Source organism: Pontibacter sp. HSC-36F09, from assembly GCF_024171605.1.
Classification (GTDB): Bacteria; Bacteroidota; Bacteroidia; order Cytophagales; family Hymenobacteraceae; genus Pontibacter.
Map to the genome: position 1 here is coordinate 230,687 of NZ_JALKAA010000003.1, position 57,671 is coordinate 288,357.

Annotated in this window: 51 protein-coding genes (2 of these 51 running past the window's edge); 21 read left to right on the forward strand and 30 right to left on the reverse strand. The window is 50.9% G+C overall.

The genetic code is table 11. From position 1 onward, the window contains the following. From L1278_RS10885 to L1278_RS10905, 5 genes are all read right to left on the reverse strand, one after another. Positions 1-682 carry the 5' portion of an AMP-binding protein gene (locus L1278_RS10885; RefSeq protein ID WP_253403876.1) on the reverse strand. 431 nt of this gene lie to the left of the window's left edge, so only the first 682 of its 1,113 coding nucleotides appear in the window; its start codon is at positions 680-682; its stop codon lies beyond the left edge, outside the window. 448 nt (positions 683-1,130) lie between these two features. Beyond that, complete coding sequence (locus tag L1278_RS10890; protein ID WP_253403878.1) at positions 1,131-1,586, reverse strand: DoxX family protein; 456 nt, start codon at positions 1,584-1,586, stop codon at positions 1,131-1,133. 757 nt (positions 1,587-2,343) lie between these two features. Then, positions 2,344-4,041, reverse strand: coding sequence for a 2-succinyl-5-enolpyruvyl-6-hydroxy-3-cyclohexene-1-carboxylic-acid synthase (gene menD / locus L1278_RS10895; RefSeq protein ID WP_253403892.1), 1,698 nt, complete (start codon positions 4,039-4,041; stop codon positions 2,344-2,346). Between the two features lie 228 nt (positions 4,042-4,269). Continuing rightward, positions 4,270-5,472: an isochorismate synthase gene (locus L1278_RS10900; RefSeq protein WP_253403895.1), complete on the reverse strand. Its 1,203-nt coding sequence runs from the start codon at positions 5,470-5,472 to the stop codon at positions 4,270-4,272. A gap of 3 nt (positions 5,473-5,475) precedes the next feature. Further along, positions 5,476-5,886: a PaaI family thioesterase gene (locus L1278_RS10905; RefSeq protein ID WP_253403896.1), complete on the reverse strand. Its 411-nt coding sequence runs from the start codon at positions 5,884-5,886 to the stop codon at positions 5,476-5,478. Between the two features lie 66 nt (positions 5,887-5,952). On the opposite strand from L1278_RS10905, the gene L1278_RS10910 reads away from it, so the two are divergent. Together L1278_RS10910 and L1278_RS10915 are read left to right on the forward strand one after the other, a co-directional pair. Continuing rightward, on the forward strand, positions 5,953-6,579 hold the full coding sequence (locus L1278_RS10910; protein WP_253403899.1) for a histidine phosphatase family protein: 627 nt from the start codon (positions 5,953-5,955) through the stop codon (positions 6,577-6,579). Between the two features lie 109 nt (positions 6,580-6,688). Further along, entirely contained in the window at positions 6,689-8,398 is a 1,710-nt protein-coding gene (locus L1278_RS10915) for a pyruvate dehydrogenase complex dihydrolipoamide acetyltransferase (protein ID WP_253403901.1), read from the forward strand. A 130-nt stretch (positions 8,399-8,528) separates the two neighbouring features. Here the strand turns inward: L1278_RS10915 and rclC are convergent, their stop codons facing one another. The 8 genes from rclC to L1278_RS10955 form a co-directional block, all read right to left on the reverse strand. Then, entirely contained in the window at positions 8,529-9,149 is a 621-nt protein-coding gene (gene rclC, locus L1278_RS10920) for a reactive chlorine resistance membrane protein RclC (protein WP_253403903.1), read from the reverse strand. Between the two features lie 71 nt (positions 9,150-9,220). Continuing rightward, entirely contained in the window at positions 9,221-10,051 is an 831-nt protein-coding gene (locus L1278_RS10925; RefSeq protein ID WP_253403904.1) for an AraC family transcriptional regulator, read from the reverse strand. A 41-nt stretch (positions 10,052-10,092) separates the two neighbouring features. Then, a complete protein-coding gene (locus L1278_RS10930; RefSeq protein ID WP_253403906.1) occupies positions 10,093-10,653 on the reverse strand; it encodes a sugar O-acetyltransferase in 561 nt (186 codons plus the stop codon). Between the two features lie 30 nt (positions 10,654-10,683). After that, complete coding sequence (locus L1278_RS10935) at positions 10,684-11,013, reverse strand: DUF1801 domain-containing protein (RefSeq protein WP_253403908.1); 330 nt, start codon at positions 11,011-11,013, stop codon at positions 10,684-10,686. Between the two features lie 31 nt (positions 11,014-11,044). Beyond that, entirely contained in the window at positions 11,045-11,677 is a 633-nt protein-coding gene (locus L1278_RS10940; RefSeq protein ID WP_253403910.1) for a hypothetical protein, read from the reverse strand. 113 nt (positions 11,678-11,790) lie between these two features. Continuing rightward, positions 11,791-12,114: a type II toxin-antitoxin system PemK/MazF family toxin gene (locus L1278_RS10945; protein WP_253403911.1), complete on the reverse strand. Its 324-nt coding sequence runs from the start codon at positions 12,112-12,114 to the stop codon at positions 11,791-11,793. Continuing rightward, positions 12,105-12,350, reverse strand: coding sequence for an AbrB/MazE/SpoVT family DNA-binding domain-containing protein (locus L1278_RS10950; protein WP_253403919.1), 246 nt, complete (start codon positions 12,348-12,350; stop codon positions 12,105-12,107). Before L1278_RS10950 ends, L1278_RS10945 begins: the two co-directional genes overlap by 10 nt. A 130-nt stretch (positions 12,351-12,480) precedes the next feature. Continuing rightward, entirely contained in the window at positions 12,481-13,041 is a 561-nt protein-coding gene (locus tag L1278_RS10955; protein ID WP_253403921.1) for a DUF6756 family protein, read from the reverse strand. Positions 13,042-13,091: 50 nt separating this feature from the next. Here L1278_RS10955 and L1278_RS10960 point away from each other — a divergent pair, with 50 nt between their 5' ends. Continuing rightward, a complete protein-coding gene (locus L1278_RS10960) occupies positions 13,092-14,660 on the forward strand; it encodes an IS1182 family transposase (protein WP_253403923.1) in 1,569 nt (522 codons plus the stop codon). Between the two features lie 48 nt (positions 14,661-14,708). Here L1278_RS10960 and L1278_RS10965 read toward each other — a convergent pair whose 3' ends face one another. From L1278_RS10965 to L1278_RS10975, 3 genes are all read right to left on the reverse strand, one after another. Beyond that, positions 14,709-15,149, reverse strand: coding sequence for a hypothetical protein (locus L1278_RS10965; RefSeq protein WP_253403925.1), 441 nt, complete (start codon positions 15,147-15,149; stop codon positions 14,709-14,711). Between the two features lie 609 nt (positions 15,150-15,758). Beyond that, entirely contained in the window at positions 15,759-16,601 is an 843-nt protein-coding gene (locus tag L1278_RS10970; protein ID WP_253403927.1) for a 1,4-dihydroxy-2-naphthoyl-CoA synthase, read from the reverse strand. A gap of 65 nt (positions 16,602-16,666) precedes the next feature. Next, positions 16,667-17,500, reverse strand: a complete 834-nt coding sequence (locus L1278_RS10975; RefSeq protein WP_253403929.1) for an FkbM family methyltransferase — start codon at positions 17,498-17,500, stop codon at positions 16,667-16,669. Positions 17,501-17,528: 28 nt separating this feature from the next. Between L1278_RS10975 and L1278_RS10980 the strand changes: the two genes are divergently transcribed. From L1278_RS10980 to L1278_RS11005, 6 genes are all read left to right on the forward strand, one after another. Next, positions 17,529-17,684 carry a hypothetical protein gene (locus tag L1278_RS10980; protein WP_253403931.1) on the forward strand — a complete coding sequence of 52 codons (156 nt, stop codon included), beginning with the start codon at positions 17,529-17,531 and terminating at the stop codon, positions 17,682-17,684. A 39-nt stretch (positions 17,685-17,723) separates the two neighbouring features. After that, the gene (gene hslV / locus L1278_RS10985; protein ID WP_253403933.1) at positions 17,724-18,266 is read left to right on the forward strand and encodes an ATP-dependent protease subunit HslV; all 543 of its coding nucleotides are present in this window, start codon (positions 17,724-17,726) and stop codon (positions 18,264-18,266) included. 17 nt (positions 18,267-18,283) lie between these two features. After that, positions 18,284-18,853: a Crp/Fnr family transcriptional regulator gene (locus tag L1278_RS10990; RefSeq protein WP_253403935.1), complete on the forward strand. Its 570-nt coding sequence runs from the start codon at positions 18,284-18,286 to the stop codon at positions 18,851-18,853. A 62-nt stretch (positions 18,854-18,915) separates the two neighbouring features. Further along, positions 18,916-19,233 (forward strand): multidrug efflux SMR transporter, encoded by a 318-nt coding sequence (locus tag L1278_RS10995; RefSeq protein ID WP_253403937.1) that lies wholly within the window; start codon positions 18,916-18,918, stop codon positions 19,231-19,233. A gap of 114 nt (positions 19,234-19,347) precedes the next feature. Beyond that, entirely contained in the window at positions 19,348-20,319 is a 972-nt protein-coding gene (locus L1278_RS11000; RefSeq protein ID WP_253403943.1) for a deoxyhypusine synthase family protein, read from the forward strand. A 360-nt stretch (positions 20,320-20,679) separates the two neighbouring features. Continuing rightward, positions 20,680-21,951, forward strand: coding sequence for a PorT family protein (locus L1278_RS11005; protein WP_253403945.1), 1,272 nt, complete (start codon positions 20,680-20,682; stop codon positions 21,949-21,951). Between the two features lie 80 nt (positions 21,952-22,031). Here the strand turns inward: L1278_RS11005 and L1278_RS11010 are convergent, their stop codons facing one another. The 3 genes from L1278_RS11010 to L1278_RS11020 all read right to left on the reverse strand — a co-directional run bounded on the left by L1278_RS11010 (position 22,032) and on the right by L1278_RS11020 (position 28,359). Next, complete coding sequence (locus L1278_RS11010) at positions 22,032-24,617, reverse strand: M1 family aminopeptidase (RefSeq protein ID WP_253403947.1); 2,586 nt, start codon at positions 24,615-24,617, stop codon at positions 22,032-22,034. 740 nt (positions 24,618-25,357) lie between these two features. Next, positions 25,358-27,553, reverse strand: a complete 2,196-nt coding sequence (locus L1278_RS11015; RefSeq protein WP_253403949.1) for a catalase — start codon at positions 27,551-27,553, stop codon at positions 25,358-25,360. A 254-nt stretch (positions 27,554-27,807) separates the two neighbouring features. Continuing rightward, positions 27,808-28,359 carry a 2'-5' RNA ligase family protein gene (locus tag L1278_RS11020; RefSeq protein WP_253403951.1) on the reverse strand — a complete coding sequence of 184 codons (552 nt, stop codon included), beginning with the start codon at positions 28,357-28,359 and terminating at the stop codon, positions 27,808-27,810. Positions 28,360-28,578: 219 nt separating this feature from the next. Here L1278_RS11020 and abc-f point away from each other — a divergent pair, with 219 nt between their 5' ends. From abc-f to L1278_RS11035, 3 genes are all read left to right on the forward strand, one after another. Next, complete coding sequence (gene abc-f / locus L1278_RS11025) at positions 28,579-30,510, forward strand: ribosomal protection-like ABC-F family protein (protein ID WP_253403953.1); 1,932 nt, start codon at positions 28,579-28,581, stop codon at positions 30,508-30,510. Positions 30,511-30,757: 247 nt separating this feature from the next. Continuing rightward, complete coding sequence (locus L1278_RS11030; protein WP_253403955.1) at positions 30,758-31,240, forward strand: hypothetical protein; 483 nt, start codon at positions 30,758-30,760, stop codon at positions 31,238-31,240. 148 nt (positions 31,241-31,388) lie between these two features. Beyond that, a complete protein-coding gene (locus tag L1278_RS11035; protein ID WP_253403957.1) occupies positions 31,389-32,468 on the forward strand; it encodes a PAS domain-containing sensor histidine kinase in 1,080 nt (359 codons plus the stop codon). On the opposite strand, the gene L1278_RS11040 is transcribed toward L1278_RS11035, so the two are convergent. From L1278_RS11040 to L1278_RS11050, 3 genes are all read right to left on the reverse strand, one after another. Beyond that, on the reverse strand, positions 32,465-32,863 hold the full coding sequence (locus L1278_RS11040) for a response regulator (RefSeq protein ID WP_253403959.1): 399 nt from the start codon (positions 32,861-32,863) through the stop codon (positions 32,465-32,467). The two genes, L1278_RS11035 and L1278_RS11040, sit on opposite strands and share 4 nt — an antisense overlap. Beyond that, entirely contained in the window at positions 32,838-35,075 is a 2,238-nt protein-coding gene (locus L1278_RS11045; protein WP_253403961.1) for a PAS domain S-box protein, read from the reverse strand. Before L1278_RS11045 ends, L1278_RS11040 begins: the two co-directional genes overlap by 26 nt. A 294-nt stretch (positions 35,076-35,369) precedes the next feature. Next, positions 35,370-36,896 carry a S8 family serine peptidase gene (locus tag L1278_RS11050; RefSeq protein ID WP_253403963.1) on the reverse strand — a complete coding sequence of 509 codons (1,527 nt, stop codon included), beginning with the start codon at positions 36,894-36,896 and terminating at the stop codon, positions 35,370-35,372. 607 nt (positions 36,897-37,503) lie between these two features. On the opposite strand from L1278_RS11050, the gene L1278_RS11055 reads away from it, so the two are divergent. Beyond that, a complete protein-coding gene (locus tag L1278_RS11055; RefSeq protein WP_253403965.1) occupies positions 37,504-37,653 on the forward strand; it encodes a hypothetical protein in 150 nt (49 codons plus the stop codon). A gap of 765 nt (positions 37,654-38,418) precedes the next feature. Here L1278_RS11055 and L1278_RS11060 read toward each other — a convergent pair. Beyond that, positions 38,419-38,871, reverse strand: coding sequence for a hypothetical protein (locus tag L1278_RS11060; protein ID WP_253403967.1), 453 nt, complete (start codon positions 38,869-38,871; stop codon positions 38,419-38,421). A gap of 216 nt (positions 38,872-39,087) precedes the next feature. Between L1278_RS11060 and L1278_RS11065 the strand changes: the two genes are divergently transcribed. The 3 genes from L1278_RS11065 to L1278_RS11075 all read left to right on the forward strand — a co-directional run bounded on the left by L1278_RS11065 (position 39,088) and on the right by L1278_RS11075 (position 40,880). Further along, positions 39,088-39,489, forward strand: coding sequence for a hypothetical protein (locus tag L1278_RS11065; RefSeq protein ID WP_253403969.1), 402 nt, complete (start codon positions 39,088-39,090; stop codon positions 39,487-39,489). Positions 39,490-39,549: 60 nt separating this feature from the next. After that, positions 39,550-39,945, forward strand: coding sequence for a hypothetical protein (locus L1278_RS11070; RefSeq protein ID WP_253403971.1), 396 nt, complete (start codon positions 39,550-39,552; stop codon positions 39,943-39,945). Positions 39,946-40,112: 167 nt separating this feature from the next. Further along, positions 40,113-40,880, forward strand: a complete 768-nt coding sequence (locus tag L1278_RS11075; protein ID WP_253403973.1) for a creatininase family protein — start codon at positions 40,113-40,115, stop codon at positions 40,878-40,880. Positions 40,881-41,088: 208 nt separating this feature from the next. Here L1278_RS11075 and mscL read toward each other — a convergent pair whose 3' ends face one another. From mscL to L1278_RS11095, 4 genes are all read right to left on the reverse strand, one after another. Continuing rightward, positions 41,089-41,523, reverse strand: a complete 435-nt coding sequence (gene mscL, locus L1278_RS11080) for a large conductance mechanosensitive channel protein MscL (RefSeq protein ID WP_253403975.1) — start codon at positions 41,521-41,523, stop codon at positions 41,089-41,091. A 193-nt stretch (positions 41,524-41,716) separates the two neighbouring features. After that, positions 41,717-43,306, reverse strand: coding sequence for a SulP family inorganic anion transporter (locus L1278_RS11085; RefSeq protein WP_253403977.1), 1,590 nt, complete (start codon positions 43,304-43,306; stop codon positions 41,717-41,719). 402 nt (positions 43,307-43,708) lie between these two features. Next, a complete protein-coding gene (locus L1278_RS11090) occupies positions 43,709-44,458 on the reverse strand; it encodes a metallophosphoesterase (protein WP_253403986.1) in 750 nt (249 codons plus the stop codon). A gap of 144 nt (positions 44,459-44,602) precedes the next feature. After that, a complete protein-coding gene (locus L1278_RS11095; protein WP_253403989.1) occupies positions 44,603-47,038 on the reverse strand; it encodes a TonB-dependent receptor domain-containing protein in 2,436 nt (811 codons plus the stop codon). 190 nt (positions 47,039-47,228) lie between these two features. On the opposite strand from L1278_RS11095, the gene L1278_RS11100 reads away from it, so the two are divergent. The 4 genes from L1278_RS11100 (at position 47,229) to L1278_RS11115 (ending at position 49,256) form a co-directional block, all read left to right on the forward strand. After that, a complete protein-coding gene (locus tag L1278_RS11100; protein ID WP_253403991.1) occupies positions 47,229-47,633 on the forward strand; it encodes a hypothetical protein in 405 nt (134 codons plus the stop codon). Between the two features lie 308 nt (positions 47,634-47,941). Further along, positions 47,942-48,373 (forward strand): STAS/SEC14 domain-containing protein, encoded by a 432-nt coding sequence (locus L1278_RS11105; RefSeq protein ID WP_253403993.1) that lies wholly within the window; start codon positions 47,942-47,944, stop codon positions 48,371-48,373. Between the two features lie 198 nt (positions 48,374-48,571). Continuing rightward, complete coding sequence (locus L1278_RS11110; RefSeq protein WP_253403995.1) at positions 48,572-48,841, forward strand: hypothetical protein; 270 nt, start codon at positions 48,572-48,574, stop codon at positions 48,839-48,841. A 106-nt stretch (positions 48,842-48,947) separates the two neighbouring features. After that, positions 48,948-49,256, forward strand: a complete 309-nt coding sequence (locus tag L1278_RS11115) for a DUF6122 family protein (protein WP_253403997.1) — start codon at positions 48,948-48,950, stop codon at positions 49,254-49,256. A gap of 199 nt (positions 49,257-49,455) precedes the next feature. On the opposite strand, the gene L1278_RS11120 is transcribed toward L1278_RS11115, so the two are convergent. Beyond that, entirely contained in the window at positions 49,456-50,097 is a 642-nt protein-coding gene (locus tag L1278_RS11120) for a DUF3347 domain-containing protein (RefSeq protein ID WP_253404001.1), read from the reverse strand. 168 nt (positions 50,098-50,265) lie between these two features. On the opposite strand from L1278_RS11120, the gene arsC reads away from it, so the two are divergent. Next, a complete protein-coding gene (gene arsC / locus L1278_RS11125; protein WP_253404003.1) occupies positions 50,266-50,607 on the forward strand; it encodes an arsenate reductase (glutaredoxin) in 342 nt (113 codons plus the stop codon). A gap of 72 nt (positions 50,608-50,679) precedes the next feature. Here arsC and L1278_RS11130 read toward each other — a convergent pair whose 3' ends face one another. Next, on the reverse strand, positions 50,680-53,058 hold the full coding sequence (locus tag L1278_RS11130; RefSeq protein ID WP_253404005.1) for a BamA/TamA family outer membrane protein: 2,379 nt from the start codon (positions 53,056-53,058) through the stop codon (positions 50,680-50,682). A 7-nt stretch (positions 53,059-53,065) separates the two neighbouring features. Then, on the reverse strand, positions 53,066-57,671 hold the 3' portion of the coding sequence (locus L1278_RS11135; RefSeq protein WP_371927353.1) for a translocation/assembly module TamB domain-containing protein. 536 nt of this gene lie beyond the right edge of the window; only the last 4,606 of its 5,142 coding nucleotides appear in the window; its start codon lies off the right edge, out of view — the gene reads right to left on this strand; the stop codon is at positions 53,066-53,068.

Genomic DNA, 57,671 nt, shown 5'->3' on the forward strand with positions numbered 1-57,671 from the left:
AGCCCCGGTTATCCTGGCCGATGGTTACGCCCTCAATGGTTTCGTAATAGTCGGCAGCATTAGGGCCGTTGAGCAGGCGCAGGGCAATGTGCGAAGCTGTTTCCGTCATGCCATAGGTATGGTACAACGGCACTCGCAGTTGCTGCAATTCGCGCTGCAACGAAAAACTGACCGGAGCACCCCCAACCAGTATCGCTTTCATGTTATCCAGGCGCTCCAACGCATCGCCGTGCTCATGCAGAATGGTCTGCAACTGCATCGGCACAAAAGAAGAGAAGTGATATATTACGTCAGCGGGGGTAAGGGTGAGTGGATTTCCGACGGGCTCCACAATCGTCATCTGCATATCTGCCAGCAGCCCGCGTACGATCATCATCATGCCAGCAATGTACTCAGTGTTGAGGCATACCAGCATGTGCTCATCTGCCTTCAGACCCAGTAACTTGATGGTGCGCCGGGCGCTGAGTTCCATCTGCTTGCGGGCGAGCGTGATCTGTTTTGGCGTGCCGGTAGAGCCGGAGGTATGGATAGGAAACTCCTGTACGCCATTGAGCCAGTCGCGGCAGAATTCGAGGGTTTTCGCTTCGTAGCCATTAAGCGGTACGCTGTTGCGGAAAGAATAGGCCGCTATTTCGTCGTAGAAAAACTTATTTCCATTTAGGGTCAGGAACCTTTGCGTCATGGGGTGTCTCAGTAGTTGAAGCATGAGCAGCATCCATACTGCCTTGCCACGTGTTCATTTTTCTTTCCGGAGTCTGGCAGGTATAGCCTGCAACTCGTCAATGCTTTTTATACCTTACGCTTTAGCGTGCCGTCCGACTATCCGTACGTTTTATTCGCAGGTATAGCCATCGTGAATTTTGCTCAAAATTACGAGAATCGGGTATTAAGACCTAAATAAGGGAGTGTATAAATTTAGGTAAGCGCTCCGCAAAGCGACCTGTTCTGTACTAACACAAATTTGAGTGAAAGAAATGCTACCACTTTCCTGTGCATTAGGTATAACGGGAGCTTATGGATTAATTGATGTCGGGCGGGTGTACCTCTCTTTCCCTTCTCTTTGGCTAGAGAAAGCAACCGATGCAGGCGTCCCTAATTGGCAGGTATAGCTCAGAATCAACCCCTCAAGACTAATAAAGTATGTCCCTCTCTGGTCGGCTGATCAGGTTGTCCACAGAAAGGCGGCCGGAGCCCAGGATCAAGAAGACGATCAGCAGGATCAGGACAATGACAGATGACCAGAGCTCGGTGTTCTCAGAGTAAAAGCCCCGCTGCGGGTTGATAAAGAAGACGGCGCCCAGCAGGATGGGTATCTGAAAGAGGATGGCGATGCGCGTTACCAGGCCCATGGCAATAAGCAGGCCGCCTACCAAGTGCACGAAAGCCACATAATGGGCCAATCCCAACGACACCCACTGAAACTGGCTGTGGCTCATGATGCTTTGCAGTGCTTCTGTATCCTGAATAAACATGACGCCTTTCACGAATAAAAAGATACCCAGCGCCATGCGCAGAAAGTCTACCCAAACCGGATGGTGTGTATCAGCCCAATGCTCAATCCGGTGCATGTCTTGCGTTAAGTTCATGGCTGTAAAGTTTTAGGTTTAACAAATTGGTGTACAATTGTTTAAACGAATTGTGCTGTTAAATGGATGATTTAATAATGGATATATCGAGGGGGGAGTTTTTCGTCTAAGCGTTTGCATTGTAGCTCGTGCCATTTGCAGGTATAGCAAACAGTGTTGTTTTATAGCTTGCCCTGGCCGGGCGGGCCCTACTTTTTTCCTTGATGAAAAAAGTAGGCAAAAAAATCAAGACGCTCCAAACTCGCTGAACGCTCCACTGTTCGAGCGTTCAGCGAGTTTGGAGCGTCAAAGGGTGCACCGGGCACAACTATCTGCTTTGTAGCTGGCGTGCAAGTTAGTCTTTCTATACCTGCCAGTGGTCTGATACAATAACTACGAAACTTATACCTGTACTGTAGTATCAGCAGGCTCCCCTCCTTAGACAAGGAGGGGCAGGGGTGGTTGGACCCGGTACAGCCAATGGAGTACAGCAAGCAGATACAAGGTTTTATGCCTGACACTGGCAGTAGCTCAAAGTCCCCTTCGAACGGGGCTGGGGGATGTTTATCGTGCACGAAAACTCCTTCCTCTTTTCTTAGGGGAAGGTTGGGATGGGGTAATTTTCCTACAACGCCTAGAACTATAAAATGGAAGCTGCAGAAATTCTTCTCTCGGGTGGGGCAGGGGTGGGTATAATCGTGCACCAAATTCATGTTAATCCTGCAAATCCCTTGGCAAGGGCCTCTATTAAAAGACTCTAACTATACCTCCCTATACCTTACAAAGCCTTCAACAAAGCTTGCTTATAAGCGGCAAACTCCACAGCATTTGCTTTGCTGTCGGTGAAGATCTCGAGTATACCTGCTCCTGCGTCGGAGGCAAAAAAGATGGGCAGGGCTTGTTCCAGTTCTTCGAGCGAAGAGCAGGCGGTGTAGGCCATCCCAAAATCGCTGGCGGTGTTGCGCGCGTCAAGTTGCTGGCGAGTCTCAAAGTACTCCTCCAACTCCGGCTGCCGCTTCGGGCCGTCTATCAATCGAAAAATGCCTCCTGCGTGGTTGTTGATGATCACGATGCGCAAATTGGCTGGCAGGTAATTGTGCCAGAGTCCGTTGCGATCGTAGAAGAAGGCCATGTCGCCGGTCAGCAGGGTGGTGATGCGCTCGCTGCAGAGGGCGCAGCCAACGGTGGTGCTGGTGCTGCCGTCGATGCCACTCGTGCCGCGGTTGGCGTATACCTGCACGTCCTGTTCCGATTGTAGGGCCAGGATGTTGGCGTAGCGCACAGCCATGCTGTTGGCCAGGTGCAGATTGCTCTGCTGCGGCAGGCTGGCAAGTACGCGGCTGATGGCAACTAACTCGCTGTAAGGCGAGCTGGAGGTATACGCTTTCAGGAACTTTCCCGCACTGCCTTCTATACCTGCCCACGATTCGATATAGCCAGGGTCTACGCGGGTGCTACCGGACATGCTGCGGAAAAAGCTGGCGGGTGTGCAACGGATGATGCGGGTGAGTGACTGAAACGTATCAGCCACCTGCCCGGCTGGTTGTATGTACCAGTGCGCCTTTGGCTTATATTTTCGCAGGTATAGCTTCAGACTTTTAGAGATGACCGACTTGCCGAAAGTAATCAGCAGATCCGGCTGCAGGGACTGCATCTTCTCCGGATTGGGGCAGGCCAGAATAGCATCCTGATGCCGCACCACACCAGGCATTTGCTGCAAGTTGCTGATAATGTCGCCCACCGCCACAGCGCCCGTCGAACCCATGAACGCCTGGAGGGTGTGCAAAAGCCTTGGATCATGTTTTCCCTGTCCGGCCACAACCAGGACACGTTTGTAGTAGAGCATTTCCTGCTCTAATTTCAAAGCCTGCATCTGGCTGAGTTCGCATGGATTGTGGTCTTCTTCGATCACTTTCACCTGTGCATCATAGGACAGGTTTTCTCCATCGGCAGGATAGAAGGGCTCGCGCAGCGGCACGTTGATATGCACCGGTCCGGCCGGGTATGTCACGGCTTCATTCAGTGCCTCCGACACCATGCGTTCCGTATGCCACACCGCATCGGGGTGCTCGAGCGCTACCGGGAAGTCGAAGCTGCGTTTGATGTGTCTGCCGTATACCTGCTGCTGCCGAATGGTCTGCCCATCAAGTTGGTCGATCCACTCCGGCGGACGGTCGGCGGTGAGTACCAGCAAGGGTACTTGCGCAAAATAAGCCTCCGCCACAGCGGGCGCATAGTTGAGTGCAGCCGTGCCGGAAGTACAGATCAGCACCGTTACCTTGCCTGTTGTCTGTGTCATACCGAGGGCGATAAAGGCCGCGGCACGCTCATCGCTCACCGTGCGCACCGTCAGCTTCGGGTGTCGGGCAAAGGCTATCGTCAAAGGCGCACAGCGCGAGCCCGGCGACAATACCACGTTTTCCACCCCCTTGCGGGCACATATCTCAGCTATATTGACAACAGGCGCTTGGATCATTTTTGAATTAGTGAGTTTGTGAGTGAGTGATTTGGTTGATTGTTAAATTGTTGAAATGATGATTACGCTTGAATAGAGTGAATTTGGGGAGTTATAGAATGAAGCCTTTGATTATACTCAATCGTCAATTTTAACACTTACTCAAAAGTATTAAAAACCACTCATTCACTTCATCACTCATTCGCTAATTTAAAACTCACTCATCCACTCCATCACCCATTCGCTAATTTAAAAATCCGCTAGGATTTTTCCCATCGTTTGAAGTTTATGCTGCGTTTCCTGCCATTCCTTTTCGGGGGAGGACTCGCCGGTGACGCCGGCTCCCGCGTATAGTACGGCTTCGTGCTTTAATAGCTGCATGCAGCGCAAGTTCACATAAAGGTGCGAGCCGGCTCCGCTGTTTACGGGACCCAGAAAACCGCTGTAGTAGCTGCGGTCGTAGCCTTCGTGATTCAGTATAAAGCGCAAGGCTGGTTCTTTTGGTAGTCCGCACACAGCTGAAGTTGGGTGCAGCAAGCGCAGCATGTCGGTGCCGAGCGTAGGGAAGTCCACTTCCTTCAGGTCCACCTTAAAATCGGTGCGCAGGTGCATCAGGTTGCCGGCTATTACGGTGCGCGGACCCACTTCGGTGTACTCGCGCAAACGCAGTTTTTTGAAACAGCTCAGTACATAACGTTCTACCATACCCTGCTCTTCTATCTCCTTCTCCCGCCAGATGGCGTTGGCCGTGGAGCCGTCTTCGCAAAAGGGTTGCGTGCCGGCCAGAGCCACGGTTTTGAATATCTTATCCTGGTCCACACTCACCAGTATCTCCGGGGTAGCGCCCAGCCAGGTGCCCACTCCAGGTATAGCCACCAGCGATACGAAGGTATTGGGGTATGCCGCAAGCATTTTCTCAAAGGCTTTGTGCAGGCTGAAGGCATCGGGCAAAGGCACAGTAGTGGTTCTGGAAAGCACCACTTTTTCCATCGACTCCGCCCGGATGGCATCCACAGCGAGACTCGCAGCCGCCTTGAAGTTTTCTTCGTTCCGGTCGGAGTGGCGGGCAGGGTTGGCAGGTATAGGCCAGGCATTAGGCTTCCCGTTTTCAGTCTGAGCCAGTGCTTGTATAAACAGGCTTACTTGTGCAGCGGTGGCATCAGAGGAGGTGTGGAGCTGCTTCGTAAGGGCACTGTAGGTGATATCTGCTTTCAGGAAAATGTGATCGCGCGTTCCTTCCGTTTCAAAAGGGCAGAAGAGAAAGCCAGCCGGACTGGGCTCCAACTCAGGTATAGCCGGGGTAGATTGCGGCGCAAAAGAGATGCAGGCCTGCACTTCGGTTTGCAGAGGCAGTCGCCAGACGGCAATGGCCTGCTGCTGACGTAAAGCTGCCGACAGTACCTGTTCCAGGGTATAGTTTTTTACATTTTCTCCTCCAGCTGACTGCTCCATACCTTATTTCTTATCGATGATGGCCACTGTCATGCGGCTGAGGCATACCAGATCGCCCGCCTCGGAAGTGATTTTGATTTCCCATACCTGCGTGCTGCGGCCCTGGTGCAGAGCTTTGGCCTCGCCGTACACCCAGCCTTCGCGCACGCTGCGGATGTGGTTGGCGTTTATTTCCAGTCCCACGCAGGCCTTCTGGCTTAGGTCTACCGAAAGCGCAGCGCCAATGCTGCCCAGCGTTTCAGCCAGGGCCACGGAAGCGCCACCGTGCAGCAGGCCCATCGGTTGGTGTGTACGCCAGTCAACGGGCATCTTTGCGGTTAAAACACCTTCCTTGAAAGAGAGGATTTCAATGCCAAGGTGCTCCACCATCGTATTTTTACTCCACTCCCGCAGCTTTTCTAACTTAGACTCCATGTTGTATAGGCTTTGATTGCTAACTTCGCATTCTAGTATTGGTAAAGAGGCAAAATTAGAACAATTTTGAGTATTAAGAAAATATACCTGATCCGCCACGGACAAACCGATTTCAACCTGCAGGGTATTGTGCAGGGCAGCGGTGTGGATGCGTCGCTCAACGATCTGGGTCGCAGACAGGCGGCCGCTTTTTTCGAAAAGTACCAGCATATTCCCTTCGACAAAGTTTATACCTCTGTGTTGCAGCGCAGCATACAGTCGGTGCAGGGCTTCATCGACAAGGGTATACTGCATGAACGCCATGCCGGTCTGAACGAGATCAACTGGGGAACACGCGAAGGGACGCGCATCACACCGGAAGAGGACGCCTACTATCATCGCATGCTGCAGTCCTGGACCGAAGGTGAGACCAGCCTGTGCATAGAAGGAGGGGAGAGCCCCGAGTTGGTGGCCGCCCGGCAGAAGCCTGTGGTTGATTTGATTTTGAGCCGTCCGGAAGAGGAAACCGTATTGATTTGTATGCACGGCCGCGCGATGCGCATTTTATTGAGCCAATTGCTGCGCTATCCGTTGCGCTGCATGGACCAGTTTGAGCACCAGAATCTGTGCCTTTATCAGCTCGATTATACGGGTAGTATGTTCAGTGTGAAGAAGTACTGTGACATAGCTCATTTGCAGGATGTGCAGGTATAAATTGCCTGTTGCAACAATTTAAGAGGTATAGTTTGAATAAAATATTTTTAGGTCTAATTTTGGGCTTTATTGATTAGACGAAACAGGCGAACAAACAAGACGATAAATTATGGCTGAAGTGATACGAATGCCTAAGATGAGCGACACGATGACGGAGGGGGTGATTGCATCTTGGCTTAAGAAAGTAGGTGACAAGGTTAGCTCAGGCGATGTGCTGGCTGAAGTGGAAACCGATAAGGCGACCATGGAACTGGAATCATACGAAGATGGCACTCTGTTGCACATTGGTCCGAAAAAAGGCGATTCTGTACCTATTGATGCTGTAATAGCGATCATTGGCAAGGAAGGCGAGGACATCTCCGGCCTGCTGGGTGAGGCTGGCGGAAGCGCGAAGCCTGCTGCCAAAGAGGCCCCGAAAGCAGAGAAAGAGGAAGCTCCTAAGCAGGAAGAGAAGAAAGAAGCGGCTCCGGCCAAAGCTGACGCTCCTGCTGCCAAGACTTCCGTGGACACGTCCAATATCAAAGCCTCTGTTATCCGCATGCCGAAGATGAGCGACACCATGACAGAAGGTGTACTGGTATCGTGGCTCAAGAAAGTGGGCGACAAAGTGAGCTCAGGCGATGTGCTGGCCGAAGTAGAAACCGACAAGGCGACCATGGAACTAGAGTCGTACGAAGACGGTACGCTGCTTTACACCGGCGTAAACGCAGGAGATTCTGTGGCCATTGATGCGATCATCGCCATCATCGGTGACAAAGACGCTGACTACAAAGCCCTGCTCGATGCTGAGGGTGGTAAAGAAGGACGCTCACGCGAAGAGAACGCGCAGTCTGACGAGAACATAGAAGCCCGTACCGAGGCAACAACAGAAGATAAAGTACAGGAAACAGAAGTGCCGGCTGGCGAAACAGAGCAAATTGCTGCTGAAGGAAACGGCCGCATCAAGGCGTCTCCGCTTGCCAAAAAAGTAGCGAAAGACAAGGGCATTAAGCTGAACCAGATCAAAGGATCAGGAGAGGGTGGTCGCATTGTACTGCGCGACGTGGAGAATTTCACGCCGTCTGCTGCACCACAAAAAGAAACTGCCAAAGCTCCTGCTGCTGCCCCAACTGCTCAGGCTATACCTGGCGCACCAGCTGATGCCTACGAAGAAGTAAACGTGTCGCAGATGCGCAAAGTGATCGCGCGTCGTCTGGCCGAAAGCAAGTTCTCTGCACCGCACTTCTACCTGACCATGGAAATCGACATGGACAAGGCGATGGAAGCACGTGTATCCATTAACGAAGTGTCTCCGGTGAAGGTATCTTTCAACGACCTGGTGATCAAGGCGGCCGCTGCAGCGCTTCGTCAGCACTCTGCTGTGAACTCATCATGGTTGGGCGACAAGATCCGTTACAACAAGCACATCAACATTGGTGTGGCCGTAGCGGTAGAAGAAGGCCTGCTGGTGCCTGTGATTCGCAATGCCGACTACAAGTCGCTGTCAGCCATCGCAGCTGAGGTCAAAGACCTGGGCGGCAAGGCGAAGAACAAGAAGCTGCAGCCATCTGACTGGGAGGGCAACACCTTCACCATCTCTAACCTGGGCATGTTCGGCATCGAAGAGTTTACTGCCATCATCAACTCGCCGGATGCCTGCATCCTGGCAGTAGGTGCCATCAAGCAGACGCCTGTGGTGCGCGACGGTCAGATCAAAATCGGCAACGTGATGAAGGTTACCCTGTCATGCGACCACCGCGTAGTAGACGGCGCCGTTGGTTCTGCCTTCCTGCAGACCTTCAAGAACCTGCTCGAAAACCCGGTGAGAATACTGGTATAGGTATAGACAGAAGACTTTTATATAAAGGACTTTTGAAAGTATAAATTTGTATAAAGTGCAAAGGGCCTCTCCGGAAACGGAGAGGCCCTTTGCTTTTGGCAGGTATGGTTAACCCGAGTGACTTCACAAGCTATACGCCTGCATGCTGCTGTGTAGGTATAGGCACGCCCTGAGCTTCTTGGCTTTCTTTCAGGATTCTGCTTGCTGCATCAGATGCCACTACCAGGCCGGCTGCCATCATGATGATGTCCTTGAGCACCAGTCGGCCTGCACCGGACAGGTATGGGAAGCCATGATCGGGGCCGCCCAAGTCAAGTACGTATACCTCGGGCGTGGTGATGAGGAAAGAGAGCGTTACGACTGACATACCGACCGTGAGCAAACCACCCAGCAGCCCGATCTTGGCGTTGTAGATACCGAGCAGGGTCAGCAGGCCGATGGCGATGATGACCGCCCCAAGGGCATAGGAGAAAATATAGGTGCCGTTTTCCTGATGCCAGGCAATATTTTTGGGGACTACCTCGCCCTCCTTGTTTTTGTATTGCTGGTACTCAGGCGCATCCTTAGTATAGAAAAAGCCCATCAGCGGGCTGTTGGCTACGAAGGGCACAATGCCGTCTGCTTCGTACTGAAAGGGCTTCAGTCCGCCGATCCAGGCCATGACAATGAAAATGGAGATTCTTGTAAAATGTACAAAATAGCGCTGTGAATTAGCTAAAGAGTGGAGTAGTTGCTGTACGTTGTCGTTCATTAGTTCAGTATAGTATTAGTGACGATACAAAACTAAAGCCTTTAGAAGGGGATGAAAATGGACGGATCGGGCTATCTCATGGACAAATCCGCCACTACCGAGATGCCGACTTTTTCTCTGAAATGGGTAGGGGAGATGCCGGTGTGCTTCTTGAAATAGCGGCTGAAATAATGCTCGTCCTCAAAATTTAGCGCTGCCGACGCCTCTTTGATGCTCTTGTGCGTGAGATGAAGTTGTTTTTTAGCTTCCAGGACCACCCGGTCCTGTATCAGCTGAGAGGGTGACTTGCCAAAGTGCTTTTTAACCTTCCGGGCGAAAGCACTGTGGGAGAGGGCCATCTGCTCTGCGTAAAATGGCGTGTTGCGCTGCGTTAGGAAATGCTGCTCTACCAGCTCCCGGAACTGCTCTATGGGGTGGAGGGTACTCTTTGCCTCCAGCTGCTGCTCCCGCTTTTTGATTCTGCTCGCGATGGCTAAGATCAGCTGCAGATAACTCCGCAGGATCGGCTCCGAGTGCGGTTCATTTTGGCTGAGCTCAGACCGGAGCTTATCAAAGATCAGGCGGATTTCTTCATCTTGTAACGTGATAAACGGCTGCTTGTAGATGTTGTTGAACAGCAGTCCGTTGCAGGCCACTTCGTTCTTGTGGTACTCAATGCAGTAGAAATCCCCATGGAAGATCAGTTGGTCAACTTCAAAGTCCGCGCCGGAAGTGACACACAGGTGCTGGTAAGGAGAGGTGAAGAGTGCTATTTTCCCGTCGAAAGTGTAGTCGGTGAAGTCCACGCTGAGAGTACCGCTACCCTCCAGCAGCAGAATATTGTAAAACTCAGAAGCGGAAGGCCGTGCAAACGCGCTGCCAGGGTGCTTTTGCAGCTGAAATATGTCCTGATAAGCTTCCATACGCATTGGGGTAACAGAAGCTAAAGATAGCAACTGCAGCGCTACTTATCCAAATGGCGGATCACCTGGCAGGGATTGCCTGCGGCAAAAACATCAGACGGAATGTCCTTGGTGACCACACTGCCTGCTCCGATCACGCTGCGGTCGCCGATGCTGACGCCAGGGCAGATCACGGCGCTGCCGCCTATCCAGACGTCTTCACCGATGCTGATGGGTTTGGCGTTCTCCACCCCGGAGGCACGTACACGGTGATCCATCGGATGGGTGGCGGTGTATACCTGCACGTTGGGGCCAAATAGCGTACGGCTGCCAATACGCACTTCCATCACATCGAGCACCACACAGTTGAAGTTGAAGAACACCCTTTCGCCCACTATCATATTATAGCCATAATCACAGTAAAAGGGAGGCTGTAGCCAGAGGCCTTCGCCCGCGTTCGGAATCAGGGCTTTCAGGATCCGTTTGCGCTCTTCTACCTGGTCTTCGCGGCTGTCGTTGAGTTCTTTCAGAAGCAGGCGCGTCAGCAGGCGCTCGTCACTCAATTGCTTGTCCAGTGGGTCGTACAGTTCTCCCGCCAGCATTTTCTCTTTCTCGGTTTTCATAGGCAGGTATACGGCAACCGGCATGTTTGGCTATACCGCTGCCGCTTCAAACCAGTCGCGTAGAAGCTCCCGGTCAATCTCCTGCACGTTTTTGATCTTGATGTGCCGCATGTCTTTTCCGGTTCCTTCCAGCAAACCGTTTGGGTCGTTAAGTTTTTCGAACTGAAAGAAGCCGAGCGTGACGTAGGCTTTGGCCGTTTTGAAGTAGGCGAAATCCTTTTCGGTGCGGAAAACAGGGCGACTCCACTTAAATTCTTCGGTTACGCCGGGCACCGTGTCGTGCAGGAGCTGGCGCAGGGCTTCGAGGGTCTCCTTGTGCTTTTCGGATGTGTTGATGTAGTCGGTTACTTGCGGGTGCATGGGTTGCTGTTTTATATCAGGTGGGACGTTACTACATAAGTGTCAGGTTCTGTAAAATTTGCTGGGCAACCTTGCTGTTTTTGCGGTACAGGATTCTGAAAAACCGGCCCTGATGCGAGAAGTAGATCACCTGGTGGGTTCCGCTTCCGAGCCCGGTATTGGTCGTAAGTTGCTCCATTCCCTTCTTCGTCATAAAGGGCTCCCCAGTATTTACGTCTACCTCCAGTCCGTACGTGATAAGCCTTTTCTCGACATCAAAGCTAAATGCCTTATTTCCCTTAAAGTCGGTGAAGGTGCCATTGGAGTATTTGCCTAAGGTTGTGTTTTTCCGGGCCGCTTCGTAGGTCTGATGCCCGAAATCTGCTGTTGGTAGGTATGTAGTGTCGTGCAAACGGAGCTCTTTTTTGAGCATAGTCAGCGAAAAGTGCTTTGCCGTGATCAGTTGAATAGTGGAATCGGGAGGCAGGTAGCTAAGGGGGTGTAGCGGTTGCGAAGTGTCGAGTTTCAGGCTCCTGGAGGTATACGCTGTGTAGCCTACTTTTTTCGGGAAATGTATTTCGATACCGAAATAGGCGTTGCTATACCCTATACCATCGTTTGGCTGCCCTGCCGCAGGAACAAGCGCATAGCTTAATCCTAGAAATAGTAACAGTGTTTTTACCATTTGGGGAGGGAAGCGTGTGGGTGGGATATTTATTGTTTAACGGGTTTATGCAGCCGAAATCAGCAGCTTAGCGAGGGATTACGGATACACCGGGTTACCTATCGTCGTTTTTATTAGTCCACGAAGGTTTCTTTTATTACACTTTTACAGGAAGCTATTTCTGAGAGGTTCAGGCTTCCTAACACTTTAACAATGCGGACTTTGTCAATAGTCCTTATTTGGTCAATTATTACCCACCCGACTTGATTGTTGTGCTTCACTTTCACACGAGTAGGATAGCTACGGCTCTTGGTGGTCATCGGTGCGATAACCACTGTTCTTAGGTTATGATTAATCTCATCGGGGGATAACACTACACATGGCCTTGTTTTCTGTATTTCACTTCCTACAGTAGGATCCAGATTCACCAAGACTATCTCATACTGGCTTATTTCCATTCGTCAAAGCTTTCATCTCCCAACACATCATTCAGTAAAAGCTGGTCATCACCGTTCTCATGCATTTTCCTGAAGGCCTTATCCCAGTCTTTCCTTGGATGCTCAACTGGCTTTAAAATGATCTGACCCTTTTCCAGTATTAGCTCAACTTTATCCTTTATGTTATACCTATCCAGAATGGACTTAGTAAGCCGTAATCCCTTGGAATTCCCTATTTGAATGATTGATACTTCCATAGCACTCTTATCTTATGTAATTACAAAGTTATTACATAAACGCGAAATTACAAGACAAAGTTCTATAGGTTACTATGATTGGTAACGGTTGGGCTAAAACACGCCTTGGTGTGACTTAGCTTGGGTTAGGCTATGTGGTTTTTACTTCTTCAAAAGGTATTACATTGCTACCCGACTTATAAATATTAAGCATGTTTGTTTCCCTGTCGCAGTTAAAGTAGGTAAACCAACTGTACTTCTTCTCTACTATAAAGAAGTCTGACCTGGACTTGCTAGCTATTTCTAATATAACGGAAGGCTTAGAGTCATAAACCATAAGCTTTGTAGTTGGCTCCTGCCCCAATGGAAGAACAATCCAATAGTTCTGACTTTTGTTAAGCTTTTCTATAAGCTCCTGCACTTCGCTAAGAGATGCTTCTATAACTAGCTCTTTGTTTTTTATTCTGTCAGCCCAATTACGAAAGGAATAACTATCTTTTTCCTTTAGCACAAATCTGTTTTCAATGTTCTTGAGTATTTCAGGCCAGTCAGAGAAAGGCACTCTGAAATCAGAGGATGAGTGCTGCTTCTTGAATATGTCAATTTTTTCTTCCCAGAACATTTTATGATTTCTATAAAGCCTAACGTTACTCGTACAGCCGATGGGCGAGGCGTAGCCAAGCCTGAGGGCTGAACCTTGTGCTTGTTGCACAACTGGTTGAATATAATCGTAAAAAGAGATAGTACCAAACAAGTGGCAGGATGCAGGGCAGGAAAACTTTCGAGGACGAGCGGGAGCTGCGCTTCTCGCTCTCGGCGCACGTGCCGGAGCACAACTTCTACCGGCGGCTCAAGGACAGGCTGGACCTTGAGTTTCTCTACGAGCTGACGGCTCCCTATTACGGCCGCTGCGGCCAGCAGTCAATCGACCCGGTCGTCTTCTTCAAGCTCTGCCTGGTGGCGCACCTGGAGAACATCTCCTCGGACCGCAAGCTGATCGAGCACTGCAGCCTGCGGCTGGACCTGCTCTACTTCCTGGACTACCAACTGGACGAGCCGCTGCCCTGGCACTCGACCCTCTCGCGCACCCGCCAGCTCTTGCCAAACAGCCTCTTCGAGGAAGTCTTCACCCGCGTGCTTTCGCTGTGCGCAGACGCCGGTATGGTGGCAGGCCATACCCAGGTCATCGATTCGGCTTTGGTCAAAGCCAACGCCTCGATGGGCTCTCTGGAGCTGAAGGTGCCCCAGGAGCAGCTGGAGGCCCGCCTCCGGCAGGTCCGGGTCTTCAGCAGCGCTGACCGTCCTGCCCGGCAAGACAAGGCCCCGCCAGGACAGCGAACCGTCACGGCCAGCCGAGAGGAGCTACTTGAGATACGGGCCCGCAACCGCAAGTGGCAGGCCGGGCAGGACCTCTACCCCGGCGCCCACAACAAGGGCGCCAAGTACACCTCCAACAAGACGCACTACTCTCCGGTGGATCCGGACGCCCGCATCGCTGTCAAACCGGGCAAGGCCCGCAAGCTCTGCTACCTGCTGCAGCTTTCGGTCGACACGCACCGCCACGTGATCACGCACGCGCAAGCGGATCACGCCGACCGCAAAGACAGCATCTGCCTGCCCGGCATCGTCAGGCACCTCAACAAGAGGATGCACCAGCTGGGCTTTGGCTGTACGGCCCTGCTGGCCGACACGGGCTACTGCTCGGGGGAGAACTACGCGATGCTGGAGCGAGCGGGCATTAGGGCCTTCATCCCGCCCCACGGCACCTATGTGGGCGGGCCCGAGGGCTTCACCTATCACAAAGAAGACGACTACTGGCTGTGCCCCGAGGGCAAGCGGGCCACCTTCCGCAAGGAAATCGTCAACGCCAAACGCAACAACGTCCGCTCCAGGCTCTACCTGACCACGCGCCGAGACTGCAAGGGCTGCCCCCGCAAGGAGAGCTGCCTCGGCAAGCAGCACGAGAAGAAAGTCAGCATCACCTCCTTCCGCGACGAGTACGAGCGGGCCATCGCCCGCGTCCAGAGCCGCTGGGGCCGGCGCATGAAGCGGCTCCGGCAGGCCACTGTCGAGCCGGTGCTGGGCACGCTGCTCGACTTTCTGGCCATGCGCCGGGTCAACACCCGGGGACTGGAGCTGGCCCACAAGAACATGCTGGTGGCGGCCGCAGCCTACAACCTGCAGAAACTGCTGCGCTACACCCCAAAAGGAAGCCAGGTGGCCGTCATGGCACTGCCTAGACTGGAGCAGCAGCTACTTTTTTTGTTGATTTTTGCGGACTGGCAAGGAAGATTGCCAGGAAAAGGAATAGGAATCAGAAGTTACTGCTGAGTTGTGCAACAGCTACCCTTGTTAGGTGTAGAAGTTTTTAATACTGTGTCAGCGCTTTGCCTGCTTGGGATATTCTACAGCTACTTTGCTATTGTTTCTTTGATTCACCAGCCTTTCAGTATCAGTTACATTATAGATGAACACACTGTTGTCATAATCCCCTGCTATACTGTCATGCCATTTGATAAAATCAGCATTTTCTTTGTATTCGAACAGGTATAAACCAGGGCTATTCCCAATTTGTTCAAAGTAGTCATACATCTCCACAAATCTTACTTTTCTTCCCTTTTCGAATACTAAATATGCGTTCATAATTCCATCAAAGCCTGCATACTCTGCTCTGATATACTCATCAGGGAGAGCGCTACTGTTCTCGTTATACCTGCCATAGTAAAAGTAGCTTTCAGCGTCTCTATTAACTCGCGTAATTACAGTACCATCGTACTCATAGTATATGAACTCCCTTTTTTCACAGGAGCTAAGTGCCATCAAGACAAATAAAATGATGAGGCAATTAATTTTCATTTGAAGTTGATTCTATACTTCATTTTACACCTAACTACTGTATAAACGTTACTATGACGTTTATCTGCACTATGTGCGGTGTTGCTAGCTTCTAATCAAAATCGTCCTGGTCTGCCAGAAACTGGCTTATAAGCCTTCTTGAGCTATTATATCTTATTTATTCAATATAGAAACTCTTTCTGAAATCACATCATTTTTTAGATGAAATATTTCCTGTCAGAGCTATTGAGGGGATTTCGGACTATATTTTGATCTACGCTTTACTTAGCGTGCTCTACCAATGAAAAGAATTGTGCATTTCTAATATGTATGAAGGTATAGGAAGCGTAATATATTGAGTAATTGTAGCGTATAAGAGTTCGGTTAAGTGTGTATAATCGGGTATATCCGTTTATACACACTTAATATGCTTGATTTTAAAGTAGTTAGTTTTTAAAGAGGCTCAAACTTAGTAAGTGTTTGATCAATAAGGCTATAAATTGTATTTATCCGCAACCGCTCTCCGGCAAACAACAAAAAAAAGCCGCTCTTCAACAGAGCGGCTTTCATATTTCTATACCTTATGGCTATACCTTACGGAATCCACTTAATATCCGAGAAGTCCGGCTTGCGCTTCTCCAGGAATGCGTTGCGACCTTCTTTGGCTTCGTCGGTCATGTAAGCGAGGCGGGTGGCTTCGCCGGCGAACACCTGCTGACCTACCATGCCGTCGTCGGTGAGGTTGAAGGCAAACTTAAGCATCTTGATCGAAGTAGGGGACTTGGCGAGAATTTCCTGCGCCCACTGGTAAGCCGTATCTTCCAATTCTTCGTGCGGAATCACGGCGTTCACCATGCCCATGTCGTAAGCATCCTGCGCAGAGTAGTTGCGGCCCAGGAAGAAGATCTCACGGGCGCGTTTCTGCCCTACCATTTTGGCCAGGTAAGCCGAACCATAACCACCGTCGAAGCTGGTTACGTCGGCATCCGTTTGCTTGAAGATCGCGTGCTCTTTGCTGGCCAGCGTGAGGTCGCATACCACGTGCAGCGAGTGTCCGCCACCAACGGCCCAACCCGGCACCACCGCAATCACCACTTTCGGCATAAAACGGATCAGGCGCTGCACCTCCAGGATGTTCAGGCGCGGCATGCCGGCATCGTCCACGTAGCCCTGGTGACCGCGTGCATTCTGGTCGCCGCCGCTGCAGAAGGAGTAAACCCCGTCCTTGGTAGAAGGTCCTTCAGCTGAGAACAGCACCACGCCAATGGAAGTGTCTTCACGGGCATCCAGGAAAGCCTCGAACAGTTCGCCCACAGTTTTCGGGCGGAAGGCGTTGCGCACGTTTGGCCGGTTAAAGGCGATGCGGGCCACGCCATTGCATTTCTTGTAGGTAATGTCTTCGTATTCTTTAACTGTTACCCAGTTTGCTTTGCTCATATCGTCAGATTTTTATGTAAAATTATCGCATTTTCAGCTCTACAGCAAACTTTGCCACCAGGGGTCTATTTGTGTGCACTATAAGACAGGGCTTTTCTGGTAAATTTTACGACATGCGGAAAATTCAGGGTATACTGGTCGCTTGCGGGTTCATGCTTATACGCTGTACCAAAAATGTGGAGCATCCTGTTGTATTTCTGCTGCATTTCCTCACTGCTCGCATGCAGTTCCACCACGAGCTGCTGTATATCGTTCAAGCGGCCCGATTCGCTCAAGTCGCTTAAAAGTTTAAATTCTGCGCCTTCGATATCCACTTTCACAAAATCGACGACCCTGTTTTCAGGCAACAATCCCGATAGTCTGTAGGCCGGCAGGCGCTGCTTTGTACCCTTGGCAATAGATGGATTCAGGGAGCCATTTAATCCGGCAGTGGCGGCAGGTATGTAAAAGTCTACTTCACCGTCGGTATCCGATAACACGTAGTTAAACAAACGCACACCCTTCAGTTTATTAGCGGCTACATTTTGCTGCAGCAGGGCAAAGGCATCAGGATTTGCTTCATAAGCCCATACCTCGCTATCGGGATATAACTGCTTAAAATACAGCACCGCCATACCTATGTTTGCACCACAGTCTACAATAAATGGTTGAGTCGATGTGCTCTCGAAACGGTATACCTGTTTGATGAAAATATCGGTGTAGAGTTCTGTCAGAGTCGCGTAGCTATACCCAGATACCGTAAAGCCTTCCAGTTGCAGTTGAATGGGGCCATCAGTTTTTTTGCTGAACTTGGCCTGAGCGTAAATGCGCAGGAGCGTCAGGAAGGTGCTCATACGACTTGCCCGTTGTGTGTTCTGCCGGCTGAAGGCAAGCTTCCATAACCTGAAAAATGTCAGCATACGATATGGATTAACAGAGCGACCGGCCATGCCTATACCTGACACAAATGCTCCTGTTCTGCAAGGTACGGTTTCTTCTACAAATGTATGGCTTGCTAAAGTTGCAGCAAACCGACAATTTGTCGGCTGCTATACCTTTGGCTTTTTGTTTGCAGATGCACTGGCTATAGCACAAGCATTTTAAGGTATAACCGTATACCTTCACATAAACCAAAACACAGCAATGGCAAAAATAAGATCGACTACAGTAGTAGGTATATACCACAACGGAGAAGTATGCGTGGGTGCCGACGGACAGGCCACCATGGACAAGCACATCGCCAAGAGCAACGTCAAAAAGATTCGCAAGCTGCTCGACGGCAAGATCGTGACGGGCTTTGCCGGCTCCACGGCCGATGCCTTCACCCTGCTGGAGCGCTTCGAAGAGAAGCTGAACACCTACCAGAGCAACATGAAGCGTGCCGCTATTGAACTGGCCAAAGACTGGCGCAAAGACCAGTACCTGCGCAAGCTCGAGGCCATGATGGTGGTGGCAAACAAAGAGGAACTGCTCATTATTTCCGGAACCGGCGATGTGCTGGAGCCAGACAACCAGATCGCCGCCATCGGCTCGGGCAGTATGTTTGCCCACGCGGCGGCATTAGCTTTGAAGAAACACGCGCCGCACCTGACGGCAGAAGAAATGGTACGCGAAAGTCTTAATATCGCCGCCGATATCTGCATCTACACCAACCATAACCTCATCATCGAGAAACCGGCCAAGTAACCTCAGGTATAGCGCACATGGTGCAGACCATCGAACAGGCCATTCGGCAATTATACCCCATTTCTGATAAAACCTTTGGACAGCTCACGGCGCTCATGCAGCGGCAGGAGTTGCCCAAAGGCCATATCCTTTTCCGGGAGGGGGAGGTGAGCAACAAGGTGTTCTTTATTGAACGGGGCATCGCGCGCGCCTTCTGCTACCGCAGCGATCAGGAAGTGACCTTTTGGTTTGGTGCCGAAAGTGATCTTGTTTTTTCCTATTACAGCTATGTGGCCAACAAACCCGGCTACGAAACCGTAGAACTGCTCGAAAACGCGGTGGTACACGCCATAGACCTTGCCCGCCTGCAGGAACTATACCTGACCAACATCGAACTGGCGAACTGGGGCCGCAAGCTTGCCGAGTACGAACTTATCAAAACAGAAGAGCGGTTCATGGTTTTTCAGTTCCAGTCTGCCACCGAGCGCTACAAGGCCCTGCTCCAGCAGAACCCCGGCCTGATCCAGCGCGTGCCGCTCAACCAGATTGCCTCATACCTGGGCGTTACGCAGGTTACCCTCAGCCGTATCCGGGCAGAAGTCCGTTGATTTTTTAACATTTGTTAAATTTCTTCTGCCGCTGAGTCCCGACCTTTGTCAAAAAATGAGAAATGGGCTGGTTGTACTTAATCATTGCGGGCATGTTTGAGATCGGGTTTACCACCTGCCTCAAGCTATCGAACAACTTTAGTGTGCTGAAGTGGTTAGTCGGCTTCTTCATCTGCATCTCCCTCAGCTTTTTCCTACTTAACAAAGCCATCCAAACCATTCCCATGGGCACCGCCTACGCTGTCTGGACAGGTATAGGCGCGGTGGGCACCGTCATCGTCGGTATGATCCTCTACAAGGAGCCGGCCGATTTCTGGCGACTGTTCTTCATCCTCCTGCTCATTGGCTCCATTATCGGGCTAAAGCTGGTGTCGAAGTAGGAGGGGCAGGGATGTCATTTTAAAGCTTATCTTTGCCGGAGTACATATTTTTTTAACTCATAGAGAGTTGCAGGAGTATAAACACGAATCAGTAAACAGCATAAACACAAGGAAATGGAAGTATCTAATTTTTTAAAGAAGCACTACAAGCACTTCAACGCCGCTTCGCTCATCGACGCTGCCGAAGGATATAAGACGCACCTCAACAACGGGGGCAAAATGATGATCACGCTGGCAGGCGCCATGTCTACAGCCGAGCTGGGCATCATCCTGGCTGAGATGATTCGCCAGGACAAAGTGCACGCGATCTCTTGTACCGGAGCCAACCTCGAGGAGGATATCTTCAACCTGGTAGCCCACGATTTTTACGAGCGCGTACCGCATTACCGCGAGCTGTCAGCTGCCGATGAAGAGGACCTGTTGAGCCGCCACATGAACCGCGTAACCGATACCTGTATACCTGAAGAGGAAGCGATGCGCCGTATCGAGCATACGGTGCTGAAGTTCTGGGAAAAAGCTGACCAGGAAGGTAAATCTTATTTCCCGCACGAGTTCTTCTATCAGATTCTGTTGTCAGGTGACCTGGAGCAGTACTACCAGATCGACCCGAAAAACAGCTGGATGCTGGAAGCTGCTAAAAAGAATCTTCCGATCATCTGCCCGGGCTGGGAAGACTCAACTTTGGGTAACATCTACGCCGGCCACGTGATCAGCGGCGACATCAAGAATGTGCACACGATGCGCACAGGTATACAGTACATGATGTTCCTGGCCGACTGGTATACCCAGAATGCGAAAGAGGAGTCCACAATAGGTTTCTTCCAGGTTGGCGGTGGTATAGCCGGTGACTTCCCAATCTGCGTGGTGCCGATGCTGCACCAGGACCTGCAGCGTACAGGTGTTCCGCTTTGGGGCTATTTTGCTCAGATCTCCGACTCTACGACCAGCTATGGCTCTTACTCAGGCGCTGTGCCAAACGAGAAGATTACCTGGGGCAAGCTCGGCAAAGACACACCAAAGTATATGATCGAGTCAGACGCCACCATCGTTGCGCCGCTCGTATTCGCGATTGTGCTGGATATGTAACTTTTGAGACCAGGGAATTTCCTGGCAAGAGAAGTTTTGGATAATAGAGAAGCCCGCTGTTGATGCAGCGGGCTTTTTGTTTGGCTGACGCCTAGGATCGGATATTAAATATAGAAGTAGTTTAGTGCCGACCTGTAAAAGGTATAGGGAGGCTGTATTCTAAAAGAAGGTATTCCGGTACCCGTACTGGGTAGTTGGCAGCAGTGTGGATGCGTGTATGAATGTGCTCCCGGAGCAGGTATAGTGACAAACAGTTAGGGTGAATCCTGATCCGGTACGGGCATGAAAATACTGAGGCTGAATCTTATAACAGGATTTACTAGTATATTAATCCTGTTATATATTCATAACAACCCATTCATGAAAACGACCTTGACACTTATCTTACTTCTCACCTGTACGCTTGCCTTCGGGCAGAAGAAGTTTGTGGCGGGCCAGTACGTGACGCACCAGGGAGGCACCGTGCAGGTACACATAAATGACCAGAACTGGAAGAGGAGTCCCACCTTTATTGAAGTGAAGCAGGACCTGGTCAGCTCCAACACACAGAGACTGGGCGTGGGAGAAATCAAAAGTTTCGTGCTAGCTTCAGGTGACAGGTATGAGGTGCATGTAGTGGACAAGGAAAAGTCCGTGACGAAGGTAGGCAGTAACTACATTTACGACAGCCAATCCAGTATTGTGCGGGACACTGTGTTTCTGCGTGCCCTAGTCAAGGGCAGGATGAGTTTGTATACGTTGAATGAACCGGATGCCCAGGAGCGCATCTACATACAGAAAGAAGGTGAGGCTCCCGTTGAACTGGTGTACCGATCCATCATAAAGCGTGCGGGCGGCAAATCAGGCTTGGTGAAACTGCCGGTTTACAGGGGAATGCTGACCGCCAGGATGACGGACTGCCAGGATTTGATCAACAAAATAAGCAAGGTGGCCTTCAAGCCGTCGGCTCTGAAAAGTCTGGTGCAGGATTACAATATGTGCGCAAGTGGCAATGAGGGAGACTATGTGGCCGCTGAAGAAAAGATAAAGTTCAATGTTTATGCCTTGGGAAGCGTTTCCTATACCTCCCTGAACATCCATGGCCATCCGAACAAGGCACTCAGTGAAACGGATTTCACAGGTATGGGCTATACCTTCGGCTCCTCCTTTGTGGCTACTTTACCCAGAAGCCGTGGCAAATATGCCCTGATAGGGGAGCTGCTCTACAAAGCATATCGGACGGAGGGAACCTTCCAACATGTGAACACACATACGGAACAGGTGTACACGGAATATACCACCACTTTCGAGATGTCCCAGATGGCTATCAACGTATTAGGCCGCTACCGGCTCCTGGACAAAGGCATACAGCCGTATATTAACCTTGGCATCAGCAACAGTTTTATCTTAAATGATAAAAGCAGGCAGCTGGTTTATACTCCATCCAGTTCAACAGGAAACAACAAAGAAGGGAATCCGATGGCAAGTAGCATACGGAAGCATGAGCAGGCGCTGCTGTTGGGTATAGGGGGAGAATGGAAGAACGTGCAGACGGAAATAAGGCTTGAAACTGGAAATGGCTTCTCTGCTACTGAGGGAGTGAAAACTGTCAATAATACAGTGACCGTCCTGTTGGGCTATAAAATAAAATAGAGCGAACGTTGCTATACGTTAAAAGCGCAGCCTGTTTAGAACTGGCTGCGCTTTTTGCGTATGTACATCGCTGGCTTATTTTACTTCACCAGTTTCTCTGCTCTGTACACAGGGTCTGCGGCCTGCAGAATTTTACCTTTCAGCTTTGGGTTGTAGTTTGGGTGCTCGGCCAGGAAGGTGCGGATGGTTTGAGCAGCTGTTGGTGTCTGGTAATACCCAAAGGTGGACTGCAGCCAGTTGGTCGGGAAAAAGATGTCTCCGGTCAGCTGAATTTCCTCCACTAGTTCCAGACTCTCGCGCAAGTACTTCTCCGAGGATTCGGCACGCAACGGATGGTGCAGGTATGAGAGTGCGGTGCCTACCCAGGCCTCCTTGTCGCGGTTGCTGCGGTCTTTGAGCGAGGCAAAAAAGCCATCCCGCACCTGTTCGTCACTCGATAGAGCCGGCATCAGAAACTGCAGGCGCTTCTGGCGGTCCGGGTTCTTGATGCGACCCAGTTGCTTTTGAAGTATACCCTCCGAATTGGTATAGTCGCGCACGGCCAGCGAGAGGGCCAGAGAGGTATAGTCGTCTTCGGTGAGCGTAACGCCTGTTGGAGCTTTCTGGCTTTGCCATACCTGATGCAGCCGGTCCAGCGCTTCTTTTGTCAGGGCAATGTTTTGATAGGCTTTGAAAAAGAGCTTTTTGTTGTTGCCAGACTTTTGTTTTTCCATCGCTTCCCACAGATTTTTTTCGAAGGCCGGAGCTAATTTAGCTCTTTGCTCCGGACTGGTGAATTTCCAGAACGTTTCACTCAGGTAGCCTGTCAATAGCTTCAGGTTCAGCTCTTCCTGTTCGTTAGGTGATTGCAGGAGGGTAATATAATGCATCATGTCAGGTTTAATATCTACTCCGTTGAGCATGTTTTCATACAGGTTGATGTAGCTCGAGGCGCGCATCACAGGGTTCTGCAGTTTAGGTAGGTAGCTTATGCCTCGGGCATCAATGGGGAAGGTCCCGTAGCCCTGACCGGAGGAGTTAAACAGAACATAAAGCGGCCACTCTTTTCCAATTACCTCTTGAAACTCAACTGATGGCTGATTCATGTTCACAGTATATTCTTCTACACGGTCATCATAAACCAGCGCTACTTCAAAAAGCTGAGGCCACAAGCGGTCTGACCCATCTTCGCCCTTTTGTGAAATGGAAAAAACGCTGATTTTCCCATCTTCTACATCCAGCTTACTGTCGAAAACCGGACGGCCCGGTTCGTTCACCCATACCTTATTCCACGCTTGCAGATCCGCGGGCGTGCGTGCATCCAGTATCTCGATGAGTTGCGGCCAGGTGGCATTGCTGTTGGCATATGTTTTCAGGTATACCTGCAGACCCTCCTGAAAAGCTTTTTCGCCCATTAGCCGTTCCAGCTGTCGCATCATAATGGGAGCCTTGTGGTAGATGATGTTCCCGTAAAGCGAGCCGGCATCCTGCAGGTTAGCCAGGTCCTGACGGATTGGGTTAGCTCCTGCCGTGCGGTCCACGCTGTAGGCAGCCGGGAAGTGGTCGATCAGAAACTTGAGATCGTAATTGCTATCCTTCACCGTTGTTTTCGAAATCTTGTCCGCCATGAAATTGGCAAACACCTCTTTCATCCACACGTCGTTGAACCAGCGCATCGTCACGAGGTCACCGAACCACATGTGCGCCGTCTCGTGCGCGATCAGGTTGGAGCGTGCCACCAGCTGGTCCTTTGTCGCGCCCTCGTCCAGGAACAGGGTAGAGGCTTTATAGTCGATCGCCCCCACGTGCTCCATGCCGCCGTACTGGAAGTCAGGTATAGCCACAAAATCGAACTTCTGGAAAGGGTAGGGGATTTGGGTATAATCCTCCATAAAGGCCAGCGCATCGCGGTGTATGCTGAAGACCGGGTCTATACTTTTAAGCTTATCCTGATCGGTTTCGCGGTGGTAGAAATGCATGGTGCGGCCCCGATCGCTGTTACTCACTTTCCTGAAATCACCGGCTACAAAAGAGAAAAGGTAGGTCGGAATGGTGTCGGAAGGTAGGTAGGTATAGGTCTTGGTTGCGCCCGTCATCACCGAGTCCTGCAACGGAGCATTGGCCAGAGCTTTCCAGTTTTGCGGCAACGTGAGCGTGAGTTTAAAGACAGCCTTCAGGTCCGGCTGATCGAAGCAAGGGAAAACGGTGCGTGCGCGGTCTGGAACGAGCAAGGTATAGAGGTAATCCTCGTTGCGGTTGAGCGAGAGGTTGCCGGCCGTGAACTCGAGCTGCACCTGGTTCTGGCCTTCTTTTAGGTAGCGCGGATCGATGACGATGTGCTCGTTTTGGAACACGGTCGGTATCTGTTTTCCATTTACCTGAATGGCATGCAGGTGGTCCTGTTGTTCTTTAAAATCGATATGCAGGGCCTGCTCTTTGCTGAGCAGGTTAAAAGAGATGGTCTCAGTAGCAGGTATAGGTGCGTCTTTGACAGCGGGGATCCGAAGTTTGATGTCATACTGCACGTTGCTCATGGTCAGATTGCGGTGCTCCGCCAGTTCGCGCGAAACGCCGGTCTCGACTGGCAAGGTATAAGTGCTGGTGGCAGGGCCTTTGCTGCAGCCACTCAGTATTGCCAGAGACAAAGCCAGGGAGGCGACTTTAAAGGTATAGCTGTGTTTGGACATAGTTTGTGTTGAGGGTGTCTGTAAATATAAGGGATTTTGAGAAGCGGGGATGCCTATTCCTGGTGTTGTAGTAATAGCTTGTTGCAGGTATAGCTGCTTTGTAGCAACTGCTGTTGCAGGTATGGCAACCTGCTTTGCTGTGTAGCTTGCCCTGGCGGGCCTTCCTTTTTGTCTTGACACAAAAATCGAGGGCCCCTACCCCCAGTAAGCAAAAAAGTTAAGACAATACAAATCGAGGGCCCCTACCCCCACTCGCTGACCGTTTAAACAGTGTATTGTCGTTTTGTGCACCGGGCAAGGTGATTTGCTTTGTAGCTACTGTGCAAGATGGTCTTGCTATACCTGCCATTGGTCTGTGCTACAGCGCTTATACCTGAAAATCGGGCAGTAGCAGAAGTCCCCCTTCGAAGGGGGCAGGGGGATGACAATCGTGCACGGATAGCTGAAACTACAGTGCATATACCCTGAATATGGCAATTACACATTCCCCGCCTTAGAAAAGGAGGGGTTGGGCTGGTTGGACCCGGCATCTGTGAGAATCCTGTCAATCCGTGGGGTAGGGGGCTCTCTGATCTTGTAAATCCTGATTCACACACTCACCGGTCTGGAAGACACCGCGAGGTCTTTGCTTTCTCCTTGTTCATTAACAGTCCCTAATCATACCACCCCATAAAAAGCAAAAGCCGCGAAACTCGCGGCTCTTGCTCCAAACAAACAATCAATAACAAACATCTAAATTACTATGCCGGCGTCATGGATTTCTCACGGTTCCAGTGGCGATGCTTTTTAATGGCCTCAACAAACTTATTGGCAAACTCACCAGCATCGGCGTTTGCTCCGGCCGTGATCACACCGGAGTGGGAAACTACTTTGCCCGACTCCTTGTCAGCAAAGTTGACACCCACCACAAAAGCTTTTTCGAACATATTGATGCCGAAACCGGAAGTGGCGATCGGCTTGCAATGTTTGAAGGCTTCGGCCACAAAGTGCAGGGCGTCACCCAGGCCCATCATCTTGCGCACGCTCTTCTCTCCATCCGGAATGTAGACTGCGTCAAACATAATGGACCCTGTCGTCACGTGGCTCATGTCCACCTCCAGTTCCTGACCGCTGCTGGAGATGCGCTGGCCCTGTACCTTCGACACGATTTTGGCATGGACGCCGGCAGCCTCCAAAGCTTCCTTCACCTGCATCACCTCGTTGTAGTCGAAGCCATCTTCTATCAGGATAGCGACTCTGCGGGATTTAGAACCCTCTACCTTGTCTTTATCCATGCTGATGCTCGGCGATTCTGCCACAGACTTGCCCTGGCTGATTTTCTGGGATGCGGCGTCCTTCACAAAATTTCCGGTCGGCTCAGAATCCTGGTCTACCGGCATTTTGATGCCTATACCTGCCGCCACCAGAGCAGCAAGCTGCGGGTCTACTCGATAGAAATTGGCCACCTGCCTTTCACGAATGGCTTTCCGTTCGACTTTACCCAGTTCGAAGTGGGCAGCTGATACCAGATGATCTTTCTCCGCCTCCGTCAGAGAGTTCCAGAACATGGTGGCCTGGCTGTAGTGGTCGTTGAAACTCTCGCTGCGGGCGCGGATCTTGTGGCCTTCTACCTTTTCCATGTGGTGCACGTAACCGCCCATATTCTCCGGGGCCATCATCGGGCAGCCATTGCCAATCGAGTTCGGCCAGTAGTTGGCCTTGCCCTTGCCGATGGTCATCTTCATGAAGCCAGCCCCGTGGTGGTTGTGTACCGGAGCCACCGGTCTGTTGATCGGTACTTCAGTAAAGTTGATACTGCTAAAGCGGTTGATCTGCGTGTCGAGGTAAGAGAAGAGACGGCCTTGTAATAGTGGGTCGTTGGTCACGTCGATGCCGGGTACCAGGTTGCCCGGATGGAAGGCCACCTGCTCGGTTTCAGCGAAGAAGTTGTCCGGGTTGCGGTTGAGTACCATCTTGCCGACCGGACGAAGCGGTACCAATTCTTCCGGAATGATCTTAGTGGCATCCAGCAGGTCGAAGTCATACTTAAACTCATCCTCTTCCGGCACCAATTGCACGGAGAGTTCATATTCCGGATAGTCACCCATCTCGATGGATTCCCACAAGTCGCGTCGATGCCAGTCAGGGTCTTTGCCAGCCAGTTTCTGCGCCTCGTCCCACACCAGCGAATGCGCCCCCAGCATAGCGCGCCAGTGGAGTTTCACAAAGGTCGATTTGCCGGCCTCGTTTATAAAGCGGAAAGTGTGCACTCCGAAGCCGTCCATCATACGGAAACTGCGCGGAATAGCCCTGTCTGACAGCAGCCACATGATCATGTGGGTAGACTCAGGCATCAGGGATATAAAGTCCCAGAAAGTGTCGTGTGCAGCAGAGGCCTGTGGCATTTCGTTGTCCGGCTCCGGCTTCACGGCGTGCACCAGATCTGGGAATTTGATGCCATCCTGGATAAAAAATACAGGTATGTTGTTGGCCACCAGGTCATAGTTGCCTTCTTCGGTATAAAACTTGGTGGCAAAACCGCGAGCGTCGCGCACGGAATCAGCAGAACCCCGGGAGCCTGCTACAGTGGAGAAGCGCACAAATACGGGGGTTTTGGTGTTTGGGTCGGTCAGGAACCTGGCTTTGGTAAATTCCTTTAGTGAGCTATCGTAAGGCTGGAAGTACCCATGGGCGCCCGAACCACGGGCATGCACCACGCGCTCAGGTATAGACTCGTGGTCTAGGTGGGTCATTTTTTCGCGGAAGTGGAAGTCTTCCATCAACGTTGGTCCACGCTGCCCGGCTTTTAGCGAGTCGTCGGTGTGGTTAACCCTAAGGCCTTGGTCAGTGGTCATGTACTGACCATCACTGTCTGACCGGAAATGTTCCAGTTGTTTGTTTTTGCTGTTTTCGTCGATGTGGGTAGGCGTTGTCTTGTCCTTGTCTTTCTCGTCCATGGTTTAGTTTGTTTTGGATGTAGGTGAGGTATAGCTTTTTGAAATCGTGTGCGGAATTCACTCCAACAATACGGGCGAGTATTTTAAGTGGTTAAGAAAAAGTGAAACTAAACAAGATTAAAATGGAATTAAAATAAGACTTTAAGAATAGCCAAGGCAGCTATACCTGTGCTTTAGTTAGATAAAACACAGGTATAGCGCAAGCTAGATTAGGAGTATTTTAAGGAAATTCGTTATTGCTTAACGCCCGGATATCATAGACTAAGTTCCTTACGACCGAAGCTGTACTCGTCTTCCTTTAGGTAGTAATCACCGCATTTCTGCAGAATGGTCAGGTTGTCGATCGTGATCTCCCAGTTGAAGTTGTAGTTGAAAAGAAAAGTAAGGACCGGGCCCAGCAATTCAGGTGAAGTGTCGCCGAGGGCCAGCGAAATGTGAGGGAGCCACATATTAGGGTTATAGTAAACGCCCATTTCGCTACTCATCTCCGATATATCGCGGTGCAGGCGGTCGTGTAACTGGTTGAGTGGGGCGGTGCGGAGTACAGGTATGTAGATGACCGGCTTTTCACCCGGAAACACACCCAGGCCTGTGGTACGAATTGTAAAGGGTTCGGTCTCACGGCTGGTCTCCTGCAGGTATTGCTGCAACTCTTCCATATCCGGGATCTCGGCCGTCAGCAGGGTCAGGTGCGGGTATGGCGTCATCTTCACCTCATTGAGTCCGAATTGTGAGTCGAGTAACTCAGTCAGTTCGGTGACACGTGCAGAATGGGAAGGGTCGAGCAGGGATGTAACTGCGATCATAAAAGGTTATTTTTTATTGCTGTTCTCAACGTCTCGCACACACATTTCTCAAAAGCATAAAGCTATAGAACGAGGCACATGTGATAATGTTTGCCTGTACAGGGCTTTTTGCGGTGGGCAACGTCTCATTTTACGTATGGGGCGACTTTTGGTCTGTGACCCTTTAAGCTGGGGATGTTTCCCAAAATAAGTACCTTTGCAGCTCAGCTTTCTGAATCTATGATTTCTATCAATAACCTTAGCTTTCATTTTGGCAGCCGCCCGATGTACGAGGATGCCAACCTGCACATCAAACCCAAAGACAAGATTGCCCTGATCGGGCTGAACGGTACCGGCAAGTCTACACTGCTGCGCATTATTGTGGGTGAATATAAGCCTGACGGCGGAAGTATCCAAATGAGCCGGGACACGACCATCGGTTTCCTGAACCAGGACCTGCTCAGCTACGAAACGCACGAGAGCATTCTGTCGGTGGCCATGCAGGCTTTTGACGAGGCCATCATGCTGCAGAAGGAGATTGACCAGGTGCTGGTAGAGTTCGAAAACAACTTTCATGACAAGCTGGTCGATAAACTGGCGGCTTTGCAGGAGCGCTTTGAGGCGCTCGGTGGCTATACCATGCAGGCCGAAGCCGAGTCGATCCTGGAGGGCCTTGGCTTCACGACCGAAGAACTGAAGCAACCGCTGGCCTCTTTCTCCGGTGGCTGGCGCATGCGTGTCATGCTGGCCAAGATCCTTTTGCAGAAGCCTTCGCTGCTGCTGCTCGACGAACCGACCAACCACCTGGACCTTCCCTCCATCAAGTGGCTCGAATCCTATCTGGACCGCTTTGAAGGTGCCGTGGTGATCGTTTCTCACGACAGGGAGTTTCTGGACAAGACCACCAACATTACAGTGGAAGTGTCAGGCGCGAAGCTAAACCTATACCCGGGCAACTACAGCTTTTATGTAGAAGAAAAAGCCCTCCGCAACGAGATACAAAAGGGGGCCTACGAAAACCAGCAGGCCCATATCCGGCAGACGGAGCGCTTCATCGAGCGCTTTAAAGCCAAGGCGACCAAAGCCAAGCAGGCGCAGAGCCGCATGAAGCAGCTTGAGCGTATGGAGCGCATTGAGGAGGTGGCAGGAGAGGCGGCAAAAGTGAATTTCAGCTTCCGCTTTAATGTACAGCCGGGCCGTCACATCTTCCGCCTGGAGCACATGAGCAAGAGCTTCGGCAGCAAGCTTATTTTCCGGGACACAAACGTGCACATCGAGCGGGGCGACAAGATTGCGCTCATCGGTGCTAACGGTAAGGGCAAGTCCACATTACTGCGCATCATTGCTGGCACCGAGCCAATTCAGGGCAAGCGCGAAATGGGGCATAACGTGATCATGTCCTTTTATGCGCAGCACCAGCTCGAGGCCCTGAACGTAGAAAATGAAATACTGCAGGAATTGCAGCAAGCCGGCTCCGGTAAGACGGAGGTCGAACTGCGCACGCTGTTGGGCTCTTTCCTGTTCACCGGCGACGATGCGTTTAAAAAGATCAAAGTGCTGTCGGGAGGGGAGAAGAGCCGCGTGGCACTGGCCAAAACACTGATCTCGGAGGCCAACTTCCTGATGCTCGACGAACCGACCAACCACCTGGACATGCAGTCGGTCAACATCTTGATACAGGCGCTGGAGCAGTACGAAGGTACCTTTATCATCATTTCGCACGACCGTTACTTTGTAGAGAATGTGGCCACCAAGATCTGGTACATCGAAGACTATCAGCTGAAGGAATACCCCGGCACGTACCACGAATTTGAGACGTTTCAGGAGAAGCGGGAGAAAGAAACAAAACGAGAGGCCGCTGCGGCACCAGTTGCTAAGAAAGACGAACCAAAGCCGAAGCGTGACAACAGCGAGTTCAATGCCCTGAACAACCAGCTAAAACAGGTAAACCGACAGATAAGTGAGCTGGAAAAGCAGGTGCAGCAACTAGAAAAGGAACTCGCCAAATACGAAACGGAGCTGGCTGACCCGAAGGTATACAGCAACCCAAGCCTGTTGCAGGAAACTTCCCAAAAATTTGAATACGTGCAGAAGGAACTGGATGCTGTCAACCAGAAGTGGGAAAACCTGATGATGGAGGCCGAGGAGTTAGAAGAGCAATTGGGTAGCTAAAAAGGTATAAGTATCAGCTGGCAAATTTGGGATGCCTGATTAGACTAGTTCATGTAATTTAAAATTGAAGCAGCAAGCCACGTGTTTGCTGCTTTTTTCGTACTGTGTGAGGTATATTTAGTTGATTGTCAATGTTTAGACACCTTCAATAACCTATACTTAAATACAAAAATATGCGTATGTAAAAATTGCACTTTGAAATAAATTGCAATTATGCTATTTTGTTCCCGATACGCACCTTTTGTCTATGAAAACTTCCTTACTATTGTTACTGCTTGGTTTGAGCAGTGTACTTAACTCCACTTTCGCGCAGGCGAGCGGGGAAATTATTGTACAGAAAAAAGGCCTCGGATTTGCTTATTACCAGCATGGCTGTCAAATTAGTAAAAAACAACTGTTGCACATTTTGGATCAACATCCTGAAGCGCGAAAAGAGCTTCAGAAAGGCCAGCGCAATTCATTCCCAGCCACGGCGCTCACTTATGCAGGTGGTCTCCTGATCAGCTATCCGATAAGCAGGCAGTTAACTGGTAACCAACCTAACTGGCTGGTCTCCGGGGCGGGGGCAAGCCTGCTGACTTTCAGCATCCCTTTCGCCGGCGCCAAAATGAAACGGGAACACCAGGCCATTTATGTGTATAACGAGGGTCTGCGTTATGCCAAACGGCCCAACACAGATCTACGCGTTGGGTATGCTTATAACCGGGCTTCGCTGGTCTTTATTTTCTGACAGGCGCCTTTTTCTTTTTACTTACCGGTAGTATGGCAAGCTCCTGACGTGAAGTAATGTAGCAGAGCCAACGCTGCAAGAAGTATGCGCCTTCGTTAACCTACCTCGGTATGCGCCGTATTTAGAGCTGCGTAGATACCGCCTTACCATGAACCATTTAAACGTCATTGATCAGATAGGACAGCAGAGTCCTAAAATATTATTTCAGTTTAACCTCTCGCAAAATAGATTCGACTATTTATCGCCAGCTTTTTATGACATCTGGGAGATGGAGGAGTCGCTGCTGCAGGAGCACCCGCAGCAGTTGCTTGACTCCGTAGTAGAAGATGACCGCCCCGCCGTGGAGCGCTGCTGGCAGAGGTTACTGAAGGGAGACCATGTGGATGAGATGGTACGCATCGAACAGAGTGGACTTAAACGCTATATCCGCTACATTGCCTACCCGATTTTTGACAGTGACCAGCGGGTGGCAGCCCTGGCAGGTATAGCAGAGAATGTAACCCAACAGCGGGACTTTGTAAATTACCTGACTGAGTTCGGGCAGCGGAAGAACAGCGCACTCGAAATGGTGGCGCATGACCTTCGTGGTCCACTGGCAGTCGTAAAAAGTGTAGCATCCTTACTCCGCCAGGATATACAGGATGACAAAAAGCAGGAACTGGAGCACTATACCGACATCATTGAAACGGCCTGCGTTCAGTGTACCGACCTGATCCAGGACCTGCTCAGCGAAGAGCACCTGCAATCGCCGGAGGTATACGTGAACAAGATCCGCATGGACATAAGCGAGCAGATCAGAAGCGTGGTAGGTTTTTACCAGAAGGGCCGGTTAGTGCAGCAGCAGTTTGTACTGCAGCTGCCAGACGATCCTTTGATGGCGGAACTCGACCAGATAAAGTTCTCCCAGATATTGAATAACCTGATCTCCAATTCAATCAAGTTCACGCCTCCCACAGGCACGATCACCATCCGGGCTTATCAGGATGTGGACTGGGCGGTGGTGGAGCACAGCGACAATGGCATTGGTATACCTGAGCACCTGCTTCCCCAACTATTTGAACGGCGGAGCAACGCCTCCAGAAAAGGGCTAAACGGTGAAAAGTCGCGCGGACTCGGACTGGCGATCGTGTATGAATTGGTGAGGCTGCAGGGAGGGACCATCAGTGTTGAGAGCCGGGAGCATGAAGGCACACGTTTCACAATCAGGTTGCCCAGGTATGCTGCCTAAGGGTGCCCTTTACGGGCGCGATTTATATAGGCCAGGCTTGCTTCGTCGAGCGGTTTGTGAAGGAATCCGCGCACCAGCGGGTAGTCCAGGGACTGTTCCTTGTCACTGACAGCAATGGAGGAGGTCAGAATAAAGACGTCCAGCTTTCCCTTTAGCGCTTCTTCATAGGGACGCAGGACATCCAGAAAATCCCAGCCATTTTTAACGGGCATGTTCAGGTCGAGCAGGATGACGTCCGGCAGGGGAGGAGGCCCTGTTAAAGACAAGTCGGCCAACGCGTCGTCTGCCGAGCTGTACGTGCAGATTTCGTTGGCAAAGCCCGCTTCCTCCAACACCAGAGAGGTCAGGTATATACTGATGTCATCATCATCAATTATGTAAACCTTGCTGACCATAGGCTGCGTGCTTAAAATGTAAGATGAAGGTTGTACCTAATTCCGGCTCACTGTCTACCTCAATCTCTCCTCCAATGGCGTTCATCTGCATTTTCACCAGGTATAGCCCGATGCCTTTGCCATCAGGTCCTGCATGAAAGCGCTTGTAGAGCTGGAACAGATGCGGCTTTACCGCCTCCAGATCCATGCCACTGCCATTGTCCTTTACACGTAGTTGCAGACTGTCTTCTTTCCTTACGGTATTTAACTCAATAAGTAAGTCACGCTGCGCAGACTTATACTTGATGGCGTTCGAAATCAGGTTATGGAGGATGCTGTAGACGTAGGCGCGGTTGGCCCAAAGCAAGTCCTCCTGCTTCAGATTCAGCACGATATGTCCGTTGATCGGGGTTAGCAGGTGCTGCAGGCTCAGTACCACTTCCGCCGCTACATCGACCAGGCTAACCATCTCGTGGGCTGCCTGCAGGTTAGCGGAACGCACGGCCAGTATTTTGTTCAGGTCACTGATCACATCGTCAAGCCGGCGGGCGGATGTCTCCAGGTTTTGCAGGCCCTGCATAAAGCGGCCGCTGTTGGTGTCCAGCTTCTGGAGTATGGTAGAAAGGCCAACCAGGTTAGCGACAGGCGCACGCAGGTTGTGCGACACAATGTAGTTGAACTGCTGCAGGTCCTGGTTCTGATGGTATAGGTGTTCGGTGGTTTTGAGCAACTGCTCCTGGTCGAACTTGCGATCAGTAATATCGGTGTGGATGTAGACGTGCTTTTCTATCTGGCCCTGCTCATTTGCGATAGGTGAAATGGTGACATCAGCCCAGACCATCTCGCCGTTTTTCTTGTAGCCGCGTATTTCATTCCGGATAGGTACGCCCTGTGCCAGCTGCTCTCTTACCCAGGCGAGTTCTCGCAGATCGGTATCGTTGGAGGTCAGAATGTCACTCGGGCGCCTGCCGGCTACTTCTTCCAATTTGTAGCCGGTTGCGTTACTGAAAGCCTCGTTCACCCATTCTATCTCGAGCTGGCTATTGGTGATGATCACGCCGTTGGTGGTTTTGCTGGCCACCAGCGAGAGCTTGCGGAGTTCTTCCTGCGCTTTTACCTGCTCCGTAATATCTACAAACGATACCAGAATGCCATCTTCAAAAGGACTCAGCGTAAAGCGCAGCACAGCTTTCAGATTATCAAAACGCTCGTCAAACTGGACGGGCTTTCTGGTCCTGTCTACCTCTAAACATTTCTGATAAAACTGGGTGTCTACCAGGAAGGGGTATTCTTCCCAGATCTGGCGGTTCATCAACTCGTTGAGGGAACGGCCCAGGAAATTGGCGAAAACCGTATTGCCAAAGCTATAGCGCCATGCGGTGTCCAGAGCAAAGAAGCCTTCCACCATCGCCTCTAGGATGTTGTGCAGCTTCTGTGACTGGGCTTTTACCAACAGGTTGGCTTCTTTTTCGTTAGTAATGTCTTTGGCGATGCACTGTACAGCGAGCACCCGTCCTTCCAGCACTACCGGTACCAGCGTGACCGACAAGTAGCGCTTTTGGCTATTGCGGTGCCTGATGCAGGACTCAAACGTGCAGGATTGGCCAGTCAAGGCATGATGGAAGGCCTCAAATGTTCCTGCATGGTATTCCGGCAGCACGAAATCAGCAAAGTGACTTCCGGGGAAATCTTCGCGGGTATAGCCGGTCAAGTCTACTACAGCATCGTTGCAGGCTTCCACCTGACCGCTTATGCTCAGCGTAAATACAAGATCGGGGTTGTTGAAGAAGAGGGCTTTATAGTAAGCCCGGCTTTCTTTTTTCTGCTTCAGCGCCTCCATTTTAGAGGTTATATCACGCGAATTGGTGACAATGCCACGCACATGCGGGTCATCCAGCATGTTGGTGGATACGCAGCTCAGCCATCGCCAGTCGCCGTTTTTGGCCTTGAAGCGGAAGGGTGCAAGGGTTATTTGCTTCGTTAGGCCGGATGTGTGCTTCGAAAGCTCCTCTCCGATTGTAGGAACATCATCCGGGTGGATGAGTTCGAGCACATGAGTACCCAGCAAATCTGCAGGATCATACCCCAACCCGGGACCTACCGAGTCTGAAACATACTCGTAGTTGCCCTCCCAGTTGATGACCGTGATCAACTCGGACCCGTGGCGTACAATAGAGGTGTAGAAATCTGGCGTCAGGGCCAGCGCTTCAGGCTGCGTAAAATTTACCTTCATAGAGGTGTATTGACAAAAAACTTCCTGAATGTAATTGTAATTAGACAATATGGGTTCAATTGCTTGCTAAAATATAGTAGATTATTCTAAATGTTGAAAAATGGCTGTCTTAAGTCCTATAACTTGATTGAGTGAATGGAGTTTGTGTTGAAATAACTGTTTTATTGGATGTGGTTCTGAGGATAAAATTGGATAATTAGAATGATTTGGGATTAATAAATTGCACAGTTATATAAAAGCAAAAGCCGGACTGTCGTGAAACAGTCCGGCTTTTGTTATGAAGGCAGGTATAACTTATTCTGTTACAGCACGCAAGGCGTTTACGCGGCCGTAGCCATAGTAAGGGTCGCGGCCGGGTTTACCTAAGTCATCTGCAGTGGCGCGTAGTTTGGCCAGTACATGGGCAGGATCCATCTTGCCGCCGTTCTTGCCAACGATGAGTGCTGCCACGCCCGCTGCGTGCGGGCCTGCCATACTCGTGCCTACAGACCAGTAGTAGGAAGCTCTTGTGGGGTCCAGGTTGCTACCCGTGCTGAAAACGTAGTCGAACACATAAACATACTGTGTGATTCCACCAATAGTAGCTATCTCACTACCCGGGTATACATAATCACCACCTGGTGCAGCGAAGTGTACATCTGAAGTGCCGTAGTTGGAGTAAGAGGCGAAGTCATCCATAAAAGTAGTGAACGGGGCAAGCGCCCAGCCACGAGGAGCGGTAGCCGAGATGGAGATCACACCGGTAGAGGAGGAAGGTATGTGAACCAGCGACTTATCTGCATTTCCGTTGTTGGAATCGTTACCGGCAGAAGCGATTACGGTTACCCCGTTCTTAGTAGCATAGCTGGTAGCGCGGTTGATGGCAATCAACAATTCCTGCACGGCTTTGGTATCACTTTCGATAAAGTCATCAGTCGGATCATTTGGTGTGCCGTTGTCGTTCAGGAACTTACCGTTGCGCGGAAGGGCGGCTCCAAGGCTCATGTTAATCACGTTTGCGCCCTGCTGCGTGGCATGAATGATGCCATCGATCATCCAAGAGAAGGAACCCGAACCAGAGTCACGTAGCACCTTCACCAGGATCAGTTTCGCCTCAGGGGCAACACCAATAATGCCAATGCCATTATCGGCAGCGGCGATGGTGCCGGCCGTGTGTGTGCCGTGGCTACCCACGCCCGGCAGGGCATAGCCCAGCTTCTCGCCCGGTACAAAGTTTTTGCTGGCTGCCATGTCAATGTTTGGGGCCAGGTCTGCGTGGTCTAGGTCGAAGCCGCTATCCAGTACGGCTACCCGCACACCCTGGCCACGGTGGCCGGCATTCCAGGCTTGAGAAGCTTTAATGGCGGCATGCCCCCACTGCAGATCAAAGTAACGGTCGTTGTCGCCACTGGCAGGTGGTGTGCCCACGTCAGCCAGTTCAACAATTTTCATGTCGTCCGGGTTGTACCACTGCACCTCCAGGTCGCGCACCACTGAGCGTACACCATTTATCCTGGCCGCTTTGGAAGCAAACTGAGGGTCTTCAGAATACACCGTGGCTACTCCGGCCTGCTCCATCAGGCTGGTTACCTCCCCATTGGCAGCTGTCAGCTCGGAGGCTATACCTGCAGGAAGTGTTTCACTGCTAGAAAGCACCACATAGTGGTTTTTGCGCAGCTTCACATTTGAGCCTGGGTGAACGCCCTGCGCCATAAGCGAAGATTCCGCATTTAACTCCGATGTGGGGTTCATATCCTCTTCCGGATTACAACCAACCAGGCCGATAAAGGCGAAAAGGGCTGGATAGATCAGCTTTTTGCCAGCAAAAGTTTTGTTAAGCATGTGTAAAAGGTTTAGATGTATATAATAGATTTTAAGGTGTTACTAAATGCTTCTATATCAATAAGGGCAATGACCCTGTAGCTCACCGAACGGCCATAGCGGACTCCGGGAGTGCCGACAGCGCTTCTGTCAGTAAAATGTTTTGCTTCAGTTGGTTCATTGTGCCGTGGTTATGAAACCAGGTCAATGCCATATGCCAGTTTGGCTGGTGTAAGAGGTGTTATTGTGATTAGATTATACCATTACGGGATGTTTAATTATGAGTTATACCTTTCTGCCAAAAAATGTTTATATTTAATATGTGTATTTTATATATAATTTGATTTAAGCTACTGGGAAGTGAAAACCCCTGATAAATTTTCTTTCAGTTCCGGGTAAGAAAATGTGACTGGCATGCGGGGAAAGGAGGAGAATAATGAACAGGATAAAAACATGTTTCAACAATGATTTGACAAGGCGCCTTCCTATTCATCTTTCTATATTCTTAATTTCCAATTAATCTATACCTTGTAGTAGAAAACAAACCGACCTCATGCAGCACAACACCCATCGCCCCTGACAAGCACTGAACAAAGCTTATATCCGACAGAAAACAGCCCGAAACGACATGGAGTGCTTTAATGCGGCCATGGTAACGGAGGTCAGGCTGCAGGTATACCGCTTCTACAATCTGACCTACTACGAAGTGTTTTTCGTGGACCTGACTTTTGCCATGCCGCGAGACGCATACGAAATGCACGAAGCCGCCAAGGTATAGCACCCTTTGTAGGGATAGGTCGCGACCTACCTGTAGGGCATGCAGCTGAACAGAACGTAACATCAAACTTTGACTTGAAAAACATCGACAAGCTGCCTATCGATAACGCTGCACATGACCAACTCAGAACCTCCTGTTACAAGCTGCTCGCCTGCACAGGTATAGGAGTGGATATACTTCATTCTGAAAATGAAAGCTTGTGCGTTCGGGTACAGCAAACGACGTTCAAAAATAATTGGTTGCTCAGTCAGATACAGCTTATCATAAAGGCAAGGGTTCTGTTCGAGCCATTTGGCGGCAGGTATATAATACAGTATGCCACACACTCTTATAAACCCAAATTCCTGTAGATAGAGCACCATTGGATAGCGAAGTGTAAAAAAACTTATAAGATAACCCGTAACGATCTTATTAAACAGCTAGGTATAACGGAAGAAGAAATAGGAGGGCTGTTCTCGGGCGAAGCTCCTTTAACGCAACAGCAGAGAGAGTTGCCCTTATTATTTTATGACCTAAGAGCTCAATAGCGATTTTCGTACAGCTGAAGCTGAAATGGAAGAAGACTGTCATTTAAAGCACTTTGAGCTTTTCGCACACCGCGAGCTCCGGAGACTGCTAGATGCGCAAAAAAATAAATTTAAAAAGATAACAACTTTTTAATATAGGTGAGCGTATATATAGAAAGCTAAGCGAAAGCTCATTTTGTGAAAGTATAAGCGGCTCCGGGGGTGAACGACCGGGGCCGCTTTTTTTTATGCTCCGGTGTTATACCTTAAGCCAATCCAGGGCGGCAACGGGAGTCGCAAAGGTTGCCACCTCGTACGATATTGCACCCGTCTTGCGGGCCTCTTCAATGTTGCGCTGGGCGCGCGTCCCATTTTTCGGGTCAAAAGGCTGCAGGCGGGCTACTTTAGACAAGCGAGTGGCCGATAGCATAGCCGTGAATTCCATGGTAAGCCGCCGGTTCTCCTCATCATCAATCTCTATGGACGTTGTGCGGGCATCGAGCAGCAGCTTGCGCACATCGTAATTTCGGATCGTCTGCACCATAATCTGCAGACTGTGTTTGATCTCTGACATATGATAACGCTGCAAATCGGGGTAACGCACCTGCAGAATGTCGGTAGCAGGGTCGTACTCCAGTCGCAGTATGCTGTTTTGCAAAAGAATCATGATCTGGAAATTGTCCTGAAGAATTTTGGGGATGAAGCAGCGCATTAATATACAAAACAGTAGTAGCCCCACCAAGCAAAAATTGAGTAATATCACAAATATATACTAAATGCAGTTTTCGGTTTTGATTTTAAAACTCTAAGCCCTTTCTTGCAAACCCTAGTCGAAACAGCTAGGTTGAGGCTTGTCCGGGGCATAATTCCCGAATCGATTATACTGCTATTCGATGTGCCTATACCTACTCCTATAGACCTTATTGCAATGATAATATACAAAAAAGACTATATTAGCATTGCCTACTATGAGGCTGAAAAACTGCTCGAAGTTACCTGGCTGGCCTATGCCCCCAGCGCAGCGTACCGCGAGGCGATGCTACAGTACATAGAGGCGCTCCAGAAATACGATGTAAAACGCTGGCTCGATGACCTACGCCAGGCCAGGGTGGTGCGCCTTTCAGATCAGAAGTGGACGAAAGAAGAATGGGCGCCCCTTTTCCTTCAGCAGGTGAAGAACCTGGAAAAAATAGCTCGTGTCCGTTCAACAGACATCTCAGCCCGCATCAGTTCCGAGAACATGTTCAGGTACCTCGATTATAGCCAGCTCCAGTATGGTTTGATGGAGTTCGAGTTCTATGGCGAGGCACGCAACTGGCTACTGGCCTGACCTTCCGGACGCGCTTCATTAGCACTCCGCTTAAATAGACACGGCACCTTATCACTGAAGATGATCATTCCCAACAAATTCCTGAAGCTAGATTATAACCCCACCTACGATGTCCTGTTTGTGGAATGGCCCAATATGCATGATTATACCATGCCGGAGGTTACGTACATCATAGACGAGGTGATAGAGGCGGTGCGCAGCTACGACATCAAGCGCATCCTTACCGACACACGTCAGTCGAAGGTGACAGTGCCGATGGAGGAGTATGCCAAGATCATTAACCAACTGGCGCTGCAGCTGGCCACTACAAGGCTGCAAAAGTTTGCCAAGCTGAATACCAGGGATGCCGACAGGGAAGCAGTTTCCTCTAATGCTGCCGCGCTGGTGGTAGGTTCTATCACTTATAGCAGCTTTGACGATCTAGACGAGGCCGTCGCCTGGCTGATTGAAAGTTGAGGAATTTAAGTGTTTGAGAGTTAGAGGCCCAGGACTAATTTGAAACTAACTAAGGTATGTAGATAGACATTTACTACATACTAACTCAATTATTTCGTATATTAAAACTTCCCAACTTTACTAGTTCCCAAATTATATCTCCCAAACTCGTAAATTCTTTAACTCCCATGCGTCCCTACATACTTGCCGAATCGAACTGGAAAGCTATCAAAGACCAGCAGGTTGAGGTAGCCATACTGCCTTGGGGCGCCACCGAAGCCCACAACTACCACCTGCCCTACGGCACTGACAACTACGAAGCCGAGGCTGTGGCAGCCGAAGCAGCCCGATTGGCCTGGGAAGCAGGAGCCAAAGTAACAGTGCTTCCGCTCATCCCTTTTGGCGTGAACACCGGCCAGGCCGACATTACCCTCGACATTAACCTGAACCCCAGCACGCAACTGGCTATTCTGCGAGACATCGTAGAAGTGCTCAACCGGCAGGGCATCCGCAAAATGCTGCTACTCAACAGTCACGGCGGCAACGATTTCAAACCGATACTGCGCGAACTTGGCCTAAAGTTCCCGGAGATGTTTCTGCTCACCTGCAACTGGTTTCTGGCTGCCGATCGCAAAGCCTTCTTCGACACACCCGGTGACCATGCCGATGAGATGGAAACCAGCATCATGCAGCACCTGCGACCCGACCTGGTACTGCCGCTCAGCGAAGCAGGGGAGGGCAAAGAGCACAAATCTAGGCTGACAGGTATACGCGAAGGCTGGGCCTGGTCAGAGCGCCTGTGGTCGCAGGTAAGCGACGACACCGGCATTGGTAACCCTACGGCTGCCACACCCGCTAAAGGCAAAGCCTTTTTCGAAGCCACCACCCGCAACATCGCCCAGCTCCTGCAGGAACTTGCCGCCATAGATCCGAAAGACAGGTATAGGAAAGTTTAGGAGCCGCCCCAAACCTCGCGGCGTCTTCCAGACCCGCGAAAGTCTAACCGATCGGCGGTTGAAAACCAGGTATATCCGCGGCCTTTGGTTTAGACACTTGCGGGAGCTGCGCACGCCGCGAGGTCACAACTTCCAAAACAAAAAACCATGCTGTACCCAGGCAGGTCCGCCCTCGTACAGCATGGTTTTTTTATAAACTGGGGAAATACTATTTCGCGGCGATGGTTCGCAGGGCGTCGCGCATTTCGGTGAGGAGCACTTCTTCTTTGGTCGGAGCTGGCGGCACAGCAGGGGCAGCGGCTTTTTTGCGCATCATGCGGTTCATCCCTTTCACGATCAGGAAGATGATGAAGGACAGAATCAGAAAATTAAGCATTACCGTCACAAAGTTACCCCAGGCGAAAACGGCACCCAGTTTACGTGCTTCCTCCAGTGCCAAGCCTTGCGGCACGGCATCGGCTAGCGGCACATACAGGTTCGAGAAGTCCATATCGCCTAATGCTGCACCTACTAGTGGCATGAACAAGTCATTTACGACGGAATTAACTAAGCCGCTGAACGCCGCACCAATGATGATACCAATAGCGAGGTCCATTACGTTGCCACGCATGGCAAACTCTTTAAATTCTTTCATCATGCCCATAAGCGCTGATCTTTTATAGTGAGAAGGTTAAATGGTTTTTATAATATGTAAATATATTAATTTAAAAGTATAAAACAAGTACTTTATACCTAAGTATTTAGGCTAAGCTACTTTAAAAAGAGCCCGCCACTATACCTTCTAACAGGTGCAGTGCTGGGCTTTTGAGAATGCTATACCTAGGAACTAGCTATACCTAGACGAGCCAGCGTTTTGCCAGGAATTTGTCGAGCCCGATCATTTCCATTTTGATGTTTTTGTAAGCGGCGGTGGCCTTAAATTCCTCTATGATCTCGAGCACGTCCTCATCGATGTGCACAGAGCGGGAAGCATCGATTACAACAGTGGAGTTAGGGGCTACGTGGTCCAGCGTGAGCATAATGCTGGCCTTGTTGAGGAAGGTAACCTCCTCTGCCAGTACCAGTTCAATGTGCTCACCTTCAGCACGTTCTGCACGGTCCAGAAAGAAGGGTGTGCGGTAGTTGTCGCGCAAAATCATAAAAACCGACACGGCACCACCGATCATGATGCCCATGATCAGGTCAGTCAGCATCACAGCTACCACGGTCACAAAGAACGGCACAAACTGGCGCTTGCCGGCCTTCCACATGCGTCGGAACAGCGAGATGGAGGTCAGTTTGTAACCCACCACAAACAGCACAGCCGACAGCGAGGACAGTGGAATCAGGTTGAGAAGACGCGGTATGGTCATGACGCAGACCAACATGACCAAACCGTGCGTGATCGTGGAGAGCGGCGTGCGGCCACCAGACGACACGTTGGCTGAGGTTCGCACGATCACGGCGGTTACCGGCAAGCCACCGATCAGGCCAGACACGATGTTGCTGATGCCCTGCGCCTTCAGTTCGCGGTTGGTCGATGACTTGCGCTTGTAAGGGTCCAGTTTGTCGCCGGCCTCTGTGCTCAGCAGCGATTCGAGGGAGGCGATAAAGGCGATGCTCAGCGCCACAGTCCAGAGCTCTGGATTCGTAATCTGAGAGAAATCCGGAAAAGTGAAGAACGAGAAGAACTCCCCTAGGCTACTGGCTGCCGGCAATTGCACCAGGCGTCCGCCGCTAAGGGCAAGTTCCGGAAAGTAGGCAATGAAAAGTTGGTTGATGCCAATGCTGGCCAGCACAGCGATCAGGGCAGCCGGCACGAACTTAAAGAAGGTATAGCGCTTTAGCGCGGGTTGGTCCCAGGCAAAGATGATGAGCAGTGAGAGGAAAGTAATGATGGTCGCCCCGATGCTGATGTAGTCCACCATGCCGTCGATTTCACGGAAAATGTTGGTGCTGAAACCACCTTCCATACCGCCAAACAGCTCCTTCCCTGAATATCCGAAAGCATGCGGAATCTGGTTGATGATGAGGATAAGGCCGATGGATGCCAGTATACCCTTGATCATGGAAGAAGGAAAGAAATAGGCGATGGTTCCGGCCCGCAGATAGCCCAGAATGATCTGGAAGACGCCGGCGATGATCACTGCACTCAACACGATCTGGAAAGAGCCCAGCGATTCGATAGCCATGTATATTACCAGTGCCACAGAGGCCGCTGGCCCGCTTACGTTTACTTTGGAGCCGCTCAGAAAACCCACCACGATACCGCCCACTATACCTGCGATGATGCCCGAGAACAGGGGAGCGCCCGAGGCAAGCGAAATGCCCAGGCAGAGCGGCAGGGCGATCAGGAAAACGACGAGGCCGGCGGGCAGGTCGGTCTTGACGTGCGAGAACAAACTGTCTTTGATTTTTGGTTGAAGCGGTGAATTATCGGATTGCATGTACTGTAAGTAAGTATAAAGTATGGTGTTTTTATTATTCGGGGTACTGTATACAGCCGACCGTATCGCACCTGCAAAGGCAAGCGACAAGGTATAGGCTATAAAAAACAGAGAATGCCCGAAGTCTATACCTGATCCGGATGGGCAGGTATAGGAAGGCCTTTATGAAAACGTGGCCAGCAGCCAGCGCGCATCAAGGGGGAGTAGGGGTGCTATGGATAGACAGGTGCTGCATAAAGAGGTGCAAAAATACGGTTTTTCAGGGCCAAAACAAAAGCCAGGTATAAACGTCTATACTATTCTATACCTGGCTTTTGTTTTGGAAATACAGTGGCTTGAGCAATTGGAATAAAGTGGATCGCTCGCACTCCATTCGCAATGACTTTGGTGTAAGGTATAGCGCTATACCTCGTACAGAAAGAAAGGCTTCTCGTACCCCGACTTCTGTAGCACCGGCATCGATACGTTGTATACTTTCACGCCTGTGCTGGTTTTGCCCTCGAGCGTGCCTGCGTGCGCGTGCCCATGGAAGGTGGCCAGCACATTCCGACGGTTCAATGGCTCCTCAAGGCGCGAGCAACCCAGGAAGGCGTGAATGGCCTCCGGTTCCCCCTCCACGGTAGCCTGTATAGGCGCGTAATGGAGCAGCACGATCTTTTTCATGTCGGTTTGCTGGCTGTCGAGCTGTGACAGGGCTGCATCCAGCTTCAGGGCCTCGGTCACGGCTTCCTGCACGAAATCCTTGTTGAGTTGCTCGCCGAACATACCCAGCATATACCTATCGAAACCGCCGCCATACCCTTTCACGCCGGCAAAACCTACATGCTCGATCACCGTGAAGTCGCCGTCGAGCAGCTGCAGGTTGGTCTGGGCAAACACCTTACGAAGTTTCTTTACCTGGTCGTGGTCGTAGTCGTGATTGCCCAGCACGGCTAGTACAGGTATAGAGCAGGCTCTGAGCTCTCCGGCCAATACTTCGGCTTCGCTTTCACGGCCCGTGTCGGTCAGGTCGCCGCAAAGCAGCAGCACATCCGCCTCCTCCGACACCTGCCTGAAAAAGTCAACCCATTTGCCAGTATCCTGCTCACTCACATGTATGTCGCCTACGGCCGCTATCCGTAGTTTCTTAGGTTCTATATTCTCGTCTTGCATCGTGTTTCGTTTTATTGAATGTAATACTACGTGCCAAGCCCGCTTCAGGATAGGGGAGGCCGGCTATACCTACTTTTAAAAGAAACAGCCCCCGCAATTCGTGGTGCGGGGGCTGAGTAGGCTAACAAGTACTATTTATCTAATTTAATTTCCAGTTCTGTTGATCTCCTCCAGGCTATTGTTGCGTTTCTTCGCTTCGAAGTCTTTACCCTTGGCAAAATTGTAGCGCAGGTTGATGCGGATGCTCTGGGTACCCTGGTACTGGTCGATGGCGTTGAGGTTACCTTCCAGCATGGTTTTCACTTTCAGGACGCGGGTTTGAAAGATGTCGGTCGCGTTAAGAGCCAGCGTCAGGCGATCGTCCATAAAAGTGCGCTTCAGACCGGCATCAAGCCACCACTGGCTTTTGATCTCGTACAGGCCGTACACGGCGGGCCCCTGGAAGCCGGCGTTCAGCTCCAGGCGGATGTCCTTGGGCAGCTGGATATTCTGGTTGGACTGCACGTAAAACAGCACCTGGTCATTGATAACGTCCTGCGCGTTTACCTCTTTAGTATAGCGCTGGTAGGCCAAAGTGGCCGTGTTGTTCATCTCCCACTTGCCTGAAAGCTGCACCGGTGCAACCAGCGTGGTATACAGGTTCTTGTAGCTCTCGATGTTACGCTGGCCGAACACCGTGGTGTTGTCTTCGCTGTTGTAGGTCGGTATCTCGCCGATAAAGTCTGTGGTGATGGAGTAGCCGGCCATCAGGTTATAGCGCTCCTTCAGGGTCTGCGTGATCTCAAAGGAGTTGGTGTACTGCGGTTTGAGATTCGGGTTGCCTTGCGACCAGGTATAGGGATCGAGGTAGAAGATGAATGGATTCAGCTGGCCGTAGTAAGGACGGTTAATGCGGCGGCTATACTTGTAGCTTACCTGGTAGTTGTCGCTCACTTTCTGCTGCAGGAACAGGCTGGGGAACAGATTCAGGTAGTTACGCTTTTTGATGTCCTTCAACGTGATAGAGTTGCCCTCGGAAGAGGTGTGTTCAGCACGAAGACCAGCCATTACTTTCCAGGTATCGCTTAGTTTGGTAGAGTAGTTGGCATACCCGGCAAAAATATTCTCGGTGTACACAAAGTGGCTGGTACGGCGTGGGTCCAGCACCTCGCGGCCGTCTGTCACTTCGTAGAAAAGCAGCTCGTTGTCGGACACCACATGGCTGGCCTTGGCGCCCAGTTCCAGCTTGCCGTCCTGGCCCAGTTTCTTGCCGAAGTCCACTTTGCCAGCTAGGATGTCGTAACCGGTTGGGTTAAAGCTGGTGAGGTGCTCCTGGCTTACGAGTTCATCGGTGCCCAGTACATACTGTCTGTTTTTGAACACAAAGTCCGTCTCGTCTGTGATGCGGGCATAGTCCACGTCAGCCGAAAGGGTGGTGCCTGCTGTGTCGAGTTTGCCGTTGTAGTGCAGGTTGAATGTACCGTTGCGGTAGGTGCTCTTATGTTCGTTGGTGGCGGAAATTTGTCGACTATCGGCTGTCACCGGGCGGCGCAGGTCTGACTCCGTGTTGAAAATGCCCTCGTTGGAGTTGTAGAACAGGTTGCTCATAAAGCCTACGCTATGGCGCTCGTTGATCTCGTAATCAGAACCCAGGCGCAGGGTAGGGCTGACGCGCTCACGCTCCTCTATACCTACCTGGTCGAAAAAGCTGCGTCCGGCCGGATCGTTGAAAATTCGTTCCATCTCCATGTCACGGAAGTTGGTGCGGCGTGCGAAGTCCAGGCCAGCTGTGGTGTTCCACTTACCGCTCTTGTGGTTCAGGTCGAAGCCACCGTTGTACGAGTTCAGACGGTTGTATTGATAGCCCACGTACACATTGCCGTTCATGCCAAACGCTTCGTTCTTTTTCAGGTTGATGTTGATGATACCGGATGCACCCTCCGCATCGTAGCGGGCAGATGGATTAGTGATAATTTCCAGGTCCTTCAGGTTTTCAGCTGACATAGCCTGCAGCAGGTTCTGCAGCTGCTTGCCGGAGAGGTACGACTGCTTGCCGTTGATCATGACCTGCACACCGGGCTTGCCGTTCAGGGTGATGTTGCCATCCTGGTCAATCCACACGCCCGGCGATTTCTCCAGTACTTCGTAGGCCGTGCTGCCTTGCGCCAGCCCGGTGCCTTCCACACTCACCACCATCTTTTCAGCGTCGTTGGTAATAGTGGGGCGCATGGTCTGTATGGTCACTTCCTTCAGTGTTTTTACATCAGGTTTTAACTGTAGTTTACCAAAGTCACGACTAAAGTCAGGTCCTGACACTTCAAACGTCTCCGTTACCATAGGCAGGTAACCCAAACCGCTCAACTTCAACTTGTAGCTACCTTTAGCAGGCGTTTTGATGCGGAAGGCACCGTCCATCTCTGCAATGGTACCAGTCACGACTGCATCAGAGGAGGAAGAGAGCACAGCGACATTCACAAATCCCAGATCCTGCCCTTTTTCGTCCAGTATTTTACCTGTCAGCCAGCCCTCCTGTCTGGCTAAGACACTGTGAGATAAGGTAGTAAGGATTGTAAGCGCGATGATGTAAAATAATTTTTTCATAGTGATATTTTGTTAGCGTGTATTGTAATAGGTTGATGCAAAACTATTGTATAGTACTTTGTTATGCAAGGTACTGTATAGTTTTTTATATGAATCACCCCAAAATATCCGTTAACTGCGCTATAATTCGGACGAACGAGAATTCATCTTGAAGGAATTTGGTGATAGCAACGGGTAAGTACCCGTTGCTATGTCCCTTTTGCTGATAGATGGTAAAAGGAAGTGGTTAGTTGCTTCGCCTCTCATTAATTATAGCAGAGACACAAAAAAACCTCCAGTCTACCAGTGGAGGCAAACAGGAGGTTGTGAAGTTGGTCCGTTTAAAGTTCAGGACATGCTATCCCTTCGTAAGGCAGGAACAAATGCATTCACATTGATTAGGATACTTGCTTTTGATCAGCCGGAGCATGTATCGAAAAATAAAATAGTGTTCATGCTGACGCTCTTTCTGGTCCAGGGAGTTCCTGTAATCCAAGGTCTCAAAGAGACTGGCTGTATCCTGGTAGAGGAGGTAGCTGTACACCTTGAAAAAACATTTTCTGACCCTTCGCTTTTTAACCTTCGCACCAGTCTCCTCGACCAGGGCACGTCTTAAATCTTTCATTCCCTTCCACCTCTTAATTGTGATAATGCTATTTTCTGCTGTATATTTTTATGCACGAAGGTTAAATTTACTAAGTGCTATCATTAGATAAAATGATTCTTATCACTTTCACTGTCAATGTGTTGAAAAAATACGTGGGCGGTTGCTTTGTAAGGCAAAATCTTCAATCTAAGTTCCTTTTGCATTGGAATACAGTAAGTTGGTAGTCTAAAATCTTAAATTTCACATAATAATAACAACAGACTAAGTATTTGTACGTTATATAACTATAACGATAAATAATATACCGTTATTAAGACATGAAACCATCGCCTTATTTCCAGATAAGCTATAACCCAAAACAAGGCCTACTTTCGAGCCAGTGGTTGCGGGTAGTAAACAGCACTGAATACCGTCAGGCACTGGTAAACGTATGCAAGCGGCTACGAAAGAGTAATGCCATGGGCTGGCTGGTAGACTTCAGTCGCACAACTACACCTAATATGAGTGATCAGACCTGGACGATCGAACTGCTCGGTCACAGCCTGCCGCTGACCAAACTTCGCAAACTGGCGCTTGTGCTGCCCGACGACCTCTTTCTAGAGGTTGTTGTAGAGAAAGTTAGCAACAGCCTGCTCAGCATGTCCAACAATAAAGTGCAGATTGCCTACTTCGCCGATCCGTGCGCTGCGCAACAGTGGCTCACGTCCTCCAACGATCCCTGTGAGGGCTTGTTCCGAAGTGCCCCTTAAAAAGCCTGTCAAGATAGCCTTAAGTACCGCTCCACATTCGATTATTTAGCTCTAAGAGTGTCAGGCAATGGCTTTTGCCTGATTTTAAATTTTTTTGAAAAAAATCAGTAATAACATGAAATATTCCTGAACTTTTTGTGAATAGTTCATGTAATAACCTTGCCAATAAGTTATAATCATTTGCACAAATTCACGACTATGAAAGAGCTTGAGAGAATCCAGAAAGCACTCCGACACAGCAACACCCTTGTATTGAAAGACCGGGAAAAGAATGTTGAATGTTCTTTTATAAGAGAAGGCCTTGTTTATGATAACTTCCCGATAGAAAACACCGTGCTGGCTTCAGCGCTGCAAGAAGCGAGCGTGAACGGTATTGTGGAAGGCTTACACTTTGAGCGACTTAGAAATACCTATGAATGGTTTGCGCTTCGGGTTAAATCACGTATGCTCTTAGATACTTTGAAATAGTTAATTCCCATAGCTATAGAAAAAGCCCCCCGCTAAATGAAAGCGGAGGGCTTTTTTATGTTTGGTTAGCAGGTAACCTATACCTAGCGGATGCAGTACCTGCTGTATGACTTTATCCTTTGCGATCCATATTATCCTGCATATGACAGTGCCCGTACTGGTAGCGGTGCTGTTCTATAGAGATCAACTCCGTTTTGCTTCGCTTATGATGCTGGCAGGCTGGCTGATTGATTTTGACCATTTGCTGGTAACTCCCATCATCGACCAGGACAGGTGCAGTATTGGGTTTCACCTATTACACCGATACTGGATTGTGCCAATTTATGCCATCCTGGCGCTCATCCCTAAAACCCGGCTGATCGGCCTGGGCCTGCTCATACATGTCGTACTGGATTGGATAGATTGCTATTTATAGATTGAGTGGGTTGGTGAATGAGTGATTGAGTGGTTGAATGTTTTTGATTTAGAGTTTGTGAATGAGAGATTGTGTAGTTGTGATAAATTATGAGAAAGCCAATAATTAAAAAGAGCTGATCAAATATTTGATCAGCTCTTTTTAATTATTGGTTTGGGCTAAGTCCATAACCCATTTTTAAATTCACTCAATCACTCAATTAATTGATAACTTCCTCGTTGCTGCCACACTTGAGCATACTGCTTCCAAAGTAGGGGTTACGGATTTCGGAATTTGTGCTCACCCAGTAGGCGCCCTGGTTGTTGTTTGCCATCGGGCAGTGTTGGTAGTATACTTTCTGATCTGTGGCGCCAAATGCTTTGGTCAGTGAGAACACAGCTTCTGACAGGTCCTCCAACTGGTTGCGCTGCTCGCCCAGGTCGTTGGTAGCGGCAATGGCTGCGGCAGATTGGCGTACTTTTTCAACCTGTTCTTCTGCAAACGATTTCTGCTCCGGTACCTGCAGGGAGGCAACCGGCATCGCGTTCGCTGAGTTAAGTATGGTATTGGCAGCCTCCTTTGCTGTTTCGGGGTCAGACTCTACCATGGCATCTTTCAGGGCGATGTACTCGTCCAACAGCTGCGATAAATTAGCTTTCATGGGTTCTGCCACCGAATCAAAGGTAGGCGTTTCTACAACCACGGTGCCGGCTGTCGGTAGGTTGTCACCGTTTTCCATGCCGTCATGTTGCTCGTGGTCGTGTTCCTCGGTGGCGTCTGCCTGGTGCTGGCCGCTATCAGATGAACAGGAAGCGAATGCAAACATGCCTACCAGCGCTGCAAATAATGTTGTCTTTTTCATAATGGTTTATCAGGAAATCGAAGTGTTAATTACAATTGTTTTATAAATCAGGCACCCCTGGCGGGCGATCCTTCTGCAAAGGTAAGCTTTTTAGCGAAATGGCGATGAAGTTACACCCTCAGCCTATCGGAGGCTTTTTCGTATCTTTGAGTAAATTAAATTTTAGAAATGGTTACGATCTACCACAATAACAAATGCAGCAAAAGCCGCCAGACACTGGAGTTGCTGCGTGAAAAAGGAGTGGAGCTGCAGGTAGTGGAATACCTGAAAGATACGCCCTCTGCTGAACAACTGAAAGCCGTGCTCCACAAACTGGGCCTGCAACCCGAACAGGTGCTGCGCAAAGGCGAGCAGGTATACAGGGAGAATTTTGCTGCTAAAAGCTTTACCGACGAAGAGTGGTTGCAGATCATGGCTGATAATCCCATCCTGATCGAGCGCCCGATTGTTGTCAAAGGCGACAAAGCAGCCATCGGCCGCCCGCCTGAAAAAGTGCTTGAGATATTGTAGCGCAGGTATGAGGTATAAGGTATAGCCGCTTTATACTGTTGCTATACCTGCCTGCTATACCTGATGCCTGCTTTAGAAAGGATAGCCGATGGCAATGTTGAGCACCATGCCTTGCTTGCCTGGTTCAGGCTTGAACCTGAATTTAAAGTCGTCGAGAACGAAGCGGTCGCCTTCGGGCAGGTAAGGCACGCGCACAGGTATACCCAGGTCGAAGCGGATCACGAAGAACTCAATGTCTACCCGCAGGCCAAATCCAGTGCCTACTGCCAGCTCTTTGAACAGGTTGCCTGCCTTGAACTTAGGTTTATCCAGCAGCCCATCGCTGTTGTAAGTTTCGTTGATCAGCCAGATGTTACCGGCATCCACAAAGACAGCTCCCCTGAAAAATCCGAATATCGGGAAACGGTACTCTGCATTCGCCTCCAGTTTAATATCACCTACCTGGTCAAAAAAGGAGAAGGCGAGGGAGTCCGGCACGTTGTAGCTACCCGGCCCGATGCTGCGCGCGCGAAAGGCCCTGATGCTGTTCGGCCCTCCAATCGAAAACTGTTTCACATAAGGCATGGTCAGGGAGTTGCCATAGGGGTAGCCCACCCCTGCGATCAGGCGCGTCGCCAACTGGCTTGTTTTTGAAAAGTTGAAGTAGTAGCGGAAGTCGTTTTCGAGGCGCGTGTACTGCGAGTACGGCTGCCCGAAGATGGTGCGCGGTGGAATAGGCGGCTCAGAGGAATCGTCGCGCTTGTCACTGCCCAGCAGCGACTGCACCGCACTCACCAGGTTGCCCGACACATCGAGGGTGGTAGCATTGAAAAACTGGTGCGTTTTATTCTCCAGACTCAGCGTACTGAAGGTATGCTGGTAGATGGATCCGATGATAAATTGCTCCTCAAAACTACTTCTTAAAAATGGGTTCTCCTCAAGAATATCCATAAACTCGTCTGTCTGTTTGCCAAGGCGCACATACTGCAGGTTGATGGGGGTGAATTCGTGTGTGATCGTTTGCTTTGGGCGCCAGTTGTACCCATAGGAGGCGTTAAAGGAGTTCATCTGAAAGAACTGTACCCGGTTCAGGAAATTGTAGCCCAGCGTAATACGCGTATTGGGCACAAAGGCAGAGCGTAAGTTGGGCAGGTTAAAGGGTGCTACCAGCCTTGGGAAGGTGAGGCTGGTTTGTACCCCAAGCTCGTAGGAGCTAAGCCCGACCGGATTCTCATCGGGCGACTCGCCGCTGCTGACGACCCGCTGGCCCCCGACCTGGTTCTCGAACCGCCCTGTAAAATTTACGGTGAGCATCTCTGATCCTTTGAAAGCATTTCGGTTTCGGAACGATACGGAAACACCGGGCCCGGCCAGGTTATTGGATTTACTCACCATCTGTGCTTCCGCCCGGAGCGATTTTTTCATGTCGGGCGTCATGAAGATAAAGGCGTCCAGCCGGTCCTCTTTCAGGGTATCGCGCTCGTACTGGAGGTTCACGAACTTGTAGGCACTCAGACCCGACAGCCTGCTCACCGTCAGCAGGTGGTTGCGCCGGCTGTACAAACTGTCCTTCGCTACAAAGAGGCCCGGCACAATATGCTTTGCCCGCACATAATTTTCGCTGGGAATGTAGTTGTAACCTTCAAAGCGTAGCGTATCGCTCACGGACAGGCTGTCGTTCAGAACGAAGTTTGCGTTGATGAAGATGTCGTCAATCTTATAGGAGCGCAGGGCGGGTGCCGGCATGTCGTTTTTGAGTCGTAGCACTACATCCACGCCTTTGTTACCCACCGTGGTATCAGCGCTGAAAATGAGCATATTGGGAGCAAAGAAGAAGTAGCCTCGGTTTTTGAGTGCCTGGTCTATCCGGGTCCTTTCCAGGATCATTTTATCCAGGTCGTAGGGCTCTTCTGGCTTGATCAGTGAGTTGGCCTGTAACTGCCTGATCTCTGCATGTAGGGGCAACGAGTCGCTGAGGGTATAGGCCATATTCCGTATGCGGTAAGGCTCATGCACTGTAGCCTCCCAGGCAATGGTAGCTTTTTTCTTTTTGATGGTGGTATCGCTCTGCACGGTATTGTAAAAGTAGCCCCGGTTGTGCAGGCGGGCGCGCATCACTTCGTTGATGCTGGCAGTATCCACTTCCGATAGCAGCACAGGTGGCTCGCCCAGTTTAGTCTGTATCCAGTGTTTCAGGCCTTTGTCTTTCTCTGTGTAAAATGCGTTGTGGATCCAGAGCTTGGGGCGCATACCGAGGATCGAGGCGTTGGGCTTCGGGCGAACCGTGTTGCTCAGTTCGGTTTCCAATTCGGGGCCACGCTTGCTGCTGTCCTTCTCGTCGTTCACCTTCACCTCAAATCCGGCAAACAGGGCATCACCCTTCGGTACGGTTTTCGTGCTGCTGCAACCGGGCAGTAGCCAACTCAGTGCCAGACATAAAGCAATCAAGGTATAGCGTAAGGCTGTGGTCATAGGGGACTTATTCTTGTTCTTCTTTTACGACTTCTTCTACTTTCTCTTCAGCTTCCAGCTCTTCCTTTCGCTTCTCCCGCTGGTTAAACTTAATGGCCTCCTCCAGGCGACGTTCTTCTCTGCGTGCCCCTCTGCTCTCCAGGCTTCGGAAAAGGTCAGAGAAGTTGTCATAATCGCGCACAAAGATCAGGCCCACGCCGGTGGCCCGCACATCACCCTCTAGGAAGCCCTCGTACTGGTTGCGCTGGAAGGCTCGCACTCGCAGCCTGCCGTCTTTTGTAAGCGAGTACTCCACCGACACGTCTCCGCCGAAACCGCTCATGTTGCGCTGTTGTTCACTCTGTCCTTCCAGTCCAACGTCAGCACCAACACGTACCGTCAGGCGGTCATTCAGAAACTGCTGGCGCAAGGCCACGTTCAGGTCGGTGCGTCCCTCGGCTGAACCGGAGGAGTAATCTTCATAAGAGCTTACGCCCAGTTCCAGTCCGAGTCCGCCGGCATAGCGGTTCGTCAACTGATTGAGTTGGTCTGTCATGACCTGGCTTAAGCTATTGCGGGCAGTAGAGCCCAGTCCGCCACCACCAGAGCTCGACAGCGGGTCCTCTGCCATGAAACGGCCCAATACCAGAAGTGAGAAAACCTGTTTATTGAGTTCAGAATCACTCTGGCGCAAGGCACCCAGGCGGGCTTCCACAGTACCATCCAAAGCCCCCCGCCGCTGCTCTTCCAGCTGAATGTCAAATCCGATCTCTGGTTTGAGCAACTCTCCGTTCAAATTAACATACACCTCGAAAGGCAACTGCGTACGATAACGGTTGAGCTGGCCGGCATCTACGTCCAACTGATTAGACACCAGTTCCATAGGAGCCGCATCAATTCGGTAAATGGCTGAGATCTGCATGTTGGCCTGCATCGGGTCACCGGTCCAGTTGATGTAGCTGCCTTTCGCGATCTCGAGTTTGCGTGACACCAGGTCATAAAAGTCCATGCTGTACATACCTTCCGTAATCTCATAGCGACCGCTCATGCTGATCTGTCCGCTTGGCGTGATGCCGATGTAGAGGGGAGACGCATTGCCGCGCACGACCAGGTTATCCCCCGTGGTCGGATCTATCACAATGGTCACGGTGGTGGCATCGGTTACGTTGATCTGCGCATCGACGTTGGCACCCATAAAACCGGCGGTCGTGTTTTCCTCCACCACTCTTGCGAGAATGGCGTTGAGAGAGTCGTTGAGCGTGACAAATTCGACCACCCCTTCGCGCTCGGCGGCGGCCACCCCTTCGGCCGGGATCACGGTGGTGAATGTGGAGCCATCGAGCACCGTCACGAATACTTCAATGTTCGGCGCCATCATATTGCCCGTTATACTGGCTTTCATCGCCATCTGCACATTTCCATAAAACAGGTCGTTGTCGTTGGCGGTGGAGTTCATGGCCAGGAAGCGGTCCGAACGCGCGCGCAGGTCGAAGGTATAGTCCGTGTAGTTCTGCGTCAGGATATTGCCGTTGATGTCGAGCGTGTTGCCCAGCGTGTCAGTCAGGGTGAAGTCGCGCATGCTGATGCCTTTCTCCGTGAACTCCAGCCGCTCGTTCTGTAAGGTATAGAGCGAGTTGAGCATGGTCAGGTTAAACTGCGCCTGGTTAAAATCAAGACCACCCCGGATAGCGGGCTGTGCCAGTGTGCCTGTGATGCGCAGCTTGCCATTGGCGCTTCCGGCCAGTCTGTCTACCATACCTTGGGTGAAACCGCCGAACGAGGCCAGGTTCAGGTTGGCAATGTTAGCATCCAGGTTGAGCAGGCTCGTTTCAGGCTTCAGTTCGTAAGTACCACTTACCAGCACTTCGTTGCCATTGCCGGTCAGCCCCAGGTTCAGGTTGTAGCGATTAGGGCCCGCTGTGTTGGCTTTCAGGGCAATATCGCCGATCGGTATACCTGTGTAGGCGAAGTCAGTCAGGGTAAGGTCTGCGGTAAAGGCCGGATTGCCGGCCAGCAGATCCGTCAGCATGGCGGTACCGTTCAATACACCCGTCATCACGCTGTCCTGCTGCTGAAACGACGTCATGATATGACCGATCTCAAAGTTGCCGAACTCTACCTGCAGCGGTGCATTCGGTTTAACCGGGCCCGTGCTGTTGAGCAGTATATAGTTTCCGTTTCGCTCCAGTCGGATGTTCTGTGCATAAAGCAGGTTGGTATCGAACTGCAGGTAGTTGTCCTGCGGTACCGACCAAGGCTCCCCATTGATGACAAGCTGCTCTGGATTAAAGGCAAAACGATAACCCGGCCCCAAGCTATTGAGCACACCGCCAATTACAAACTGCTCCGCGCTGTCTGCGTCAGCCATGGCCAGTCGCACGCTCATATCATTGTCGCGGGCTGCCCCGTTCAGGCTCACATTGTTGAGCAACAGGGAAGGGGAACGGATCTCACGGACACCCAGATTGTAACCCATCTGCTCGCGGTTGCCGCGTACCTGTAGTGTCATATCCTGTATGTTATATTCGGTATAGGTCAGTTTGCTCACGTTCGCGTCCATGGCAAATGCCTGCGTCTCTCCGTTGTAGGAAGCCGTGATCGGACCATTTACCTGTAGTTCTTCCAGATCAGGCACAAAGGAGGCGATGATGTCCGGACGGCGAACGAGCATCGTAGCCTCAAAACTGCCCAGGTTGACGTTGGCCGGGTAGGGCGGATCAGGTTGCAAGTCGAAGTACGCAGAGAAGTGTTTAGCCAGGGCGGTAGGAAGCTCACCCAGATCATTGGCAAACCGCATGTCGGCGTTGAGTATGCTGGAATTAAGTTCGATGGCAGCACCTGGCATTTTCTGCTTCAGGGTCAGCTGCAGCGAGTCGATGGGGTAGGAGACCCCTTGCAGACGCACGCGTACATTGTCGCCCTCCAGTGTGCCGCTGATATCGTTGGCATCCTTGCCGGCAAAGCGACCCCGCAGCTGCCCCCGCACGCCGAGCTCCTCTTTATAAAAATTGAGTGCCTTCAGGTCGACGCCTTTCAGGTCCAGGTCAAACACGTACTCCCCCCGCTGGGCATTGCGCATATTAAAGTCGCCTTTCAGGTCGAAGTTCAGGTTCTCGTCGCGGGCGCGGGCGGCTACCTGGTACAGGTTGCGATTGATGCGGGCGTCCACGTCCACATTGTTATAGGCGTAATTGTTGTAATTGGCCTCTTTGATGTGGGCCTTCACATCCGCGCGCATGGTTTCGGGACTTAAGCCGGTACCACGGGCTGTTGCCTCAAAAGCGACACGCCCTACACCATAGTCTTCTGTAAATAGCTGCTTCAGATCAAAGCCCGCGGTTTTGACGGTCGCCCGGAAAGGCTCGGCTCCGGTTGGTCCCTCGTCCATATCCACGACGGCATTCAGGTTGCCAAAGGAACTTTTGATCGCTGCGTTCAGATCGAAGTTGGTCAGCGTGCCGCTATACCTGCCCGTCATGCTCAGGTTATTTGGAATCCTGATCTCAGGCGGAATCGTGCCAGGTGGGGCCAATGCCAGGATGTCGGTGCGGGTGGTGGCCAGGCGGTTGATGTTGAGGTTCATGGCCAGGCGATCCGGGTCCATTGCATTGCGCACGTTGCCACTCACGTTCACGGCTGTACCCTGTAGACCGGCCACCTGCAACTGCTGTATACTGATATTGTCCAGTGGACCCTGCGCGCGTCCGTCGAGTCGAATGGTGGATTTGGCGATTTTGCGGAACGAAGGATTCTCGGCGAGGTCAGGCGCAAAAAGCAGCACATCCTGCATGCTGATGCGACTGTTGTCAATGTCGAGGTCCAACTGAACGGCATCCAGATTATCGGTCAGGTCGGCCCAGGAGGTATAGTTTAATGCCAGGTCTTTGCCAATGCGACTGTTGCCTGTCTGCAGATCAAGGTTGGCCAGTCTGGCGTGCGTAGAGTCGAGCGTAATATCAGATTGAAAATTGTTAATCCGGAAGCCGCTCTTTTCCTCAAGCTTGAGCTGGTTGAGTTGCATGCCCATCTGGTTCAGGCTATACCTGACATCTTCGGCGTTCATTTCGATATTAGTGAAGCGTAGGTGGTTGTAGTCCATCCCGCGAGCCTGTCGGGGCGCGTCGGCATTCTCCATACCTGCTTCCAGCCCGCTCACGTTCAGCTTACCCAGGTTCAGGACCCACTTCACCGGCTGGCCCTGCGTCTTTTCTACTGATTCGTCCAGATTGCGCACCGTCTCGGCCGGGTTCACAGCCAGCGAGTCAGTTGGCACCATTTTCTTCTGCACATACAGCACTTTGGAGTCGTGCAGGTCGAAGCTACGCAAGTCGATGCGGGCATTGGGCAGGTCGATGTCTTCCACGGCCAGTTCCGATTTGCCCAGCTTCAGTTCAATGCGCTGGTCAGCCGGAATACTGACGTAGTTCAGGGCGAAGTTTTCCACTTCCACGCTGCTCATGTCAAATTCAAAAGTTATAGGCTCAGGCTCTGTTTCAGGAGGTAGTTTGGTCTGCACATAGTTTATACCTGTGTTGCGAAGCTCTATTTCATCCAGGCGGTAGATCTCTTCTTCCAGGTTCAGCTCTTCCATGGTGGTGGTGAGCTGTCCTACCCTTGCCCGAATGTGATTGCCG

What these genes read in the sequence shown, in the direction of transcription:
- L1278_RS10890 (WP_253403878.1), bottom strand. Translation starts at nt 1,586, where the DNA reads ATGAACTTAACGCAAGACATGCACCGGATTGAGCATTGGGCTGATACA.
- menD (WP_253403892.1), bottom strand. Translation starts at nt 4,041, where the DNA reads ATGATCCAAGCGCCTGTTGTCAATATAGCTGAGATATGTGCCCGCAAG.
- L1278_RS10900 (WP_253403895.1), bottom strand. Translation starts at nt 5,472, where the DNA reads ATGGAGCAGTCAGCTGGAGGAGAAAATGTAAAAAACTATACCCTGGAA.
- L1278_RS10905 (WP_253403896.1), bottom strand. Translation starts at nt 5,886, where the DNA reads ATGGAGTCTAAGTTAGAAAAGCTGCGGGAGTGGAGTAAAAATACGATG.
- L1278_RS10915 (WP_253403901.1), top strand. Translation starts at nt 6,689, where the DNA reads ATGGCTGAAGTGATACGAATGCCTAAGATGAGCGACACGATGACGGAG.
- rclC (WP_253403903.1), bottom strand. Translation starts at nt 9,149, where the DNA reads ATGAACGACAACGTACAGCAACTACTCCACTCTTTAGCTAATTCACAG.
- L1278_RS10925 (WP_253403904.1), bottom strand. Translation starts at nt 10,051, where the DNA reads ATGGAAGCTTATCAGGACATATTTCAGCTGCAAAAGCACCCTGGCAGC.
- L1278_RS10930 (WP_253403906.1), bottom strand. Translation starts at nt 10,653, where the DNA reads ATGAAAACCGAGAAAGAGAAAATGCTGGCGGGAGAACTGTACGACCCA.
- L1278_RS10935 (WP_253403908.1), bottom strand. Translation starts at nt 11,013, where the DNA reads ATGCACCCGCAAGTAACCGACTACATCAACACATCCGAAAAGCACAAG.
- L1278_RS10940 (WP_253403910.1), bottom strand. Translation starts at nt 11,677, where the DNA reads ATGGTAAAAACACTGTTACTATTTCTAGGATTAAGCTATGCGCTTGTT.
- L1278_RS10945 (WP_253403911.1), bottom strand. Translation starts at nt 12,114, where the DNA reads ATGGAAATAAGCCAGTATGAGATAGTCTTGGTGAATCTGGATCCTACT.
- L1278_RS10950 (WP_253403919.1), bottom strand. Translation starts at nt 12,350, where the DNA reads ATGGAAGTATCAATCATTCAAATAGGGAATTCCAAGGGATTACGGCTT.
- L1278_RS10960 (WP_253403923.1), top strand. Translation starts at nt 13,092, where the DNA reads ATGCAGGGCAGGAAAACTTTCGAGGACGAGCGGGAGCTGCGCTTCTCG.
- L1278_RS10965 (WP_253403925.1), bottom strand. Translation starts at nt 15,149, where the DNA reads ATGGCACTTAGCTCCTGTGAAAAAAGGGAGTTCATATACTATGAGTAC.
- L1278_RS10970 (WP_253403927.1), bottom strand. Translation starts at nt 16,601, where the DNA reads ATGAGCAAAGCAAACTGGGTAACAGTTAAAGAATACGAAGACATTACC.
- L1278_RS10975 (WP_253403929.1), bottom strand. Translation starts at nt 17,500, where the DNA reads ATGCTGACATTTTTCAGGTTATGGAAGCTTGCCTTCAGCCGGCAGAAC.
- L1278_RS10980 (WP_253403931.1), top strand. Translation starts at nt 17,529, where the DNA reads ATGCCTATACCTGACACAAATGCTCCTGTTCTGCAAGGTACGGTTTCT.
- hslV (WP_253403933.1), top strand. Translation starts at nt 17,724, where the DNA reads ATGGCAAAAATAAGATCGACTACAGTAGTAGGTATATACCACAACGGA.
- L1278_RS10990 (WP_253403935.1), top strand. Translation starts at nt 18,284, where the DNA reads ATGGTGCAGACCATCGAACAGGCCATTCGGCAATTATACCCCATTTCT.
- L1278_RS10995 (WP_253403937.1), top strand. Translation starts at nt 18,916, where the DNA reads ATGGGCTGGTTGTACTTAATCATTGCGGGCATGTTTGAGATCGGGTTT.
- L1278_RS11000 (WP_253403943.1), top strand. Translation starts at nt 19,348, where the DNA reads ATGGAAGTATCTAATTTTTTAAAGAAGCACTACAAGCACTTCAACGCC.
- L1278_RS11005 (WP_253403945.1), top strand. Translation starts at nt 20,680, where the DNA reads ATGAAAACGACCTTGACACTTATCTTACTTCTCACCTGTACGCTTGCC.
- L1278_RS11010 (WP_253403947.1), bottom strand. Translation starts at nt 24,617, where the DNA reads ATGTCCAAACACAGCTATACCTTTAAAGTCGCCTCCCTGGCTTTGTCT.
- L1278_RS11015 (WP_253403949.1), bottom strand. Translation starts at nt 27,553, where the DNA reads ATGGACGAGAAAGACAAGGACAAGACAACGCCTACCCACATCGACGAA.
- L1278_RS11020 (WP_253403951.1), bottom strand. Translation starts at nt 28,359, where the DNA reads ATGATCGCAGTTACATCCCTGCTCGACCCTTCCCATTCTGCACGTGTC.
- abc-f (WP_253403953.1), top strand. Translation starts at nt 28,579, where the DNA reads ATGATTTCTATCAATAACCTTAGCTTTCATTTTGGCAGCCGCCCGATG.
- L1278_RS11030 (WP_253403955.1), top strand. Translation starts at nt 30,758, where the DNA reads ATGAAAACTTCCTTACTATTGTTACTGCTTGGTTTGAGCAGTGTACTT.
- L1278_RS11035 (WP_253403957.1), top strand. Translation starts at nt 31,389, where the DNA reads ATGAACCATTTAAACGTCATTGATCAGATAGGACAGCAGAGTCCTAAA.
- L1278_RS11040 (WP_253403959.1), bottom strand. Translation starts at nt 32,863, where the DNA reads ATGGTCAGCAAGGTTTACATAATTGATGATGATGACATCAGTATATAC.
- L1278_RS11045 (WP_253403961.1), bottom strand. Translation starts at nt 35,075, where the DNA reads ATGAAGGTAAATTTTACGCAGCCTGAAGCGCTGGCCCTGACGCCAGAT.
- L1278_RS11050 (WP_253403963.1), bottom strand. Translation starts at nt 36,896, where the DNA reads ATGCTTAACAAAACTTTTGCTGGCAAAAAGCTGATCTATCCAGCCCTT.
- L1278_RS11055 (WP_253403965.1), top strand. Translation starts at nt 37,504, where the DNA reads ATGGAGTGCTTTAATGCGGCCATGGTAACGGAGGTCAGGCTGCAGGTA.
- L1278_RS11060 (WP_253403967.1), bottom strand. Translation starts at nt 38,871, where the DNA reads ATGCGCTGCTTCATCCCCAAAATTCTTCAGGACAATTTCCAGATCATG.
- L1278_RS11065 (WP_253403969.1), top strand. Translation starts at nt 39,088, where the DNA reads ATGATAATATACAAAAAAGACTATATTAGCATTGCCTACTATGAGGCT.
- L1278_RS11070 (WP_253403971.1), top strand. Translation starts at nt 39,550, where the DNA reads ATGATCATTCCCAACAAATTCCTGAAGCTAGATTATAACCCCACCTAC.
- L1278_RS11075 (WP_253403973.1), top strand. Translation starts at nt 40,113, where the DNA reads ATGCGTCCCTACATACTTGCCGAATCGAACTGGAAAGCTATCAAAGAC.
- mscL (WP_253403975.1), bottom strand. Translation starts at nt 41,523, where the DNA reads ATGGGCATGATGAAAGAATTTAAAGAGTTTGCCATGCGTGGCAACGTA.
- L1278_RS11085 (WP_253403977.1), bottom strand. Translation starts at nt 43,306, where the DNA reads ATGCAATCCGATAATTCACCGCTTCAACCAAAAATCAAAGACAGTTTG.
- L1278_RS11090 (WP_253403986.1), bottom strand. Translation starts at nt 44,458, where the DNA reads ATGCAAGACGAGAATATAGAACCTAAGAAACTACGGATAGCGGCCGTA.
- L1278_RS11095 (WP_253403989.1), bottom strand. Translation starts at nt 47,038, where the DNA reads ATGAAAAAATTATTTTACATCATCGCGCTTACAATCCTTACTACCTTA.
- L1278_RS11100 (WP_253403991.1), top strand. Translation starts at nt 47,229, where the DNA reads ATGTCCCTTTTGCTGATAGATGGTAAAAGGAAGTGGTTAGTTGCTTCG.
- L1278_RS11105 (WP_253403993.1), top strand. Translation starts at nt 47,942, where the DNA reads ATGAAACCATCGCCTTATTTCCAGATAAGCTATAACCCAAAACAAGGC.
- L1278_RS11110 (WP_253403995.1), top strand. Translation starts at nt 48,572, where the DNA reads ATGAAAGAGCTTGAGAGAATCCAGAAAGCACTCCGACACAGCAACACC.
- L1278_RS11115 (WP_253403997.1), top strand. Translation starts at nt 48,948, where the DNA reads ATGACTTTATCCTTTGCGATCCATATTATCCTGCATATGACAGTGCCC.
- L1278_RS11120 (WP_253404001.1), bottom strand. Translation starts at nt 50,097, where the DNA reads ATGAAAAAGACAACATTATTTGCAGCGCTGGTAGGCATGTTTGCATTC.
- arsC (WP_253404003.1), top strand. Translation starts at nt 50,266, where the DNA reads ATGGTTACGATCTACCACAATAACAAATGCAGCAAAAGCCGCCAGACA.
- L1278_RS11130 (WP_253404005.1), bottom strand. Translation starts at nt 53,058, where the DNA reads ATGACCACAGCCTTACGCTATACCTTGATTGCTTTATGTCTGGCACTG.